Annotated in this window: 41 protein-coding genes and 1 tRNA gene; 16 read left to right on the top strand and 26 right to left on the bottom strand. The window is 72.5% G+C overall.

Annotated features, from left to right (window positions below; genetic code table 11):
* Positions 1-98 precede the first annotated feature (98 nt).
* Together MN205_RS13775 and MN205_RS13770 are read left to right on the top strand one after the other, a co-directional pair.
* Positions 99-602: a phage holin family protein gene (locus MN205_RS13775; protein ID WP_242128207.1), complete on the top strand. Its 504-nt coding sequence runs from the start codon at positions 99-101 to the stop codon at positions 600-602.
* Between the two features lie 11 nt (positions 603-613).
* On the top strand, positions 614-1,543 hold the full coding sequence (locus MN205_RS13770; protein WP_242128206.1) for an alpha/beta fold hydrolase: 930 nt from the start codon (positions 614-616) through the stop codon (positions 1,541-1,543).
* Positions 1,544-1,581: 38 nt separating this feature from the next.
* Here MN205_RS13770 and MN205_RS13765 read toward each other — a convergent pair whose 3' ends face one another.
* From MN205_RS13765 to nth, 3 genes are read right to left on the bottom strand one after another with little or no spacing between them, the layout of a single operon-like run.
* Positions 1,582-2,790 (bottom strand): MarP family serine protease, encoded by a 1,209-nt coding sequence (locus MN205_RS13765; protein WP_242128203.1) that lies wholly within the window; start codon positions 2,788-2,790, stop codon positions 1,582-1,584.
* On the bottom strand, positions 2,787-3,479 hold the full coding sequence (locus MN205_RS13760; RefSeq protein WP_242128201.1) for a CoA pyrophosphatase: 693 nt from the start codon (positions 3,477-3,479) through the stop codon (positions 2,787-2,789). The genes MN205_RS13765 and MN205_RS13760 overlap by 4 nt, the downstream gene beginning before the upstream one ends.
* Positions 3,476-4,255, bottom strand: coding sequence for an endonuclease III (gene nth, locus MN205_RS13755; protein ID WP_242128199.1), 780 nt, complete (start codon positions 4,253-4,255; stop codon positions 3,476-3,478). Before nth ends, MN205_RS13760 begins: the two co-directional genes overlap by 4 nt.
* A gap of 124 nt (positions 4,256-4,379) precedes the next feature.
* On the opposite strand from nth, the gene MN205_RS13750 reads away from it, so the two are divergent.
* Together MN205_RS13750 and MN205_RS13745 are read left to right on the top strand one after the other, a co-directional pair.
* The gene (locus MN205_RS13750) at positions 4,380-5,033 is read left to right on the top strand and encodes a hypothetical protein (protein ID WP_242128197.1); all 654 of its coding nucleotides are present in this window, start codon (positions 4,380-4,382) and stop codon (positions 5,031-5,033) included.
* A 166-nt stretch (positions 5,034-5,199) separates the two neighbouring features.
* Positions 5,200-5,874 carry a Crp/Fnr family transcriptional regulator gene (locus tag MN205_RS13745; RefSeq protein WP_242128383.1) on the top strand — a complete coding sequence of 225 codons (675 nt, stop codon included), beginning with the start codon at positions 5,200-5,202 and terminating at the stop codon, positions 5,872-5,874.
* Between the two features lie 14 nt (positions 5,875-5,888).
* On the opposite strand, the gene MN205_RS13740 is transcribed toward MN205_RS13745, so the two are convergent.
* The 4 genes from MN205_RS13740 to MN205_RS13725 form a co-directional block, all read right to left on the bottom strand.
* On the bottom strand, positions 5,889-6,593 hold the full coding sequence (locus MN205_RS13740) for an MBL fold metallo-hydrolase (RefSeq protein ID WP_242128195.1): 705 nt from the start codon (positions 6,591-6,593) through the stop codon (positions 5,889-5,891).
* Between the two features lie 83 nt (positions 6,594-6,676).
* Complete coding sequence (locus MN205_RS13735) at positions 6,677-7,153, bottom strand: RidA family protein (protein WP_242128193.1); 477 nt, start codon at positions 7,151-7,153, stop codon at positions 6,677-6,679.
* Complete coding sequence (locus MN205_RS13730) at positions 7,150-7,308, bottom strand: DUF4177 domain-containing protein (RefSeq protein WP_166611200.1); 159 nt, start codon at positions 7,306-7,308, stop codon at positions 7,150-7,152. The genes MN205_RS13735 and MN205_RS13730 overlap by 4 nt, the downstream gene beginning before the upstream one ends.
* A 60-nt stretch (positions 7,309-7,368) precedes the next feature.
* Positions 7,369-7,722, bottom strand: a complete 354-nt coding sequence (locus tag MN205_RS13725; RefSeq protein ID WP_242128191.1) for a WhiB family transcriptional regulator — start codon at positions 7,720-7,722, stop codon at positions 7,369-7,371.
* Positions 7,723-8,029: 307 nt separating this feature from the next.
* On the opposite strand from MN205_RS13725, the gene MN205_RS13720 reads away from it, so the two are divergent.
* Positions 8,030-10,549: a penicillin-binding protein gene (locus MN205_RS13720; RefSeq protein ID WP_242128189.1), complete on the top strand. Its 2,520-nt coding sequence runs from the start codon at positions 8,030-8,032 to the stop codon at positions 10,547-10,549.
* Between the two features lie 76 nt (positions 10,550-10,625).
* On the opposite strand, the gene MN205_RS13715 is transcribed toward MN205_RS13720, so the two are convergent.
* The gene (locus tag MN205_RS13715) at positions 10,626-11,087 is read right to left on the bottom strand and encodes a GatB/YqeY domain-containing protein (RefSeq protein ID WP_242128187.1); all 462 of its coding nucleotides are present in this window, start codon (positions 11,085-11,087) and stop codon (positions 10,626-10,628) included.
* 63 nt (positions 11,088-11,150) lie between these two features.
* Here MN205_RS13715 and MN205_RS13710 point away from each other — a divergent pair, with 63 nt between their 5' ends.
* The 3 genes from MN205_RS13710 (at position 11,151) to MN205_RS13700 (ending at position 14,433) form a co-directional block, all read left to right on the top strand.
* Positions 11,151-12,071 (top strand): metallophosphoesterase, encoded by a 921-nt coding sequence (locus tag MN205_RS13710; protein ID WP_305037215.1) that lies wholly within the window; start codon positions 11,151-11,153, stop codon positions 12,069-12,071.
* A gap of 75 nt (positions 12,072-12,146) precedes the next feature.
* A tRNA-Pro gene (locus MN205_RS13705) sits at positions 12,147-12,223 on the top strand.
* Positions 12,224-12,855: 632 nt separating this feature from the next.
* Positions 12,856-14,433, top strand: coding sequence for a hypothetical protein (locus MN205_RS13700; protein ID WP_242128185.1), 1,578 nt, complete (start codon positions 12,856-12,858; stop codon positions 14,431-14,433).
* Between the two features lie 78 nt (positions 14,434-14,511).
* On the opposite strand, the gene xerC is transcribed toward MN205_RS13700, so the two are convergent.
* The 6 genes from xerC to MN205_RS13670 form a co-directional block, all read right to left on the bottom strand.
* Positions 14,512-15,684, bottom strand: a complete 1,173-nt coding sequence (xerC, locus tag MN205_RS13695; RefSeq protein WP_242128183.1) for a tyrosine recombinase XerC — start codon at positions 15,682-15,684, stop codon at positions 14,512-14,514.
* The gene (locus MN205_RS13690) at positions 15,684-15,884 is read right to left on the bottom strand and encodes a helix-turn-helix domain-containing protein (protein WP_242128181.1); all 201 of its coding nucleotides are present in this window, start codon (positions 15,882-15,884) and stop codon (positions 15,684-15,686) included. Before MN205_RS13690 ends, xerC begins: the two co-directional genes overlap by 1 nt.
* Positions 15,885-15,916: 32 nt before the next feature.
* The gene (locus MN205_RS13685) at positions 15,917-17,419 is read right to left on the bottom strand and encodes a replication initiator (protein WP_242128179.1); all 1,503 of its coding nucleotides are present in this window, start codon (positions 17,417-17,419) and stop codon (positions 15,917-15,919) included.
* On the bottom strand, positions 17,416-18,861 hold the full coding sequence (locus MN205_RS13680; RefSeq protein ID WP_242128178.1) for a hypothetical protein: 1,446 nt from the start codon (positions 18,859-18,861) through the stop codon (positions 17,416-17,418). The genes MN205_RS13685 and MN205_RS13680 overlap by 4 nt, the downstream gene beginning before the upstream one ends.
* 20 nt (positions 18,862-18,881) lie before the next feature.
* Positions 18,882-19,034: a hypothetical protein gene (locus tag MN205_RS13675; protein WP_242128176.1), complete on the bottom strand. Its 153-nt coding sequence runs from the start codon at positions 19,032-19,034 to the stop codon at positions 18,882-18,884.
* Positions 19,035-19,147: 113 nt separating this feature from the next.
* Positions 19,148-19,582 carry a hypothetical protein gene (locus MN205_RS13670; protein WP_242128175.1) on the bottom strand — a complete coding sequence of 145 codons (435 nt, stop codon included), beginning with the start codon at positions 19,580-19,582 and terminating at the stop codon, positions 19,148-19,150.
* Between the two features lie 161 nt (positions 19,583-19,743).
* Here MN205_RS13670 and MN205_RS13665 point away from each other — a divergent pair, with 161 nt between their 5' ends.
* Positions 19,744-20,478, top strand: a complete 735-nt coding sequence (locus MN205_RS13665; protein ID WP_242128173.1) for a hypothetical protein — start codon at positions 19,744-19,746, stop codon at positions 20,476-20,478.
* Positions 20,479-20,506: 28 nt separating this feature from the next.
* On the top strand, positions 20,507-20,983 hold the full coding sequence (locus tag MN205_RS13660; RefSeq protein ID WP_242128171.1) for an NUDIX hydrolase: 477 nt from the start codon (positions 20,507-20,509) through the stop codon (positions 20,981-20,983).
* Here MN205_RS13660 and MN205_RS13655 read toward each other — a convergent pair.
* On the bottom strand, positions 20,971-21,483 hold the full coding sequence (locus MN205_RS13655) for an HD domain-containing protein (RefSeq protein WP_374115942.1): 513 nt from the start codon (positions 21,481-21,483) through the stop codon (positions 20,971-20,973). The genes MN205_RS13660 and MN205_RS13655 overlap by 13 nt on opposite strands.
* A 424-nt stretch (positions 21,484-21,907) precedes the next feature.
* A complete protein-coding gene (locus MN205_RS13650; protein WP_242128167.1) occupies positions 21,908-23,002 on the bottom strand; it encodes an ISAs1 family transposase in 1,095 nt (364 codons plus the stop codon).
* Between the two features lie 369 nt (positions 23,003-23,371).
* Here MN205_RS13650 and MN205_RS13645 point away from each other — a divergent pair, with 369 nt between their 5' ends.
* Together MN205_RS13645 and MN205_RS13640 are read left to right on the top strand one after the other, a co-directional pair.
* A complete protein-coding gene (locus MN205_RS13645; RefSeq protein WP_242128165.1) occupies positions 23,372-24,433 on the top strand; it encodes a DUF262 domain-containing protein in 1,062 nt (353 codons plus the stop codon).
* Positions 24,434-25,637: 1,204 nt separating this feature from the next.
* Entirely contained in the window at positions 25,638-27,494 is a 1,857-nt protein-coding gene (locus MN205_RS13640) for a SpoIIE family protein phosphatase (protein WP_242128163.1), read from the top strand.
* Positions 27,495-27,630: 136 nt separating this feature from the next.
* On the opposite strand, the gene MN205_RS13635 is transcribed toward MN205_RS13640, so the two are convergent.
* The 7 genes from MN205_RS13635 to MN205_RS13605 all read right to left on the bottom strand — a co-directional run bounded on the left by MN205_RS13635 (position 27,631) and on the right by MN205_RS13605 (position 36,033).
* Complete coding sequence (locus MN205_RS13635) at positions 27,631-29,169, bottom strand: MFS transporter (RefSeq protein ID WP_242738998.1); 1,539 nt, start codon at positions 29,167-29,169, stop codon at positions 27,631-27,633.
* A 110-nt stretch (positions 29,170-29,279) separates the two neighbouring features.
* On the bottom strand, positions 29,280-29,591 hold the full coding sequence (locus tag MN205_RS13630) for a transcriptional regulator (protein WP_242128158.1): 312 nt from the start codon (positions 29,589-29,591) through the stop codon (positions 29,280-29,282).
* Positions 29,588-30,022, bottom strand: coding sequence for a hypothetical protein (locus MN205_RS13625; RefSeq protein ID WP_242128157.1), 435 nt, complete (start codon positions 30,020-30,022; stop codon positions 29,588-29,590). The genes MN205_RS13630 and MN205_RS13625 overlap by 4 nt, the downstream gene beginning before the upstream one ends.
* Before the next feature lie 96 nt (positions 30,023-30,118).
* On the bottom strand, positions 30,119-32,560 hold the full coding sequence (locus tag MN205_RS13620; RefSeq protein WP_242128155.1) for a bifunctional diguanylate cyclase/phosphodiesterase: 2,442 nt from the start codon (positions 32,558-32,560) through the stop codon (positions 30,119-30,121).
* A gap of 85 nt (positions 32,561-32,645) precedes the next feature.
* A complete protein-coding gene (locus tag MN205_RS13615) occupies positions 32,646-33,551 on the bottom strand; it encodes a right-handed parallel beta-helix repeat-containing protein (RefSeq protein WP_242128153.1) in 906 nt (301 codons plus the stop codon).
* A gap of 125 nt (positions 33,552-33,676) precedes the next feature.
* A complete protein-coding gene (locus MN205_RS13610; protein ID WP_242128152.1) occupies positions 33,677-34,999 on the bottom strand; it encodes a DUF2254 domain-containing protein in 1,323 nt (440 codons plus the stop codon).
* Positions 35,000-35,079: 80 nt separating this feature from the next.
* Positions 35,080-36,033, bottom strand: a complete 954-nt coding sequence (locus tag MN205_RS13605) for an ATP-binding protein (RefSeq protein WP_242128150.1) — start codon at positions 36,031-36,033, stop codon at positions 35,080-35,082.
* Between the two features lie 120 nt (positions 36,034-36,153).
* Here MN205_RS13605 and MN205_RS13600 point away from each other — a divergent pair, with 120 nt between their 5' ends.
* From MN205_RS13600 to MN205_RS21970, 4 genes are all read left to right on the top strand, one after another.
* Entirely contained in the window at positions 36,154-36,906 is a 753-nt protein-coding gene (locus MN205_RS13600; RefSeq protein ID WP_242128148.1) for a YqjF family protein, read from the top strand.
* A 141-nt stretch (positions 36,907-37,047) separates the two neighbouring features.
* Positions 37,048-38,436 carry a hemolysin family protein gene (locus tag MN205_RS13595; RefSeq protein ID WP_242739002.1) on the top strand — a complete coding sequence of 463 codons (1,389 nt, stop codon included), beginning with the start codon at positions 37,048-37,050 and terminating at the stop codon, positions 38,434-38,436.
* Entirely contained in the window at positions 38,433-39,458 is a 1,026-nt protein-coding gene (locus MN205_RS13590; RefSeq protein WP_242128143.1) for a hemolysin family protein, read from the top strand. Before MN205_RS13595 ends, MN205_RS13590 begins: the two co-directional genes overlap by 4 nt.
* 36 nt (positions 39,459-39,494) lie before the next feature.
* Entirely contained in the window at positions 39,495-41,297 is a 1,803-nt protein-coding gene (locus tag MN205_RS21970; RefSeq protein WP_242128142.1) for a prolyl oligopeptidase family serine peptidase, read from the top strand.
* A 69-nt stretch (positions 41,298-41,366) separates the two neighbouring features.
* On the opposite strand, the gene MN205_RS13580 is transcribed toward MN205_RS21970, so the two are convergent.
* The 3 genes from MN205_RS13580 to MN205_RS13570 are packed head-to-tail and all read right to left on the bottom strand — an operon-like array spanning position 41,367 to position 44,347.
* Positions 41,367-42,614, bottom strand: a complete 1,248-nt coding sequence (locus tag MN205_RS13580) for an Nramp family divalent metal transporter (protein ID WP_242128140.1) — start codon at positions 42,612-42,614, stop codon at positions 41,367-41,369.
* Between the two features lie 46 nt (positions 42,615-42,660).
* Positions 42,661-43,128, bottom strand: coding sequence for a GNAT family N-acetyltransferase (locus MN205_RS13575; protein ID WP_242128138.1), 468 nt, complete (start codon positions 43,126-43,128; stop codon positions 42,661-42,663).
* Positions 43,121-44,347 carry an MFS transporter gene (locus MN205_RS13570; protein ID WP_242128135.1) on the bottom strand — a complete coding sequence of 409 codons (1,227 nt, stop codon included), beginning with the start codon at positions 44,345-44,347 and terminating at the stop codon, positions 43,121-43,123. Before MN205_RS13570 ends, MN205_RS13575 begins: the two co-directional genes overlap by 8 nt.
* Positions 44,348-44,484 lie beyond the last annotated feature (137 nt).

The raw sequence follows: 44,484 nt of genomic DNA, 5'->3' as shown, positions 1-44,484 counted from the left end.
CGACGCACCCCCGCCCCGCACCCGCGCGCCCACCCCGGCCGCCCCGTAGGGTTCTCCCGGCACACCGGCACCGCGCGCGGTGGCAGTGAGGAGGACCCATGACAACCCCGGACGGCCACGGCTCCACGGCGGCCTCGGCGAAGGCCGCGACGAGCACGGTGCCCGAGCGCAGCATCGGCCAGCTGGTGGCCGACGCCACCAAGGACGTGTCCGAGCTCGTCCGCTACGAGGTGGCGCTCGCCAAGGCGGAGATCACCACCGACGTCAAGAACGGGGCCCTGGGCGGCGCGCTGTTCGCGGTGGCCGGCGTCTTCGGCTTCGTCGCGTTCGTCTTCCTCGGCGTCACCGTCGCCTACGCCCTCGTCGAGGGCGCCGGGTGGCCGGTGTGGCTGGCGTTCCTGGTGGTGGCCGCCGCGATGCTCCTGGTCGCCGGTGCGCTGGCCGCCGTCGGCTTCGGCCGCGTGAAGAAGGTCGGCCCGCCGGAGCGCGCCATCCGCTCCACCAAGGACACCATCGCCGCCGTCAAGGCGTCGGCCTCCGGCAAGCCCGTCGCCAAGACGATCCCCGGCTCCACCGCCGGGCGCGCCAGCATCGGGCACTGACGCGGCCGGCCGTGGCCGCACCCGCCACCGACGTCTCGGCGGTGCTCGTCGAGGGGCCGTGGCGGCACCGCCTCGTCGCGGCCCACGGCGCCCGCTTCCACGTCGCCGAGCTCGGCGACGGACCGCTCGTGCTGCTCCTGCACGACTTCCCGCAGTTCTGGTGGGCGTGGCGCGCCCAGCTGGTCGCGCTGGCCTCGGCCGGGTACCGCGCCGTCGCCATGGACCTGCGCGGTTACGGCGCCAGCGACAAGCCGCCGCGCGGCTACGACACCGCCACCTCCGCGGCCGACGTGGCGGCCCTGGTGCGGGCCCTCGGCGAGCGCGACGCGTTCGTCGTCGGCCACGGCGTGTCCGGGCGCACCGCGTGGGCGTTGCCGTCGCTGCACCCGCAGCAGGTGCGGGGCATCGCCGTCGTCGGCGCCGCCCACCCGCTGCTGTCGCGGCACGTGCTGCGCGAGCGGCTGCGCGGCGGGGGGGCGGCCGCGGTGGGCGCGCGCACGACGGCCGTGGCGCTGGCCCGCCAGCTGCCGGTCCTGCCCGAGCACCGCCTCGTCCACGGCGACGGCGTGGAGCGGTTCCTGCGCGCCGCCTCGGCGCCGGGCTGGCCGCGGCCCGAGGACGTCGAGCGCTACACCGAGGCGATCCGGGTGCCGTTCGTGGCGCACTCGGCGCTGGAGTACCACCGCTGGATCGCCCGCTCGGCGGTGCGCGCCGACGGCCGGCGGCTGGCGGCGGCGCTGCGCGGCGGCGTGGAGGTGCCGGTGCTGCAGGTGCGCGGGGAGCTGGACCCCACCGTGGGCGCGGGCGCCCTGGACGCCGCGGCGCGGTACGCGCACGGCCCGCACCGCGTCGTGCAGGTCCCGGGTGCCGGGCACTACGCGCCCGAGGAGGCCCCCGACCGCCTCACCGCCGCCCTCGCCGGCTGGCTCGCCCGCTTCTGACCCCGCCCCCGGGAGGTGGGGGAGGCGGGGGAGGGGCGTCACCCCGTGGTGCACGCCCCGGTGGGCACCACCGCGGTCGAGGCGCCCGCCTCGGCGAGCACGGCGTCCAGCTCCACCGGCGTCAGCGCGTACCCCGTGTACGGGTCGTCCAGGCTCTTGGCGAACACCACGCCCGCCACCCGCCCGTCCTCGGTGAGCAGCGGCCCGCCGGAGTTGCCCGGCTGCACCTGCGAGTACACCGAGTACACCCGGCGCACCACGTCCGCCGCGTCGTACACGTCGCGGCCCTGCGCGCTGATCACCTGCCGCACCCGCGCGGTCGCCAGCGTGTACGGACCGTCCAGCGGGAAGCCCGCCACCACGGCGGCGTCCCCGCGCCCCAGCTCCGGCGTGCGCGGCAGCGCCGGCACGTCCAGGCCCGGCACGTCCAGCACCGCCAGGTCCCGCGCCGGGTCGTACGCCACGACGGTCGCCGGGTAGCGGCGCCCGGCGCCCTGCGGCTGCACCAGGGGGTCGTCCACGCCGGCGACGACGTGGGCGTTGGTGACCACGCGGGCCGCCCCGCCCACGCGCTCGGCGACGAAGCCGCTGCCCTCCAGGCCGCGCGCGCAGTCGTCCGCCACGCCGGTGACCTTCACGACGCTGCTCTGCGCGGCCCGCAGGCCGGGGGTGTCCGGGACGGCGGGGGCGGGCGGGTCCACCGGTGCGATCGGCTCGGCGTCCAGCCCGGCGAACACTCGCGGGAAGCCGCTGGCCTGCGCCGCGGCCCAGACGCGCCCGACGAACGCGCTGGCGTCCCCCGGCACGGCCGCGTCCACGGCCCGCACCACCCGGGAGCCGTCCACCGTCGACACGACGGCCGGCAGGGGTGCGGTCAGGGCGGCGCCGGCCACCACCCACACCACCAGCAGCGTCGCCACGCCGGCGGCGAGGGCCCCGAGGCCCGCGTCCACCAGCCGCGCCGACCGGGAGCGCACCCCGCGGCGCAGCCGCAGCGCGACCGCGCTCAGCAGCAGCCGGCCCACCACCGCCAGCGCCAGCGTGCCCAGCACCACGACGAGGGCGGGACGCACCCCGGGCGCCCAGTCGTCCACGACGCGCGGCAGGAGCACCACGCCGGCGGCCGCACCGCCGACGAGGCCGGCGAGCCCGGCCAGGCCCACCACCAGGCCCTCCCGGTACCCGGCGGCCAGCTGCGCCAGCAGCAGCGCCACGAGCAGCAGGTCGAGGACGGTGGAGCCGCTCACGGGGTGCCCGCGCCGCGCGCCCACCGCAGCGCCTCGTCGAGGGTGAGCTCGGCGGCACCCGGACCCCCCACCGCGCCGTCCACCGGCAGCAGGTCGCCCAGGGCGAGCACCCGCACGAGGACCTCCGCGGTGAACCCCCACACCAGCATGCCGCGCACCGCGAACGCCGGGCCGGCGTACCCGCCGGGGCCGCGCAGCCGCCGCCGCGCCGCCGGTGCCAGCAGCTCCGGCAGCGGCACCCGCTCCACGCGCGCCACCTCCGCGGCGTCGCGCACCCCGACGGGCGCGGGCGCGCGCCAGTGCGCCACCACGGGCGTCACGGAGTGCCGCGAGTGCGCCAGCAGCAGCCGCGGCAGCTCGCCGAGGACGTCGACGCCCGCGGGGTCCAGGCCGGTCTCCTCGGCCGCCTCGCGCAGCGCGGTGGCGGCGGGGGAGGGGTCGCCGGGGTCGCTGCGCCCGCCGGGGAAGGCGACCTGCCCGGAGTGCTGGCGCAGGGTGCCGGCGCGCTCGGTGAGCAGCACCTCCGGCCCGGCCGGGCCGTCGGCGAACAGCACGAGCACCGCGGCGGGGCGCGCGGCGCCGGCGGGCGCGCGGCGGTCGTCGTGCCAGCGCAGGTCGTCCGCGGTGACCGTGGGCAGGCGCTCGGCCAGCGGGCGCAGCCACCCGGGCAGCACCCGCGCCCCGCTCACGGGGCGACCGGGACCGCTGCGGCGCCGGCGGCATCCGCGTCGGCCACCGGGGCGGCCGGGCCGCGCACGAGCTTCGCCGCCCGCACCGGGTCCGTCTCCCCGGTGCCGTACGACGGGCACAGCCGCGCCACCGGGCACGCCCCGCACGCCGGCCTGCGGCTGTGGCAGGTGCGCCGCCCGTGGAAGATCGTCCGGTGGTTGAAGATGGTCCAGTCCTCGCGCGGCAGCAGCTGCGCGAGGTCGGACTCCACCTTCACCGGGTCCTCGTGGCGGGTGAACCCCAGCCGGCGCGAGAGCCGGCCCACGTGGGTGTCGACCGTCAGCCCGGGCACGCCGAACGCGTCGCCGAGGACGACGTTGGCGGTCTTGCGCCCCACGCCCGGCAGCCGCACGAGGTCCTCCAGCCGCCCGGGCACCCGACCGCCGTGGTCGGCCACCAGCGCCGCCGACAGCCGCAGCAGCGAGTCGCTCTTCGCGCGGAAGAACCCGGTGGGCTGCACGACGGCCTCCAGCTCGGCGCGGTCCGCGCCGGCCAGGTCCACCGGCTCCGGCCAGCGCGCGAACAGCTGCGGCGTGACCGTGTTGACCCGCGCGTCGGTGCACTGCGCGGACAGCACGGTCGCCACCAGCAGCTGGAAGGGCGTGGTGAAGTCCAGCTCGCAGCGGGCGTCGGGGTAGCGCTCCGCCAGCAGCCGGTGCACCTTGCGGGCGCGCCGCGTGCGCGCGAGCGGCGTCTCGCCGTCGGCGTCGAGGGCGGGGCGGGACGTGCTGCTCACACCGGCGAGGGTACGTGCCGTCCCGGACACCGGCCGGGTGCGAGCGGGTGACTGCTGCGCGCGAGCGGGTGACGCGCGCCGCGGCGCCGTCAAGGGCGCCGCCGCCGGGGACGACACGACGGCCATGCCAGCACGCGACGGGGACCCGCAGACCCCGCCCACCGCCACCGCCACCGCCGGCGCGCCCGGCGCCGCGCCCGTCCCGGACGACCTGCCGGAGCTGCCGGAGCCGCCGGAGGTGCCGGGCCTGCGGGAGCTGCTCGCCCGCCTGGCCGCCGTCCCCGGCGCCGCCTCCGAACCGCACGCCGCGCACCTGGTGGACCACGAGCTGCAGGAGCTGCCGCTGCTCGCGCTGCGCCGCCGCCGCGAGCTGCTGCTGGAGGAGGTGCGCCGCGCCGGGCACTGGTCGCGCCTGCTGCGCGCCCGCCGCGACCTGCTGGTGGCCGCGGCCGTCGGCGCGGAGGCGCTGGAGGTGCCCGTGGAGGCCGGCGCCCACGGCGGTCCGCTGGAGGCGCACCTGGCCGCTCACCTGCCGCCGCCGTCGCCCCCCGGCTCCCTGCCCGCCGTCGCCGACCCCAACGACGTCCTGCGCGGGCTGGTGCTGACCGCCGGCGCCGGGGCCGGCGGCGACCTGGCCGGGCAGCTGCGCGCGCTGGCCGCCGCCGCCCGCCGCCTGGGCGCCTACGAGGACGCGCTGGAGGAGGAGCTGGAGCTCGTCACCGACGCGCTCCTGCGCCGCTACCGCGACCTGGTGGCACCGTCCCGCGCCGCGCGCTGACACCGCCGGGTCGCGCCGCGCCGACGTCCGCCGCCGCGACCGGCCGAGCCTCCCGGGACGCCGTGCGGCAGACTGAGGCGCGGTGCGCCCAGCCGGGGCGCGCGGCAGCACGGGAGGTCACTCGGTGGAGCACGCGCAGAGCGACGGCGTCGCGGACGCCGAGAGCCTGGGGGACGTCGTCCGCCGCGCGCCGCTGTTCGCCGCCCTGGACGACGACGCCTCCGCCGAGCTGCTGGAGTCCATGGAGGCGGTCCACCTGGAGCGCGGCGAGCAGGTGTTCGCCGAGGGCGAGCCCGGCGACCGCGTCTACGTGGTGCGCACCGGCAAGATCAAGCTGGTGCGCAGCTGGCCCGACGGCCGGGAGAACCTGCTGGCCGTGATGGGCCCGGGGGAGATGTTCGGCGAGCTGTCGCTGTTCGACCCCGGCCCGCGCACCAGCTCGGCGCGCGCGGTCTCCGAGGCGGACCTCATCGCCCTGCAGCACGACGACATGATGGCCTGGCTGACCCGCCGCCCCGAGGTCGCCAAGCACCTGCTGCAGGCGCTGGCGCAGCGGCTGCGCCGCACCAACGTCACCCTGGCCGACCTCGTCTTCACCGACGTGCCCGGCCGGGTCGCCAAGGCGCTGCTGGACCTCTCGCGCCGCTTCGGCCGCCCGATCGCCGACGGGCTGCTGGTGGCGCACGACCTCACCCAGGAGGAGCTGGCCCAGCTGGTGGGCGCCTCCCGCGAGACGGTGAACAAGGCGCTGGCGGACTTCGCCTCCCGCGGCTGGCTGCGCCTGGAGGCGCGGGCGGTCGTGCTGCACGACGTCGACCGGCTGACCCGCCGGGCCCGCTGAGGCTCGGCCGGGCCTCAGCCCGGCAGGTCCACGCCGAGGTGGGCCAGGTGGGCGCGCACCGAGGCGCGGGCCGCGTCCGCCAGCGGCCCCTCCAGGGGGCCGTGCACGGCCGTCGCGACGGCGGCGACGTCCGGCGCCCCCGCCTCCAGGGCCTCGCGCACCTGCTCCAGGCGCCCCAGGCGGTGCGCGAGCTGGGCGGCCAGCGCGGCGCGCGCGTCGCGGCGCGCGGGCCCGTGGCCGGGCAGCAGCACCTCCAGGTGCCCGGCGGTGTCCAGCCCCAGCAGCCGCCGCAGCGACGCCAGGTGCTCGCCGAGGTCGCCGTCGTCGCTCAGCGCGGTGCTGCCGCGGCCCAGGACGGTGTCGCCGGTCAGCAAGGAGCCCTCGTCCTCCACCAGCAGGCACAGGGAGTCGGCGGTGTGACCGGGGGTGCGCAGCAGCCGCAGCCGCAGCCCGTCCACGTCGAGCTCACCGCCGTCGTCGGCGTCGGCGGCGCGCAGCACCGGCGGGGAGCCGGCCGCGGCCGCGAAGGCGTCCGCGCCGCCGGCGTGGTCGTCGTGGTGGTGGGTGGTCACCACGAGCGCGCAGCGCAGGTCCCGGCCGGTGAGCTCCCCCAGGAGGGCGGCGCGGTGCGCGGCGTCGTCCGGGCCGGGGTCGACGACGACCGCGTCCCGGGAGCCCGGGGCGGCCAGCACCCAGCTGTTCGTGCCCTCCAGCGTCATCGGCCCGGGGTTCGGCGCGAGCAGGCAGGTGGCCCGGTCGGTGACCGGCCCACCCGCCCACGCGCCGGGCGCCGCACGGCGCGTCAGGAGCGCACCCGCACGGTGATCTCGACCTCCACGGGGGAGTCGAGGGGCAGCACCGCCACGCCCACGGCGCTGCGGGCGTGCCGGCCCGCGTCGCCGAGCACCTGCCCGAGCAGTTCGCTGGCACCGTTGGCGACGGCGGGCTGGCCGGTGAACCCGGGGTCGCTGGCGACGAACACGACGACCTTCACGACGGCCTGGACCGCGTCCAGGCCGCCGGCGGCGCCCGCGGCGGCGGCCAGCGCGTTGAGCGCGGCCGTGCCGGCGAGCTGCCGGGCGGTCTCGGGGTCCACGAGCCCGTCGCCCTGGCCGACCTTGCCGGTCAGGGGCAGCTCGCCGCCGGTGAACGGCAGCTGGCCGGAGGTGTGGACGAGGTCGCCGGAGCGCACCGCCGGCACGTACGCGGCCACGGGGGCCGGCACGTCCGGCAGCTCCAGGCCGAGCGCGGCGAGGCGCGCGGTGTGCGTGGTGCTCACGCGCCGGTGGGGCGCTTGAGGTAGGCGACGAGGCCGTTGCCGTCCGGGCCGGTCACCACCTGCACGAGCTCCCAGCCGTCGGAGCCCCACTGGTCCAGGATCTGCTTCGTCGCGTGGACGATGAGCGGGACGGTCGCGTACTCCCAGGTCGTCATGGCCGCCACCGTAGTGGCGGCGGCCGTGGCGCGCGGGGCGGCCGTCCCGCCCGGCCGGGCTCAGACGGCCTGCAGCACGTCCCCGTCCGCGCCGGCGGGGGCGCTGGTGCCCGAGCCGGTGACGGTGCCGGCGGCGGTGGCCAGGTGCGCGTCGCGCGCGGCCTCCAGCAGGCGCTGCCAGGAGCGCACGTTCGGGCGGCGCTTGAGCAGCGCGCGCCGCTCCCGCTCGGTCATGCCGCCCCACACGCCGAACTCGACCCGGCTGTCGAGGGCGTCCGCGAGGCACTCGGTGCGCACGGGGCACCCCCCGCAGATCGCCTTGGCGCGGTTCTGCGCCGAACCCTGCACGAACAGCTCGTCGGCCTCCGCGGACTTGCACGCCCCGCGAGCGGCCCACTCCAACGTCCACACCATCGACGGTCCCTCCCCGTCACGCCCCCTCGCGGACCACCGCGTGGCGCGGTGGTTCCCCCCGGAGGAGGCGACCCTGTGAATCCCCCTGACGGCCCCCGAGGGGGCGTGGCAGCAGCGTAGGGTCGGCGAGGCGTGTCGCGTCAGAGCCATTCGGCACCAGAACCGCTAGTCCGTCGGGACTAGTTCCGGTCACGCAGCGTGCACGGTGGCCCCCCGTGGGGGGGCGTGCGGGGTGGTGTCGTGCGGAGTGCTCGTGGAGGTCCTGCGTGCGCGAGGACTCGGCGTCGTCTCCCCTTACCCTGCTGGTATGGCGTCTGGTTCCACGCACCGCCCCGTCTTCCGGCTGCTCGGTGCCTTCACGGCGGTCAGCGCCGCCGGGGGGGTCCTGGCGGCGGGGCTCGTCGTGCCCGCCGTGGCGGCCACCGGCAGCGCAGCCCGCATGGGGGTGGAGGTCTTCAACGAGCTGCCCTCCGACCTCGGCGACCAGAAGCTGTCCGAGGCGACGACGATCCGCTGGTCGGACGGCTCGGTCATGGCGCGCGTCTACGACCAGAACCGCTCGGTGGTCTCCTTCGACCAGATCGCCCCGGTGATGCGCGACGCGATCGTCGCCATCGAGGACTCCCGCTTCTACGAGCACGGCGCGGTGGACGTCAAGGGCATCGCCCGCGCCCTGGTCAGCAACGCCGGCGGCGGCGACACGCAGGGCGCCTCCACGCTGACGCAGCAGTACGTGAAGAACGTCCTGGTGGAGCAGGCCGTGGAGGAGGGCGACGCCGAGGCCGCCGCCGCCGCGGTGGACGCGGACGGCGTGGACGGCTACGCCCGCAAGCTGCGCGAGATGAAGCTCGCGGTGGGCGTGGAGAAGGAGATGAGCAAGGACGAGATCCTCGCCGCCTACCTGAACGTCGCGTACTTCTACAACAACGTGTACGGCATCGAGGCCGCCGCGCAGTACTACTTCTCCAAGCCGGCCGCGGAGCTGGCGCTGCACGAGGCGGCGCTGCTGGCCGGGCTGGTGCAGAACCCCGCCGGCTACAACCCGGTGGAGAAGGAGGAGGCGGCGATCGGCCGCCGCAACGTCGTGCTGGCCCGGATGCTCGAGCTCGGCAAGATCGACCAGGCCGCCCACGACGCCGCCGCGGCCGCGCCGCTGGGCCTGGTCCTGCAGCCGTCCCGGCAGGGCTGCATGGCTGCGGAGTCGGCCGCGTACTTCTGCGACTACGTCACCCACGTCATCGCGCAGGACCCGGCGTTCGGCGAGACGGTGGAGGAGCGCGAGGAGCTGCTGCGCCGCGGTGGCCTGAGCATCACGACCACCCTGGACAAGCGGGTGCAGGCCATCACCCAGGAGGCCGTGAACGCGGGCGTGAACCCGGGGCAGCCGGCGCGCTCGGCGGCCTCCGTCGTGGAGCCGGGCAACGGCAAGATCCTGGCGATGGCGCAGAACACGACGTACTCGCCCGACGAGGACGTCGTGGGCCAGACCACGCTGAACTACAACGTCAGCGACGCCATGGGCGGCGGCAACGGGTTCCAGCAGGGCTCGACGTTCAAGCCGTTCACGCTCGCCACCTGGCTGAAGTCGGGCCGGTCGCTGGACTCGGTGGTGCCCTCCCCGCGTTCCGGCTCGGACCCGATCAGCGCGTTCACGGCCTGCGGCTCGAAGATCCGCAGCGGCGACACCTACACGTACTACAACTCCGAGAGCAGCAGTTCCGGCTCGATGACGGTGCGCCGCGCCACCTCCCAGTCGGTGAACACCGCGTACGTGTCGATGGAGAAGCAGCTCGACATCTGCGACATCGCCGCGACCGCGCAGTCCCTGGGCGTCTACAAGGCGTCCGCCACGAAGAACTTCCTCACCGGCGAGGTCAGCCGCGACCTGGACCAGAACCCGTCGATGACGCTGGGCACGAACCTGGTGACCCCGTTGTCGATCGCCGGCGCGTACGCCGCGTTCGCCGCCGAGGGCACCTTCTGCGAGCCGGTCGCGATCATGGAGGTGCTCGACACCGAGGGCAACCCGCTGCCGGTGCCGTCCGCCGACTGCCAGCAGGTGCTGGACCCGAACGTGGCCCGCAACGTCACCGAGGCGCTGGAGGAGGGCTGGCAGAGCGGAACCGCCCGCCGCGTGGAGCGCATCGGCCGCCCGGTGGCCAGCAAGACGGGCACCACGAACGACAGCGCCGACGTCTGGTTCGCCGCCTACACCCCGCAGATGGCGGCGGCGGTGTGGGTGGGGCACGCCAGCGGCACCGACTCCCTGAACGGCGAGTCCATCAACGGCCGCCGCTACCGCCGCGTGTACGGCTCGACGATCCCCGGCCCGATCTGGGCGAACATCGTCGGCCCGGCCGCGGAGGCGCTGGGCCAGCCGGTGAAGGACTTCACCCCCGGCACGAACGAGGGCCTGCGCACCACGGTCAGCAACGGCCGGGTGAAGGTGCCGAACGTCGTCGGCCGCAGCGTCTCCTCGGCCACCAGGACGCTGGAGAACGCCGGGTTCGACGTCAGCGTGTCCTCGCGGCGGGTGACGTCGTCGATCGGCGCGGGCCTGGTGGCGCGGCAGAGCGCCTCGTCCGCCCGGCCGGGGGCGACGATCACCCTGACCCGCAGCGCGGGCCGGCCGGCGCCGGAACCGGAGCCGGAGGAGACGACCGAGGCGCCGGAGCCGGAGACCACCTCGGAGGCGCCGGAGTCCTCGGAGAGCACGACGCCGGCCGCCGCGGAGGTGGAGCTGCCGGAGGGGGTCGCCGAGGAGCTGGAGCAGGGGCTGGAGGACCTGCGGGGGATGCTGCCGACGCCGCGGGCGGACCGCGGCTGACCGCGGTCGGTCCGCACGTGACGGAGGGGGTGGGCCCGAACGGGCCCACCCCCTCCGTCGTCCGGCCCGGGGGCCGTCAGGCGTTCAGGCGCGCCCTGACGGCGGTGGACAGCCGCTTGCCGTCGGCGCGGCCGGCGACCTGCGGCTTGAGGCGGGACATGACGGCGCCCATGGCGCCCATCCCGGTCAGCCCCTCGCCGGAGGCGATGAGGACGGCCTCGTCGACGAGCTCGCCCAGCTCCTCGTCGGTCAGCGGGGTGGGCAGGTACGTCTCGACGACGCCGAGCTCGGCGCGCTCGCGCTCGGCCTGCTCGGCGCGCCCGGCGGCCTCGTACGCGTCGGCGGCTTCGCGGCGCTTCTTCGCCTCCCGCTGCAGCACGGCGACCACTTCCTCGTCGCCGAGGGTGCGGGCGGACTTGCCGGCGACCTCCTCGCCGCGGACCGCGGTGAGGACCATGCGCAGGGTCGCGGAGCGCAGTTCGTCGCGCGCCTTCATGGCGGTGGTCAGGTCGGTCTGCAGGGTGTCCTTGAGGCTCACGGTGACGATCCTCCCACCGGCGTCCAGCGGGTTCCCGGCCGCGGGCGGTGCCAGGATGGGCCGATGCCGCAGCACAGCGTCCTGAAGCCGTTCGCCGTCACCGCGGGGGCCGTGGCCCTGACGGGGGTGGCCGGGGTGGCGTACGCCACCGGCTACGAGGTGCGGGCGTTCGCGCTGCGCCACGCGGTGGTGCCGGTGCTGCCGCTGGGGCGGGCGCCGCTGCGGGTGCTGCACCTGTCGGACCTGCACCTGGTGCCGAGCCAGCGGGCGAAGCGGGAGTGGGTGCGGGGCCTGGCGGAGCTGGAGCCGGACCTGGTGGTCACGACGGGCGACAACCTGGCCGACACGGAGGCGGTGCCGGCCGTGCTGGACACGTACGCGGGGCTGCTGGAGCGCCCGGGGGTGTTCGTCCTGGGGTCGAACGACTACTGGGCGCCGGAGCCGCGCAACTGGGCGGCGTACCTGTGGCGCAAGTCGGCGCCCGAGGACGTGCAGGGCACCCGCCTGCCCACGGACGACCTGGTGCGCGGTTTCACGGACGCCGGCTGGCTGGACCTGGACAACGCCCGCACCCGCCTGACGGTGCGGGACGTGGACTTCGAGCTCGTGGGGGTGGACGACCCGCACCTGCGCTACGACCGCTACGAGGACGTCGCGGCTCCCGCGGCGGCGGACGCGGACCTGACGGTGGGTGTCACGCACGCGCCGTACCGGCGGACCCTGGACGCGATGACGTCGGACGGGGCGTCCCTGCTCATCGCCGGGCACACCCACGGCGGGCAGGTGTGCCTGCCGGGCTACGGGGCGCTGGTGACGAACTGCGACCTGCCGCGCGAGCAGGCGAAGGGTCTGTCGCGCTGGTCGGCGGGCGGGCGCGACGCCTGGCTGCACGTGTCCGCCGGGCTGGGCACTTCCCCGTACTCGCCGTTCCGCTTCGCTTGCCGGCCGGAGGTGACGCTGCTGGAGCTGGTGCCGGTGCGCTGAGGCGCCCGGCCCCGGGTGAGGGAGAGGTGGTGCGGAGCACCCCTGCGGGTCGGCTAGACTCGTACCCGTTGCCCACGGGGTGTGGCGCAGCTTGGTAGCGCGCTTCGTTCGGGACGAAGAGGCCGCAGGTTCAAATCCTGTCACCCCGACCAGCAAGACCGCAGGTCAGAGGCCCGGCACCGCGTCAGCGGGGCCGGGCCTGTGACGTTGTGCGTGACTGACTGCGTGACTGTCACCCGGGACGGCGTCCCCTCTGAGCTGTGGCTACCTGTCAGTGAGCCAAGGTGGTGCAGTGGCATCGGCAGATCCGACCGGCTCGCCAGTGACCTTGCTGGTCTGTGATCTCAACAGATCACCGGTTGGCACTGTCCTGTCCATGAAGTCGACAATGGGTGGGTGGTCGTCCGCTAAGTCTGCTGTCACTACCAAGCCCAACGGTGGGCTCTATGGAAAGCGAGTACAACCCATGCCAGCGCATCAGACCTGCTGTAGTGGGATGCCCGGAATCTGGCCTAGGTCGGTCGTGACCCGATGCAGGTGCCGATACGCGAGCAACTAGGGGTGCCGTCTGCTGGCAGCTTGAGCCGTTGATGCCTAATCTTGTTCGATCTGGTAAGAACGGTGTGTGCCGGATCGCTATCGGGGACAGTACGGGGACTTCGCTGGTCGCGCGAAGGTGTATCTGACGGCTGACGATGTTCTGATACAAGCCATGGATCGTGAAGCTCGCAACCAAGCTTGGCGGTCACTCCCGAGAGACCACGTTCTAACAATCTTGTCCGCGATGCTGCGCGACGTGGATAAGACTTGGCTCACTTCGGCCGACCGCCTTGCTAATGAGCGCGGTTGGGCCGCGGCTGCCACTGAGCCTTTGAGATCTCGATTGCTTGTAAGAGTTTCCGAGCGTCGCCCTCTGCTGGTGCCGCAAGTTATTCTGCTCGCCGCCGCAGAAGCCCTTGAAGGCTGTGCTCCCGGAGCCCCTAGAAATGACCTATTTGGCTTAGATGCCATCCTTCGAAACCTTTTAAGCATCGGCCAGGAAGAGCCGAGTCATCGTCCTCGACCTTCAGGACTGGTCTGGGGGGGTTACGACGAAGAATTAGCATCCGAACTTGTCGCGAACCAACACTTCAATAAGAGCCCGCAACTTGCACATCTAATTACAGAAGCCGACTTCTTCTGGCGACGTGAATGGCCAGATAAGCTGCCGAAAAAGATTCGAAATCAACTGCCTTCCACCCCTGCGGACCTCTATCAACTCGCTACGGGCGTAACCTTCGATGACCTTATTTCGATCGCTCTACATCTGTGGACACAAGCTGAGATCAACAATTACACGCGATTCCCCTTCGAGTTTTTTGAGAAGCTAGGCGTTGATGAGAACGCGATCAGGCGGTTCCTCGAAATTACCTCAATTGATTCCATCGGCCTAGCGGCGGAGATTGCAGCGGAGAGAAATGAATGCACTATTCCCAGCTGGTCATTCAATAGCTTTCGGCGCTACCCAATCGTCCGGCTGGAAACGGGGGAGTACCTCGTGCTGCGTCTCGGTTTTATGGTTGAACGGGCACTTGGGGTTCCTCCAAGCTTAGATGTAGCTCAATCTTTAGGACCTAGCAGTCGCCAAGTGGTGGCGTTTCGAGCTGCGGCCGAGGCGGTTTTTGAGAATAGCGTCGGCCAGACGCTGTCTCGAATGTTCAACTCCGGCCAGCTCTCTAAGAGAGTTTTTGATGAAGTGAACATGCAGAAGGCCTGGATGGGTCGTTCGGGTCAGAAGCCCAAAGTTTGCGATTTCGCCGTCGACTGTGGCGATGTATGGCTTCTCATCGAATGCACCTCTCGTCGAATTGCGGCTGACGTTGTTAATGCTAGCGGCGGGCGTGAATCATTGGAGCGCGAGCTTGATGCGGTTTTAACAGACCGCAAGGCGAAGCAGTTAAACTCTACGGTCCACCTCATTCGTCATCATTTGCAGAAACTCTGTGGATACCCGCCTCCCGATGGAACTCGAATTGTCCCCCTGGTCGTTGTTCCCAATGAAGGCCTAGGCTGGAATGAGGTTGTAGCTCAGCAGGTCCGAGAAAAGGTTCGTAAGAATTCTGGATTGACACATCCATCCGCGCTGCCATTTGCGATCATAACATTGCGGGAGTTGCGTTCTTTTGAGGCTCTTATGGAGACCGGGCAAGCCGACGCAAGCATGTTGGTCAGGTGGCGAGTGGCTGCCCCGGATATGCCGCTAGAGCATTTCATTGATCAGCAGGGATTGCCCTTGAATAGACCCGCATGGGAAACGAACAGTTTTTCGTTGGTAACCGATCAGTTGATTCGCGTAATGCAGAGTCGTGGAATGGATGAATGACGCCCGCGCAGTCACGTGATGCTGGCCGATTATTCTATGTAACGCGGTTCGCGCGCGTGAAAACTCAATATGCACAGATCAGCCACTACTCTGCGAAGAACTGGGAAAAATGCGGTCCATAACAACAGCACCTGACTGCAGTGCGGGGCGAATCTGCTTACGGTAAACGAGTTCGGTTACCGCGGTGCCGCTATGTCCGACGAGTCGAGAGATCTCTTCCAAAGGCACGCCACTGTCTGAAAGTAGTGAGACAAAGCTGTGCCGTAACTCCCTCGGGGTCCACTCGGCAGGGGCGACGCCCTCCGCAGTAGCAATAGCGTTCCGGAAGTCGCGGCGAACGTGCGAGGGGTCGAGTGGGGTACCGACCTTCGACGTAAAGACGAGCCCCGTCTCGATCCAGCGGGTGCCGGCGGTGACCCGGTCCTGTTCCTGCTGGGTCCGCTGCGCGTGCAGCGCCTCGGCGCAGCGCTGGGGGAGCGCCAGGGTCCGGCGTGACTTGCGGGTCTTGGTGTCGCCGCCGGCACGTACAGATCGCCACACGGCGACGTGCGGCGGCACAGGAGGCGAAGCGCCGGGACGGCCGACGAGGTCCACGTGGTCCCAGCGCAGCGCCCGCAGCTCCTCGGTGCGGGCGCCGGTCAGCAGGGACAGGACGACGTAGCCGCGCATGCGGGTCGTCTCACAGGCGCGGAGCACCGCCTCGGCCTGGGCGAGGGTCAAGGCCTTGGACGGCCGGCCACCACGCCCCTGCGGCACGCTGCACAGGGTCACGACGTTGCGCTTCACCTTGTCGCGGGCCATCGCCCTCTTGACCGCCCGGTTGAGGCAGCTGTGGATGCCCTGCAGCGTGCGGGTGCTCAGCGTCTCCGCCTTGCGGGCGAGCCAGCGGTCGACGTCCTCGGCGTTGAGGTCGCGCAGCTTGCGGGCGCCCAGCTCGGGGATGACGTGCGTGCGGGCGAGGATCTGGTTGGTGACTACGGTGGTCTCCGACCGACCGTGCAGGCCGTAGGTGAGCCAGTCCTCGACGGCCTGGGCGACGGTGTAGTTGGTGGGGGCGATGGTGAGGCCGTCGTCGTGGTCGCGCAGGACCTCCTTCAGCTTGGTCCGCGCCTCAGTCTTGGTCTTGCCGCTGCCGCGCTTGACGATGCGCTTGCCGGCGGGGGTGAAGCCGAGGCTGGCGGTGGCGATCCACCGCTGGCGCTTCTCGTCCCAGTGGAGGCCGCCCTCGCCGCGCCCGCGTCGGGTGGGCATCAGGCCACGTCCTCAAGAGAGGCGACGTACTCGCGCAGCGCCTCGTACGGGATGAGGCGGGTGCGGCCCTCGTGGACGGAGCGCAGCCTGCCGGAGCGCAGCAGTTCGAAGACGACGCTGCGGCTGAGGCTGAGGATTTCGGCGGCATCCTGCACGCGGTACAGAAGGCGGGCCGACGGGATGAGCTGCTCATGCTGCATAGGAGTTTCTCCGCTGGTGTTGGTGTGAGGGATCACTGCTGCTGGGCGCGGCGTACCCGCGCGCGGTCATCCCGCCACTCACGGGCCTGCGCGGCGGCGGTGGCGGCCAGCGCCGCATCCCCGGCAGTCAGCCACCCGACGCCTTCGAATGACCATGAGCTGACGACAAGCGTGGTGTCCTCGGCCTCGGTTGGGATGCCATTGCGCTCATCGGGAGGCATCGGTCCGGTGAGGTGGTCGCGCAGTCGCTCGACGGCCCACCGCTTCCGGGCAGAGCGGAGCCGGCCGAGGGTGGTGGAGTAGCGGCGGGACTTGGTCGAGAAGTGACCGCGGAAGCCGATCATCGACGCCCACTTGGCCAGCGCCAGGTACTTCGACCCGCCGGTGCGTGCCAGGTGGTGCACTTCGGCCAGCAGGCGGCAGACGTGCTCTGCGATGCCCATGCGTCGTGCGGCCTCGGGGTCGCGGAGCCGGGGCGGCAGTCCGAAGTCGTCGCAGGCCTTGGTGGCGTACTTGGCGATGTAGGCCGCGACCGTCTCCGGGTGCAGGCCGTCGTCCGGGTCGTTGGCGCGGCCGGTATCCCGGGTGGCGTCCGCGGTGACGGCGCGAGCATCGACCTGGGCTCCGAAACGCAGTCGGCGCAGCGGCTCGCCCGGTGCGGTGGCGGGAGCGTCGAACCAGACCCGCGCGGCGGCGATGTGCACCAGCTCGCACAACCGCTGGGCGCTCACGTCGATGAGTGGAGCCGGGAACTCCTCCGAATTCACCGGTGGCCCGTCGAGGCGGATGAGGGCGTGGAAGTGCACCACGCCGCGGCGTTGGAACTCCGCCACCTTGGCGAACGAGACCCGTACCAGGGCGTGCGCCTCCTTGTGCGTCAACGCCAGGGAGGCGGCCAGTACCCGGCGCAGCGCGATGGTGAAGCGGCGCCACAGCTCCGGCGCCCACCACTGCCACACCACGTGCCCGGTGTAGTCGTAGCACTGCGGGCACAGCGGCTGTCCCAGCCGTCGGTCACCCTCGGCGTGCACCGTGCGGCAGCCCAGTGACCGGCCGTGCTCACACCTCGCGGAGGTCGCACGCGGCCGGCACATCGTTGCTCGTCCCGACCGGCGCCGCAGACCGTGCACGGCCCCGAAGGAGGGAGCGGTCAACGTCGCGAACACCAGCGGGTGGGTGGCCACCGATTCCGGTACGCCCTTCATCCCGCCGGCGGCCCCGGCGGCGAGCAGGTGCCACATGTCGCCCTTGTACTCGTGGCTGCACGAAGGGCACACGCTCGCCCGCCGGTTGCCGCAGCGCGCGTACAGCACTCCGTCCGGTTCGGTGGCCGAGTCGTAGGTCGAGAGAACCTCACCGGTGGCCCGGTCGAAGGTGGTGGCCTGCCCGCGCAGCCGGATCGGTCGGGCACAGTGCCCGCAGTTCGCGGCCTGCTCGGCCCACCGCTCGAACGTCGGGGACAGCAAGCGCTGACCGACCTCAACCTCCACAGCAGCCGGTACGGCAGCCGGTGCAGGAGCGGTCGTGGCGTTCACGCGGCTCCCTCCTCGTCGGCCTGGTCGTCGACGACGGAGAACACCGGCCGGACTGTGGGTGCGTACGTCCGCGCCAGTTGCTCGATGGCGGCGTCGTCGTAGTAGGAGGCACGCACCCGCACCGGTTCGCGAATGCCGTCGACCTTGACGTAGGCGACACCAGGGGTGGTGTCGGGGATCTGGTGACACAGCGCCCCGGAGTCGCGGGCGCCCTCGCCCAGGACCATGTCGACCTGCGACTTCTCGTCCAGACGCATCGCCACCTTCGTCGGGAAGAGGTTGCGCAGGCCCAGGACCTCCTTGCGCGGGTCCTGTAGCGCCGCCACCAGGACCACACCCGGCGCCCGTCCCTGGGTGGCCAGCGCGGCCATCGCCTTCTCCGCGCGGTCGCGCAGCTTGCGGTCCGGTGTGTACGCCGTCAGCAGCGCCACCTCGTCGACCAGGACGACCAGCAGCGGCTCGCTCGTCGAGGGCTCGTGCTGGCGGGCCGTACCGGCCATCCGGGCGGCGCGGTCGGTCATCAGCACGGCGGCGTCCTCCAGCAGCTGCACGCCGTCCTCGACGGTGGTGGCGAAGCGGGTGAACAGTGCCCGGCCGGGTTCGAGCTCCATGCCAGCCTTACCGTCCACGGCCCACACCTGCACCAGCCCGTCGCGGATACCGCCGGCCAGGCCGCCGAGCAGCGACCACACCACCGAGCCCTTGCCGGCGCCGGTGACCCCGACGATGAGGACGTGGGTGGCGGCCAGGCGCAGCAGCCAGGGCTGTCCGTCCTCGCGCAGTCCCACCGGCACCGCCGCGGCGTCGACGACGTCCGGCACGGGCATCGGGGAGACGGCGTGCGCCAGCGGGTCACCGAACAGCCATGTGATGACCGCGGTGTTCGGGGACGTCTTGCGTACCCGGCACGACCACGCCCCGCACGCCGCCGCCAGGTTCTCCGCCGCCGCGGCGAGGTCGTCGACGGTCTGCCCGGCGACCATCCGCACCCGCGCCGAGAGCACCAGGTGCTCACGGGAGGTCCAGCGCAGCCGGGACAGCCCCGGCGTCCAGGACGAGCGACCACCGGAGCGGTGCTCGACGACGCTCAGCGCCAGGCCGACCCGATCGCACAGCCCGGGCCAGCTGTGCCGGATCGTCCGCCGCTTGCGCCGCCGCCACGCCGGCCGCGAGACCCAGCACAGGAACGAGCCGGGCCAGGCCAGGCGCCACGTCACCACGGCCACCACCACGACGACGGCCACGATGCCGACCGAGAGCAGGTGGTCGTGGCTGTAGGCCCACCAGCCGACGAGCGCGACGCCGACGGGGACGGGGAAGCGCCACGCCAGCCGCACGACGCCCCTGAGCAGCCACCAGGCCAGCTCGAGCAGCATCAGCAGCAGGTCCGCCACCCAGTCGTCGGTGGAGGTGGTGCGTTGCTGGGTGGGCTGGCGCGTCACCACACCCTTCGGTCCGCCGATCACCGAGCCACCGCCTGGACCGAGCGAAGCCGACTCGCCTCCTCGGCGGCCACGGTGGCCAGGTAGCGGCACTCGGCCGCTTCCTGCGGGTCGCCCTGGCCGTAGTGCTCCGCCAGGCGCCCGAACAGCTGCGCCTTGCGCTCGAACCACACTGCACGCTCCCGGTACGGCGTCTGCGAGGTGGGGCGGGAACGCAGCAGCGCACCGATCTGACCAGCGATGGTGTTCCCTTCCGCCCGCGCCTGGCGCCGGTGTGCCGTCCGCATCAGGCGGCCCGCCCTGCGTCGGCCTTGGCGGTGCTCGCAGCGGTGCTCTTGCCGGGAGCGGACATGCCCGTCGCCTTCAGCGACCACGCCAGCCGGGGCCGAGCACGGTTGGTGTCCACGTACGGCGTGGCGGTCAGCCCCTCGAAGACCACCGGACGGAACGGCAGGCCGGGCAGCGGCGCCGGCGGCACCGGCTGGTGCTCCGCCATGACCTTTACGACGACCTCCGCCTGGCCGCGGCGCGCCTCCGGGTCGGCGTCGACTACCCGCACCGCCCACAGACGCTCACCGGTGTTCTTGTCCCGCGACTGCGTGTCCACCTCGCCGGCCTGGCGGCGGTCGAAGTCCTGCACCTGCTCAACCTCGCCCACCACGTACGCCCCGTGCGGGAACACCAGGTCCTGCCCCAGCGGGATCGCACCCTGAATCGCCATGTCGTTCTCCTCGTTGTCAGCGGCCCGTGTCCGCGGCTTGCCTCAGCGGCGCTTCGCCGTGACACCGAGTCCACCGGCTTCGCAAGGACGTTCGAACGTCCCTGCGGGACGTTTTAGGACGTCTTGGGATAGTCTCGAAACGTCCCAGCGAGGAGGGTGACGTGGAGAACGAACGCCTGCGGCGTGCCATGGTGCGCGCGACCGTGACCGTCGAGGACGTCCACAAGGTGACCGGGGTGGACGAGAAGACGGTGCAGCGCTGGCTCAAGGGTCGCGTGCCGCACCAGCGGCACCGCTGGGCGCTGGCCAAGCTCGTCGCCGAGGACGAGGCGTACCTATGGCCCACCAGCGAGACCCGGCTCGACAGCAGCGCCGGCAGCACCGCTGAGGTCGTCGCCGCCTACGCCCACCGCGCCGACGCACCCAGCTCGCTGTGGACGCGCCTGATCGACGACGCTCGGCACGCCGTCGACGTGCTCGGCTACGCCGTGCAGTTCCTGCCCGAGCTCTACCCCGCCCTGGGCGTCCGGCTGGTCGCCAAGGCCGGTGACGGGTGCCGGGTGCGCATAGCCGTGGCCGACCCTGACAGCGCCGAGGTGGCCGCCCGGGACGCCGAGGAGCGCCTGGACGGCGGCATTGCCCCGCGCATCCGCTCCTCGCTGCGCCACCTGGACGCCTGCGTGCGCTCCGAGCTCACCAAGGTCCGCCACCACCGCACGGTGATGTACAACTCGATCTTCCGCTTCGACGACGAGCTGCTGTACACCCCGCACCTGTTCGGCCGGCCCGGCTACGAGTCCCCGCTCTTCCACCTGCGCCGCGTCGGACAGGGCGGCGTCTTCGACAACCTCACCCAGCACATGGACGACGTGTGGGCCACCGCCACACCCGTCTGAGCGCCCTGCTCCTCTAGGGTTGGTGGCCGTGCCTCGCGTCGACCACTACCAGGACCCCAACGCCCCGGCACCCAACAGCCTCGTGCCGGCGGCCAGTGTGGTGGTGCTGCAGGACGGCAAGGTCCTCATGCACCGGCGCAGCGACACCGACCGCTGGTCCATCCCCGGCGGCGGGATGGAGCCCGGAGAGTCGATCAAGGACACCGCCGTGCGCGAGGCTCGCGAGGAGACCGGCTACGACATCGAGGTCGACCGCCTCGTGGGCGTCTTCTCAGACCCTGCTCACGTCGTCAGCTACGACGACGGCGAAGTACGCCAGCAATTCTCCGTCTGCTTCGCCGGCCACGTCATCGGCGGCAGTCCTCAATTGAGCGCTGAGACTCGCCAGGTCGGCTGGCACACGCCCGAAGACCTCGAAGCCATGAGCGAAGACGAGGTGCACCCCTCCATCCTGCTGCGCGTCCGCGTGGCTCTCCGAGGCGGGGCGGCGGCCTACATCGGCTGAGCATCGGCCAGCAGACGCTCAGCGGCAGTCAACTGACGCGACAGCTCCCCCTCGGCTGCCTGGAGGGCCCGGGTCACCACCCCGTCCGTGCCGTACCGCTTGCGCACATCCGCCAAGCGCTCATCCAGCGTCATCGCCTGGCCTGCTGGGCCGGTCGTCATGTCGCAGTAGGTCAGCAGGTCGCGTACCGCGGTGCCCTCGTCCGGGTAGGTCGCCATGACCTCAGACAGTCCTCGTAAGGCTGCCTCGAAGGACGCGCACGAGTGATGCGCCACCAGGCACGCCACCCGTTCGTGGCCCTGCTGGCGCAACCATTGAGCGCCATCGAGCGAGTGAAAGCCTGTAGCCGCGAGTTGCTCCGCGTACCCGACATCGTGGAGCCACGCGGCTATTACCAGCAGCTCTCTATCGGCTGGCTTCAACGCAGAAGCGGCTCGTACCGCCTTCGCCGCCACAGCCTGCACATGGCCCCATCGGCGCTCATTGGCGCCAAGTAGCACTACTGCTGTGTCACGAGCCGACGTGACTGTTAGCTCGGGCAAGCTCGGCGGCTCAGGCACGTCACCACTCTAAGGACCGGCGCGCTCCTGGCCCAGGTGCTCGTAGTGCTGTGAGAACTTTCTCCACTCTGTCAAGGTGCCGGGCGAGGCCCGCCACTGCCGGTAGCGGTGCGTCTCACCGCCCTGCGCGCGGCCTACGGCCGTGCTCGCACGGCTTACGCGCCGCGACCGGCACTGCTGTATAGCGCGGGCACGTTGCGCGGATGAAAACATCCGCAGTAGCTGAGTGGTACCAGGGGCTCCCGCCCCTGGACCCCGGCTGCGCTGCACAGATGCGCGGACGACTAGAGCGGGGTTGGCTGATCACCGCGCATCTGCACACCGCCTCGGGTGCGCGTTAGCAGGGGGTCGGCGTTCTCCGGTGTCACATTCCCGCTAGGGTCTGAAGTGGCCGCCAGGGACGACGGGCATGATGAGCCAGGGCAGCGGCGATGTTCGTGTGGCCAGCCAGCCGCAGGACGGTAATCGCCAGGTTCCGCAGGGTCGCCATGACCTGAGGCCCAGAGCCTGTGCGGATGCGGCAACGGTCCTCATCGAAGGTGACATCGCGGACCCAGTGGACCCGGTTCTCGATGCACCAGTGCGCGCGAAGGTAGCCGGCGAGGGTTTCAAGGTTCGCCTGTGCTGAGGTGAGGGACGTGACGGCGTAGACGGTCTCGCTGGTCCACGCCGAGGTCGGGGTTTCACGTCGTCGTCGGACGATCCGGACGGCCTGTTCGGCGTGGTCGAAGCCGATGCCAGTGGCGATGGTGACGGCTTTGACGAAACGTTCCTCTTGGCGCCCGTGTGAGCGTTCGCTACTGGCGTGCTGCTGGTGGATCCGGCCCCAGGGCAGTGCGGCGAGCTGGTCGTGCAGGGTGGGCTGGTTCCGTTTCACGGTGAACAGGTAGTGGGCGCCGTGGTGCTCGTACAGGTAGCGGGCGTGGGCGCGTTGGGTGTGCAGGGCATCGGCGGTGATGACGGCACCGTTCAGGTCGGTGTCCTGCAGGGTGTCCAGAAGTGTTGCGAACAGTGGAATCTCGTTGGTCTTGGCGCCGACGTCGACCTGCCCCAGGACGACACCGCGGGTGGTGTCGACCGCCGACATCAGGAACCTGGCGACGGCAGTCCGGGTGGCTGATCCGCGGACGGCTTTGCCGTCGACGGCGATGACGCGGCGGTGTCCCGGGATGGTGGTGGCGTTCAGTCGGGACTGGATCCAGGCGCCGAGGGTGAGGTCGAGGGTGTCGGCATCGAGTCGTTGCAGGGTCTTGCGGATGGTGGTTTCACTGGGCAGGACGGTGGTGAGTTCGAGAGCTGCGCGGGTGGTGTCGTCGATGTCGCGGGTCCAGGCGTGGATCTGGGTGTAGTTCCGGGTGCCGGCCAGGACGGCGCAGATCGCCAGGGCGAGGATGCCGGGCAGGTGGTGGCGTCGTCCGGATCGGGACCGGGGGTCGGCGACGGTGCGCAGGATGCTCATCAGCGTCGACGCCACGGTGGCCGGGGCGGTCTGGAGCTGCTCGCGCAGGGGCTCGAGTTGGTTCCCAAGTTGGTCCTGGAGGTCGTGCAGGGCAGACAGGAGCGGGGTGATCGGGGATACTGCAGGGGCGGGCATGGTTCCTCGGTGACTCGTGATCAGGCGTAGAGAACCTCCATGATCACTGACGGGGCCGTGCCCGTCCTTGCGTCTACTTCACCGGCGTGTCGCGCTGGACAACGCGGCTCTCATCGAGAACGCCGACCCCCTGTGCGCGTTAGGCGTGGAGCGACACGAAGAGTCACGAGCACGCTCCCTGACGGACCGCTCAGTGCTAGCGTCGGTAACACAACGACAATAATGGAGGTTGACATGCAAATCAGTCCGGAGACCTACCCAATCGCCGATTTTCTAAAGTGGCATCGAGACAGGGAACTGGTACTGGATCCCGACTTCCAGCGAGGTTCGGTATGGAAAGAGTCGGCCAAGTCCTTTCTCATTGACAGCATTTTGCGGGGGATGCCCGTCCCCAAAATTCTCTTCCGAACGCGAATCGATCGAAACACGATGCAGATCGTTCGCGAGGTTGTCGACGGACAGCAGCGACTCCGGGCAATTATCGCTTTCGCAAATGGCGAGCTGCGGCTGGGTTCCCGTTCTCAAGAGCTGGCTGGGTTAACGTACCGCGACTTAGAGGATGGCGATCAAGACAAGTTTTTGGCTTATAAACTTACAACCGAGCAGTTGATCAACGCAAACAATGAAGATGTGCTCGAAATTTTCTCTCGAATAAATTCTTACACGGTTCCAGTCAATGGCCCCGAGCTTCGACACGCCAGATACGACAGTGATTTCAAATGGTCCGTCGTGGAGTCGGTTCGGAAACTAGTAAACTTCTGGCGGCTAGGCATCCTCAGTGACCGCGAAAGAGTCCGCATGGCGGACGCTGCGTTCGTCGCGGAAATGTACGGGTTTGTCTTGAATGGCGTAACGGATGGCGGATCCACACGTATTGACAAACTTTACAAAGACATGGAAGACGCATTTCCTCGGAAAGATGAGGTCGAGTCGATCGTCCAAGGGACTTGCGAGTTCCTGGCTAGTGAGTTGCTACCCGAGGTCGCAGGGGGCCCCATGCTGGGGGCGCCCAACGTGCTGATGCTTTTTGCGGCAGTCGCTCATGTGCGGCACGGGCTCCCGTTGGGACGTCTTGAGGCCAAGGAACTCACTTATCCGGAGGGAGCGCTATCGGACATTAAGGCGGTCGTTGACAACTTGAAGACGCTCAGTGCCGTACTAGAGGATGATGAACCTGAAGGGGGTTGGGGGACATTTTGGTCAGCGTCAAAGAGCACGACTCAGCGCATCGCGAGCCGCCGCGTTAGGCTATCTGTCTTTCTGCGAGCTCTGGGGCCTCAAGCGGTCACTCCATGAAGACGTTGCAAGACATCTATTCGCGCTTCTCGGTAGAGCTGGATGATGTCATCTACACCTTTACTACCATCCCACCTTATCCTGGTCGGCAGATCACCCGAACCGGCACGCATCGAATCGCGCGCGAGGGTGCTGTAACGCATACTTTCGACGCTTGGGGACGCTTCGCGAGAAACGTTATACTTCTAAGTGCGACACGTGCCGTCACTGGCCTCAGTGGAATTAGTTACGGTCCGGCACCCTTCCCCTCCTACTCCGCAGCAAAAACGCATCTTGCGCAAAATAAGTCTGCGATCTCTGGGTTTCAGTATGGCGAGCCCCAATGGCACCTGCAGCAAGCGGCCTTAGATGCTCTGAGGCTGCTAAATCCATCAAACGCGTCCAAAATAAGGGCCGCGTTTGGGGCGTCAGTGTCGTCCTCAGCTACCTCGGTGTCGGTAGCTGACCCAGTGGTGGCGCTGCATCGTGTTCGCAACTTCATTGCACATAAGGGCATGTCTGCTGCGTCCAAATCGGACCCGATTCTGCAGGCGGACGGCGCTAGGTCAGTGATGGAATGGCTGGATCAGGCAGTAGGTGGCATCTCGAGGTTTGAGGAAATTGTTCTAAATCTTCGGGTAATGGCTAAGCTGGCGGTTCAGTAAATTCGCCAGGAGCTCCGGAATAGTGCAGTATGCGACTCTTGGTCAATGCCTCAGGCGCTCCTAGGTGGCTAGCTTGTCCGCCGTACGCTCAAGCCGCCGCCTATGCCTCTATGTTCTGCCGGCCGCACATGGGGTTCGCCGCTTGGCGTAGATTGAATGAGGCGGGTCCGCCTGAGAAGCTCGATGGTTCATCGACGCTGTCCCCTGTGAGGCTGGTCTTCTGCTGCAAGCCTTGGCGAGGGTCTAACTGCGTGACAACCGGCTCGGATGCGCAGGGATTGAGGCAGCGCGCTTGGGACTTGGTGCTAGGAGAAGTGTCGGGCGGCGAGCGTTCTCGTGAAGTTCGGGACGAAGAGGCCGCAGGTTCAAATCCTGTCACCCCGACCAGCAAGACCGCAGGCCACAGGCCCGGCACCGCGAGAGAGGGGCCCGGCCTTCGTCGTGCCCCTCTGTGCCCGTTCCAGCCGCCATCGGCTCCGGTCGCCCCTACGATGTCGGGTGGGCGCAGGGCCCGGTCTCCAGCGAGGAACGGGATGCAGCGGGTGCCGGACGTTTCGCACGTGGACCTGGCAGCCGTCTTCGACGTCCTCCCCACGCCCTACGCGGTGCTGGACACGGACCTGCGGTTCGTGGCGGTCAACCGCGCCTTCCTGGAGACGTCCGGGCGCCCGCGCCACGAGCTCATCGGCCGGCTGGTGTTCGACGTCTTCCCCGACAACCCGGACGACCCGGGGACCCACGCGACGGCGAACCTGGAGGCGTCGCTGCGCCGCGTGCTGCGTACCGGGCGCCCGGACACCATGCCGTTGCAGAAGTACGACGTCGCCGGCCCGGACGGGGTCTTCCGCCCCTGCTGGTGGAGCCCGGTGAACGCCCCGGTGCTGGACGAGGCCGGGCAGGTGGTGCTCCTGCTGCACCGGACGGAGAACGTCACCGGCTACGTCACCGAGCGGCAGGCGCAGCGCTTCGACCCCGGTGTCGACCTCTACGACCTCCCCGAGGACCGGTACCGGGCCGAGGCGGACCTCTACGTGCGGGGGCAGGAGCTGCGGGCGGCGCTGACCGCCGAGGCGGTGCTGGCGGAACGGCTGGCCGGCACGGTGCAGGTGGCGCTGCAGCTGAGCGGCGCGCAGAGCGTCGCGGAGTTGACCGACATCGTCATCGGCAGCGGTCTGGGTGTGCTCGGCGCCGGTGGCGGGGCCGTGGCGGTGCGCACCCCGGAGGGGGACGCGCTGGAGCTGACCCTGACCGACTCGCTGGGGGAGCGGGCGCGCCGCACCTTCCAGCGCGTGCCGCTGGACAGCCCGCTGCCGGTCGCGGTGGCCGCCGCCACCGGCGAGGTCGTGGTGCTGCGCGACCTCGAGGCGGCCCTGGGGTTCACGCCGCAGATGCAGGAGGTCGTGACCAGCACCGGCCTCGGCACGTGGGTGTCCCTGCCCCTGCAGGCCGCGGGTCGCTCGGTGGGTGGGCTGACGATCGGCTGGCGCGGCCCGCAGGACTTCACCGACCGCGACTTCGAGCTGATGAGGGCCTACGCCGGGCAGTGCGCCCAGAGCCTGGCCGCGCTGCAGGCCCACGAGCAGGAGCGCCGCGTGGCGGGGGAACAGCGCCGCCTGTCGGAGGCGCTGCAGCGCAGCCTGCTGACGGCACCCTTCGAACCGGACCACCTGCAGATCGCCGTGCGCTACCTGCCGGCCGCGACCGAGGCGCAGATCGGCGGCGACTGGTACGACTGCTTCCTCGCCCCGAGCGGCACCACCACGCTCGTGGTCGGGGACGTCGCCGGGCACGACCGCGACGCCGCGGCCGCCATGGGGCAGGTCCGCAACCTGCTGCGCGGCGTCTCGATCGCCCTCGGCGAGCCGCCCGCGGCCGTGCTGGCCGCGCTGGACCGGGCCATGCACCACCTCGGGGTCGGGGTGATCGCCACCGCCGTCCTGGCCCAGGTGGAGCAGGGCGCCGCCGAGAAGGCCGCCGGGCTGCGGACCCTGCGGTGGTCGAACGCCGGGCACCCCCCGCCGGTCCTCATCGCCCCCGACGGCACCGCGCGGCTGCTCCAGGCCCAGCCGGACGTGCTGCTCGGGCTGAACCCCGACGCCGAGCGCGCCGACCACGCGACGGCCCTGGAGCCGGGCAGCACCGTCGTCCTCTACACCGATGGTCTCGTCGAGCGCCGGGACGCCCCGCTGCAGGACGGTCTGGAGTGGCTGCGCGCCACCCTGGAGCAGCTGCACCACCTGAGCGCCGAGGAGCTGTGCGACGCCCTGCTGGCCCGGCTCGACGGCTCACCCGAGGACGACGTCGCCCTGCTCGTGCTGCGTGCCCACCCCGAGGACGGTCCCCGCCCCGCCGAGGCCGGACCGCAGGTCCTTCCGCCCGCCGAACCCGGTGCCGCCCCGCCGGTCGGACAGCCGTAGCGGTGCGGGGCACCTCCGGGTGCCCGGGGCCGGCACGCTCGAGGGGCTCGGTACCGCCGAAGCGGGACCGAGCCCCTCGTGCCGTCGTGGGCTGTGGGTCCTCACCGGACCCGTCGCCCGGTGGGAACCCGCGACCTCAGGCGGGCCGGCGGGTTCCCTCGCCCTCGGGGCCGCCTGCCGGGATCGGCAGGCTCTGCACGTCGAGGTCCGGGTTCGTGTCCTGGGTGAGGACGAGCTCGTGCGCCTCCTCGTCGGTGGCGACGCTCGGCATCGACCCGGGCAGCGGGCGCTTGGCGGACTCCTGCATGAACAGCACCCCGACGGCGCCGACGACCGAGGTGGTCATGAGGAAGAAGGCGGGGGCGAGGTCGTTGCCGGTGCCCTGCACCAGCGCCTCGATGATCAGCGGCGTGGTGCCGCCGAAGATCGCCACCGCGAAGTTGTAGGAGATGCCCATGCCCCCGTAGCGGCTGGCCGTGGGGAACAGGGCGGGCAGCGCCGACGCCTGGCTGGCCACCCAGCACGCCACGGGCACCGTCAGCAGCGAGAGGCCCGCGAGGGTGGTGACGACGCTGCCCAGCCCGATGAGCAGGAACGCCGGGACGGCGAGGACGAGCACCCACCCGGCCCCCAGCCACATCACGCGGCGCCGGCCGATGCGGTCCGACAGGCGCCCGGCCACGGGCAGCAGGAACGCCAGCAGGACGAGCACGGGGATCGTCAGCAACGTGCCGTTCAGCGGGCCGTAGCCGAGGGAGTCGGTGAGGTAGGTGGGCATGTAGCTGGTGAGCGCGTACGCGACGCTGTTCGCCGCCGCCACCAGCGCGAAGGCGATCACCATGGGGCGCCAGTGCATGCGGATGAGGTGGAAGGAGTTCCGGGGGCGGCCCTCGGCCTCGGCGCGGGCGGAGGAGGACTCCTCGTGCGCGTCCTGCGTCGCCTGGAAAGCGGGGGACTCCTCGATCTTCAAGCGGAAGTAGATCGCCACCGACCCCAGGGCGCCGCCGAGGAGGAACGGCACCCGCCACGCCCAGTCCAGCATCTGCTGCTCCGTCGTGAGCAGCTGCACGACCGTCACGACGGCTGCGCCCAGCGCGAAACCGAGGTAGCTGCCGAAGTCGAGGATGCTGGCGAAGAAACCGCGCCGGGCGTCGGGGGCGTACTCGCTCACGAAGGTGGTCGCCCCGGCGTACTCCCCGCCGGTGGAGAAACCCTGCACGAGCTTCAGGACCACCAGCAGCACGGGAGCGAACGCGCCGATCGCGCCCGGGGTGGGCAGGACGCCGATCAGGAACGTCGCGGTCGCCATCAGGATGAGGGTGGCGGCGAGCACCTTCTGGCGGCCCGCCCTGTCGCCGAGGCGGCCGAAGAACACTCCCCCGAGCGGGCGGGCGATGTAGGTGGACGCGAAGACGCCGAGGCTGAACAGGACCTGCAGCCCCGAGTCGGCGTCGGGGAGGAAGACGCGCCCCATCGTCACGGCGAGGTAGCCGTAGATGCCGATGTCGTACCACTCCATCGTGTTCCCCACGACGGTGCCGCCGACAGCGCGCTTCATCACCGTGGAGTCGACGACCGTGACGTCCTCGACGCGCAGGCGCCTGGTGCGGCGCCGGCCTCCGCGGGTGGGAGCGGCCGTCGGCTCCCCATGTGACCCCTTTTTGCTTCCAGGCACTCTTCGACTCGCATTCGTCGGCGGTTCGTGATCGTTCAGGGCAAAAGCGGTGAACACCGTAACAAACTGCCGTGGACCGCATCCGTCGTCGGCGCCGGGGGCGCGGGGGCTCAGCGGTGCGCGCCCACCGGTGGCTCCGCCGTCGCGGCGACGATCTCCTGCAGCGCGGCGACGTGGTTCCGGTACGCCTTCGACCCCTGGCGGGTCATCGACAGCCAGACGCGGCGGGAGTCGCTGCCGCGGCGTTCCTGCTTCACGTACCCGGCGTCGACGAGGGCGGCGACCTGCTTGCTGAGGGCCGACGGGCTGAGGTCGAGGTGCTCCTTGACCACCGACAGCTCCAGGGTGGTGCCGGCGACGAGCATCGCGCAGATGCGCAGGCGGTGCGCCGGGTGGATGACGGGGTCGAGCTCCGCGCTCACTGCGGGCGCCCGGTGGACCGGCGGTGCACCACGCCGGCGACGAGGTAGGCGGTGGTGGCGGCGACCGCGAGGGCGACGACCGGCCACGCCAGCTCGGTGAGTTCCGCGACGAGGAAGGCGGCGAGGACGCACGCACCCGCGGCGGCGACGGCGGCGAGGAACCCGCGGCTCGTCGGGACGGTCCACGGGGCCCCCATCCGGTACCCGGCCGCCATGTTGACCCCGACGATCGTGAAGGCGACGGCGAGGAAGACGGTCCTGCGGTCCTCCGTGAGCAGGGACGTCAGCGCCATCGCGCCCAGCAGGAGGGCGTTGACGGGGTAGATCCACGTGGGCCAGGGCGTGTCCCGCACGGCCCGCTGCGCGCTCTCGACGCCCGCCAGCGCCTCGCGGGCCTCGGCGGGGCTGGGGGTTCCTCCAGTGCTTTCCATGACGGAAACCATAGCGGGTGCTTTCCAGGATGGCAACTGTTCGCCGAGTGGAAACCGATCGGTCCGGGAGGTGGGGCCGTCCCGCCCGCGACCGCGTCAGGCGGCGGCGCCGGGCCGCCCGAAGAGGAACCCCTGCCCCATCGGGCAGCCGTGGGTGGCGAGCCAGGCCGCCTGCTCGGACGTCTCCACGCCCTCGGCGATGACCTCCAGCCCCATGCCCCCGCCGAGCTGGATCAGCCCCTCGACGAGGGCCTCGACCCGCGGGCTCGCCGGCAGGTCCGCGATGAAGGAACGGTCGATCTTCAAGCCCTGCAGGGTGAGCTTGTGCAGGGAGGAGATGCTGGACTGCCCCGTGCCGAAGTCGTCCAGGGAGAGCGCGACGCCCAGGTCCACGAGGCGGCGCGCGCAGGTGAGCGTCGTCTCGGAGGCCTGCAGCACCGAGGACTCGGTGATCTCCAGGCAGAGGCGGTCGGCGGGCAGGCCCGCCTCCTCCAGGGCGCGGCGCACCTGGTCGGGGAAGTCGGCGCGCGCCAGCTGCCGCGCGGAGACGTTCACGGCGACGGTGACCGGGTCCTCCCAGCGCGCGGCGTCGCGGCAGGCGCGGCGCAGCACCCACAGCCCCAGCGCCGTGATGAGGCGACCGCGCTCGGCCAGGGGCAGGAACACGTCGGGCAGGAGCAGCCCGTGCACCGGGTGGGTCCAGCGCACCAGCGCCTCCCGCTTGCGCAGCAGGCCCGAGGTCAGGGACACGACCGGCTGGTAGTGCAGCAGCAGCTCGTCCCTCTCCAGGGCCGCGCGCAGCTCGCCCTCCAGGGCGACGTGGTCGGTGGCCGGGCCGCCGCCGACGGACTCGACGCGGGCGCGCCCGGAGTGCTTGGCCCGGTACATGGAGGCGTCGGCCTGCTGCAGCAGGACCTCGGCGCTGGGGCCGTCGCCCAGGGCCAGGCCGAGGCTGACGGTGATCTGCAGCTCGTGCTCGTCGATGAGGTACGGCTCCTGCAGCACCTGCCGGACGCGCTCGGCGAACCGGTGGACCTGCTCGGCCCCGGTGACGTCCTCGCAGACCACGACGAACTCGTCGCCGCCGAGGCGGACGGCGGTGTCCTCGTCGCGCACGGTGTGCTGCAGGCGGCCCGCCACCTGCCGCAGCAGCTCGTCGCCGGCGTCGTGCCCGAGGGTGTCGTTGACCTGCTTGAACAGGTCCAGGTCGCAGAAGAGGATCCCCACGCTGGTGCCCTCGCGCCGGGCGCGGGCCAGGGCGTGGGTGAGGCGGTCGGTGAGCAGCAGCCGGTTCGGCAGTCCGGTCAGCGTGTCCGTCACGGCCAGCGTGGCGAGCTGCTCGCGCGCCCGCTTCTGCTCGGTGATGTCCTGCACCTGGACGAGGAAGTGCTCCGGTGCGCCGTGGGCGTCGCGGACCACCACCATGGTGCGCCGCGCCCACACCGGGGTGCCGTCGGAGCGCACGTAGCGCTTCTCGGCCACGTCGCGGTCGAGCTCGCCGCCGAGCATGCGGCGGTAGGTGGCCTCGTCCGCGGCCCGGTCCTCCTCGGCCGTCACCGCCCGGAAGTCCGTCTCCAGCACCTCCTCGACGCTGCGGCCCAGCAGGTCGGCCATCGCCTGGTTGGCCTCCAGCCACTGCCCGGTGGCGTCGGCGATCACCATGCCGATGCCCGCCGAGCGCATCGCCACCTCGAAGCGGTGCACCGCCCGGTCCCGCTCCTCCTCGGCGAGCGCCTGCGCCGAGACGTCGCGCAGGATCCCCACCAGCTGCACCGGCTCGCCGTGCTCGTCGCGCACGGCGCTGACCGAGGCGTCGACGTGGACGAGGTGCCCCTGGGGGTGGACGAACGTCCTGCGCGCCCTGCTGGAGGACCCCGAGCGCAGCAGGCTGTCGCGGTCCGCCTCGGCCTGCGCCCGGTCGTCCGGGTGCAGCAGGTCCAGCAGGGACGTGCCCACCAGGTCCTGGGGGTGCCGGCCGAGCACCGCGTGCGCCGAGGGGGAGATCCAGTTGATCACCGACTCCGGGTTCAGCAGGGTGACCACGTCCGCGGCCCGCTCCGCCAGCGTCCGGTACAGCCGGGTGGCGTCGGCCAGCTGCAGCTGGACGGCTCGCTCGCCGTCCACCTCGCACACCGTGGCGACCACCCCGTGCGGTGCGGCCCCGTTGGCGTCGAGCAGCGGTTCGGCGCGCACCTTCAGCCAGGTGCGCTCACCCACGCCGTCCGGCGTGGGGCGGTGCACCCCCAGGACCACCCGCACCGGCTCGCGGCCGGCCAGGGCCCGGGCGGCGGGCAGGTTCCGCGGCGGCACGGGGCACCCGTCCTCGTCCACGCACGCCCAGCGCGGGTCGTCGAGGGTGCGGGCCCGCAACTGCTCCAGGTCCAGGCCGAGGACCCGCTGGGCCGTGGCGTCGGCCGCCACGACCCCGCCGGCGGCGTCGTGCAGCACCACCCCCGCCCGCTCACCCGGGCGCAACAGGTGGTGGCGCTGGGCGAACTCCAGCAGGTCGTCCCCCGGCCCGGGGGCGTCGGCCCGCACTACGCCCCCACGGCGCGGTCCGCGGCCCCCGCGCCGCGGGCGGCGAGCGGCCGGGGCGACGGGTGCCGGGTCACCGCGGCCGTGCTCACTCGGAGAGCGGGACCCACCAGGGCCCCAGGGTTCCCGAGACCCCGGCGCCCCCGGTGGCGCACGGCTCGACCGGGAAGTCGAGCGGCCCGCCGTCGCGGGTGAACGTGGTGCAGGTGACCTCGACGGTGTCCCAGTCCACCAGGTACCCCCAGACGTGCTCACCGTTCCACACGAGCGCGGAGTCGCTCACCCACGCGCTGCAGAGGAAGGCCTCGACCCCGACCGCGTTGCGCTGCAGCGTGCTGCGTTCCACGACGACGTTGCCGTCGGTGCTGCAGGAGACCCCGGTGCCGCCGTTGCGCACGGTGCTGTCGCGCAGGACCATCCCGTCCTCGTCGACCTCGAAGGAGAAGAAACCGGTGCCGTTGCCGTCCGCGGTGGAGCCCTCGACGAGGAGCCGGCCGTAGCTGACGACGTAGCCGCCGACCCCGTTGCCGACGAGCCAGGTGCTGCGCACCTGCACGTCGCCGTCCTGGCGGACCTCCACGCCGAAGTCGTTCCCCTCCACGCGCGCCTGGCGCACCACCGCGCGGGCGGGCCCCTGCGACTCCTCCTCGAAGGGGTCGGTGGGATCGGTGCCGGCGCGCACGCCGCTCGCCCAGCCGCTGATCGTCCCGTTGCGGACCGTGACGCCCTCCGCGCGCACCAGCACCCCCGCCCCGGAGGAGGTGCCGGGGCCGACGAGGGCGTGGCCGTTGAGGTTCAGCTCGATCCCGTCGGCGGCCAGCACGACGCCGTCCCCCTCGGGGCAGACCACGTCGGCGGCCAGGCGCACGCTGCTGGTGAGGACGGCGCCGCACTCGACGGTGGTGGCCCGCGGCGGTGCGGCCGCGGCGGGCGCGGCGAGCAACCCGGTGGCGAGCACGGCGCAGGCCGCGGTGAGGGTGGTGCGGCGGTGCATGGGGCCTCCCCGGGCCGAACGCCATTGCCCTACGCACAGTAGCTTCTAGGTGACTCCCCAGGAAGGTGTCCGGGGCCCACCGGGCCCAGGCCCCTGGAGGGCGGTGGCACGGCCGCTCGGACCCCTCAGATCGAGCGGGTCTCGCCGGCGCGGTCGCGGTAGGCGGCGCGCACGTCCCCGGCCGCGGCGGTGCGGACCCGCTCGGCGAGGTCGCGCACCTGCTCGGCGTCCGCGTCGACCATCGACTCCGGCACCTCCGCCAGGACCAGCCGGACCTGCCGCTCGACCTCGGCGCGCTGTTCCTGCGTGCGGGCGGCGGTGGCCACGTCGCGCAGCATCCGCAGCAGGGCCGCCAGCACGGTGGGTTCGTGCGCGCCGTAGCGGCGCACCTGCCCGCACACCAGGTCCAGGTAGTAGCGCAGGTCGCGGTCGGGCACGACGGCGCGGCCGGTGCCGTCCTCGTCCTCGTGCACGGTGGGGCCCAGCTGCTTGCCGGTCAGGCGCACCAGCAGGTCGGCGCAGTGCCCGATGCAGTGCGCCGCGGTCACGGGGTCGTTGATGCCGGGGGACAGGGCCTTGACGGCGATGTCGGTGAGCTGGCGGAACCCGAACGCGGCGTCCTGGTCGACCGTGCGCTCGTAGCCGAAGTCCACCGCGTCGCGCACCCGGTCGGCCAGCTCCCCCAGTTCCCGCTCGCCGAGGCCGGGCGCCCACACCGTCGCCAGGGGGGTGCCGGCGGTGACGTGGTCGCCGGGACGCGCGTCGACCCACACGACGGCGTCGTGCTCCTGCGCGGCCCGCACGAGCGCCTCGACGTCGACCAGGCGCACGAACCCGCTGCGCGGCGCGCTCACGCCGGTGCCCCGCGACCAGTCCGCGTCGAGCTCCTCGGGCCGGCGGGCCGGGCCGTCGTCGTCGAGGGACAGGTAGAACGTGTCGATCGCCTGCAGCGCCTCGTCGTGGACGGTGAGCATCATCGTGTCCACGCGCAGCAGGCGCGTGAGGTGGTGGATGAACCCCAGCACCGCGGCCATGGACGCGATGCCCAGGACGAACGCGACGAACAGCGCCGCCACGGGCGGCGGCTGGTCGGAGCGCAACCCCCGCAGCACCGTCAGGGAGAACGCGAACGTGGCCACGAGCACCGCCAGCACGGTCTTCGTCCACGGGTCGCGCATGAAGTCGCGCAGCAGCCGGGGGGAGAACTGCTGCGACGCCAGCTGCAGCGCGACGACCGTGAGGGAGAACGTCAGCGAGATGACGCTGATGGAGGCCGCCGCGACCGCCTGCAGCATCGTGGCGGCCGAGTCGGTGCCCCCCGGCCACGCCAGCCGGGACAGCAGCGAGGACTCCCGCGGGCGCAGCTGCGCCAGCACGAGGGCCGCGGCCAGCGCGACGACGCCCGCCACGCCCGGCCACAACCACACCACCGCCCGGGACCGCTCCACGTGCCGGGTCCTGCCACCACCGTCCCTGCCCATGCCCGGGTACTACCCCGCGACGGGCCCGTGATCACGCTGTGGGCGATTCAGTCCAGGGGACCGTTCCACGGGTGCGGTTCCCCACCGTCCAGCTGCCGCTCGAACTCCTCGACGATCCACGCGGCCAGCTCCGCCACGTCCGGCGGCTCACCCGTGGTGAGCAGTTCCGCGGCGCGGCCCAGGCGGTCCACCTCGGCCATGCGGGAGCGCCAGCGCTGCAGCAGCTCCGAGTGCCCGGGGCGGCGCGCGTACTCCAGGTCCACGCACTCCAGCCCGGCGGCCAGGGCAGCGACCTTGCGGGTCTCGGCGGCGTTGAGGTGACCGCCGTACTCGGCGTCGAGCAGGCCGGTGACCTCGTCCGCCAGGTCGGCCGTGCCCGGGTCGGAGAAGGCGTGCGCCAGGCCCAGCAGCCGCAGCTCGCGCAGCACCGCCTCCCGGTGCTCGCGCAGCCGCACCCCGCGGCGCAGCGGGTAGCGCAGCAACCGCACAGGTGGTCCCTCGCCCCGCGCCACCGGTGCGGGCGGCTCCCCGCCGAGGTCGGCCAGGACGGAGGCCCACTCCGCGGCGGGGGCGGAGCCCTCGCCCGCGTCGTCGCCCTCGCCGGCGCCCGCGCGCGCCGGGGTGGTGCTCAGCTCGCACCAGACGGTCTTGCCCCCGCCCCCGTCGTCGTGGGCGTCGGCGCCGCGGGCGACGCTGAGGGCCGTCAGCAGGGGCAGGCCGCGGCCGGTCGTGGCGGTCAGGCTGCGCGGCACCCACTGCGGCAGCACGGGGGAGGGGTCGGCGAGCGCCAGGCGCACCACCTCGCCCGTGCGGTGGACGGTGAGGAGCAGCGGGCCGCCGGCGTGCAGGACGGCGTTGGTGACGAGCTCGCTGGCGCAGACCTCCGCGTCGGCGACGACGTCGTCGCTCACGCGTCCGTCGAGCGTGCGGCGCACGTGGTGGCGGGCGCGAGCGGCGCTGCCGGCCTCTGCGGGCAGGCTCAGGGCGCCGTCGTCGTCCACCGCGTGCCCCCCTCCCCGCCGTCCTCAGCGCACTCTAGAGCCCGGTGACGCCTCGTCGATAAGCGGTCACTCAAGGGGGTCGCCCGTGCCGGGGCCCCCGCCCGGGGCCACCCTGGAGGGGTGATCGAGCGCCTGCCGTCGACGACCGCGCCGCCGCTGGGCGGGCCGGTGGTGATGCACCAGCACTGGGACGACATCGCCTTCCTGCACTGGGCCGCCGACCCCGCCCTCGTCGCGCCGCACCTGCCGCCAGGCACCCGCCCCGACGTCCTCGACGGGCGCACGTACGTGGGGCTGCTGCCGTTCACGCTGCGCGGTGCCGCCCCGGCGGAACTGCCCGCCGTGCCGCACCTGGGCACGTTCCTGGAGACCAACGTGCGGTTCTACTCCGTGGACGACGCCGGCCGCCGCGGCGTGGTGTTCGCCAGCCTCGACGCCTCCCGCCTCGCCGTCGTGCTCGGCGCCCGCGCGGTGTTCGCCCTGCCGTACCGGTGGTCGCTGATGCGCCACGCCGTGCGGGTGCGCGACGGCGCCCGGGAACTGCTGTGGACGTGCCGCACCCGTGCCGGGGTCGCCAGCCGGGTCGCCGTCCGGGAGGGAGGACCGCTCGCCGCACCCGACGACGTCGCCACGTTCGTCAGCGCCCGCTACGGCCTGCACGCCGCCCGCCGCGGGCGCACCCGCTGGATCGCCAACGAGCACGAGCCGTGGCCGCTGCGCACCGCCGAGCTGCTCGAGCTGGACGACGGGCTGCTCACCGCCGCCGGGTTCGGCGACCTCGCCGGCCGGGCCCCCGACCACGTCGCGTTCGCCCGGCGGGTCACCACCCGGTTCGCGCTGCCGCGGGAACTCACCCCCGCACCGTCCCGTTGAGCCGGGGACAGCCGTCCCCGAGACCAGGAAGAGGAACGCCGCCGCCGTGTGCGACGACGACCACCCCGACGAACCCTCAAGTACCTGCTCCGTCACCGCGCGACCCGCGCGCCCCCGCGCTGCCGAGGGGGTGCACGGACGGTGACGGACGTGCTCACCCTCCTCCTGGGCGTGCTGGTGGTCGTGCTCATCACCGTGGCCACCGCCTACTTCGTGGCCCAGGAGTTCGCCTACATGTCGGTGGACCGCTCCGGGCTCAACGCCCGGGCCGAGGCCGGCGACGCCGGCGCGCGGCGCGCCCTGGCGGTCACCCGGCGCACCTCCTTCATGCTGTCCGGCGCGCAGCTCGGCATCACCGTCACCGGCCTGCTCGTCGGCTACGTCGCCGAACCGCTCATCGGCGAGTCGCTGGGCGCGCTGCTGGGCGGGGTGGGCGTGCCCACCGCCGTCAGCGTGGGCGTCGGCGCGGTCGTCGCGCTGCTGCTGTCCACGTTCGTGCAGATGCTGTTCGGCGAGCTGTTCCCGAAGAACTACGCCATCGCCCGGCCCGAGCCGGTGGCCACGCGGCTGGCGCGCTCCACCCTCGTCTACCTGAAGGTGTTCGGCTGGCTGATCCGGGTCTTCGACCAGGCGTCCAACGCGCTGCTGAAGGCGCTGCGCATCGAGCCGGTGCACGACGTCGAGCACGCCGCCACCGCGCGAGACCTGGAGCACATCGTCGAGGACTCCCGCGAGAGCGGTGACCTGCCCGCGGAACTGGCCGTCGTGCTCGACCGCATCCTCGACTTCCCGCAGCGCGACGTGGAGCACGCGATGATCCCCCGCTCCCGGGTGGACGTCGTCACCGACACCGACGACCTCGGCCTGGTCCGGGCGCTCATGGCGGTCGGCCACTCGCGCTACCCCGTCGTGGCCGCCGGCGCGGGTGACGTGGTCGGCGTCGTGCACCTGGCCGACCTGCTCACCACCACCGAACCCGACACCGCCCCGGTCACCGCGATCGCGCGCCCGGCGCTGGTCGTCTCCACCCTCACGGCGCTGCCCGACGTGCTGCGCCAGCTCGGCGAGACGAGGAACCAGCTCGCCTGCGCCGTCGACGAGCACGGCGGCTTCGCCGGTGTCGTCACCGTGGAGGACCTCGCCGAGGAACTCGTCGGGGAGATCACCGACGAGCACGACGAGGCCCGCCCAGGGTACGTGCCCGTCGAGGGCGACGGCGTCTGGGAGATGTCCGGCGAGGTGCACGTCGACGAGGTCGAGCGGGCCCTCGGCGTGGACCTCCCGCGCGGTGACTACGAGACGATCGCCGGCCTGGTCATCGCCGCCCACGGCGGCCTGCCCGCCGAGGGCGCCGCGCTGGACGTCGAGCTGCCCGCCGACCCGGCCGACCTGGCCCGCGACGAGGACGCCGAGCCCGGGGTGCTGCGCGTGGCGGTCCTCGCCGTCGAGCGCCACGTCCCCTCGCGGGTGCGCCTGGAACTGCCTGCCGCGACGACCACCACCACCACCGAGCGGGAGGGTTCCCGATGAGCGACGACCCGTGGGTCGTGGTCCCCGCCACCGTCGTCATCGTCGCGCTGAGCGCGTTCTTCGTGGCGGTCGAGTTCGCCCTGCTGGCCGCCAAGCGGCACCGCCTGGAGGACGCGGCCGGGACCGCCGCCGGCCGCGCCGCGCTGCGCAGCTCCTCGGAGCTGACGGTGCTGCTGGCCGGTTCGCAGCTCGGCATCACCGCGTGCACCCTCGCCCTGGGCGCGATCAGCAAGCCCGCCGTCCACCACTGGCTGACCCCGCTGTTCGAGGGGGTGGGCCTGCCGCCGGTGGCCGCCGACGTCATCGGTTTCGTCCTCGCGCTGTTCGTGGTCACCTTCGTCCACCTCGTGGTGGGCGAGATGGCCCCGAAGTCCTGGGCCATCGCCCACCCGGAGCGCTCGGCCGTCCTGCTGGCGCTGCCGATGCGCGCGTTCATGCTCGTCTTCCGGCCGGTGCTGAAGCTGCTGAACTCCGCCGCCAACGCCCTCGTCCGCCGCGCCGGCGCCGAACCGGCCGACGAGGTCGCCGCCGGGCACAGCCCCGATTCGCTGCGCCACCTGCTGGAGCACTCCGCGAACGTCGGCGCCCTCGACGCGCGGTTCTCCGCGCAGCTGTCCGGCGCCCTGGAGCTGCAGCGGATGACGGTGCGCGACCTGCTGCGGCCCGGTGCTCCGCTGGGCGTGGTGCCGGCGGGTGCGACCGCCGGGGACGTGCGCGAGGTCACCCGCCGCACCGGGCACCTGCGCGTCCTCGTCGGCGCCCCCGACCGCGTCACCGGTGTCGTCCACGTCCGCGACACCCTCACCGAACCCGACGCGACCCCCGTGGCGCCGTTCGCCCGGCCGGTGTTCACCCTCGCCGAGGACACCACCGTGCACGCGGCGCTGACGGCCATGCGGGAGACCCGCAACCACCTCGCCGTCGTCACCGGCGACGGCACCCGCGACGGCACCGTCCGCGGCGTCGTCACCCTCGCCGACGTGCTGCACCGCCTGCTCCCGGCGCCGGTGGCGGCGGGCTGAGCCGCCCCGGACGGGAGCCGTGGCACGATCGGCGGGGTGAGCGAACCGCAGCAGAACCCCGCCCCCGAGGTCCCCGTCTGGGAGCGGCGCTTCCGCGCCAGCCGGGTCGGGCTGCCCGAGTGGGCCGAGGACGCGCCGGACCGCTGCGTCGTCGAGGCCACCGTGCACGGCGTGCTGGAGGTGCACTCCTTCGACGCCCGCACCGGTGAGCTGCACCGCGCCACCGACCGGCCCGAGGGCACCTCCACCGCCACGATCGACCCGGCGGGGGAGTTCGTGTGGTGGTTCGACGACACCGCCGGCGACGAGTTCGGGGTGTGGCGTCGCCAGCCGTTCGGGTCCGGCCCCGGTGAGGGCGTCGAGGACCCCCTCGGCGTCCCGGCCGCCTACCCGGCGGGGCTGGCGATCGGGCGCAGCGGCGTCGCCGTCGTCGGCGGCAGCGACGACGAGCACGGCACCCGCGTGCACGTCGTCGACGGCCCGGGTGGCGCCCTGCGGGTGCTGTACGCCCACCGCGAGGACGCCTGGATCGCCGACCTCTCCCCGGACGAGGAGCTGGTCGCGCTCTCGCACTCCGAGCACGGCGACTCCCGCCACCCGGACCTGCGGGTGCTGCGCCTGGCCGACGGCTCCACGGTGCGGGAACTGTCCGACGGTCCCGGCAAGGGCGTCTCACCCATCGCGTTCAGCCCCGTGCCGGGCGACGCCCGCCTGCTCGTGGAGCACGAGCGCGCCGGCCGCGCCGAGCTCCTCGTCCTCGACGTCACCACCGGCGCGGAGACGCCCGTCGTGCTCGGTGTCCCCGGGGAGGTCGCCGGCGCGGAGTGGACCCGCGACGGGCGCGGCCTCGTCGTGCTCGTGGACCACCGCGCCCGCACCCTGCTGCACCGCGTGGACCTCACCACCGGGCAGGTGGAGGCGATCGGCCCGCAGGGGGGCAGCGTCGGCTCCGCCACCGCCCGGCCCGACGGCGACGTGTGGCTCACCTGGTCCTCCGCGGCCACCCCGACCGCCGTGCGCACCCTCGCCGGCGACGTGCTGCTGCGCGCGCCGGGCGAGGCCGCGCCCGAGTCGGTCCCGGTGGAGGACGTGGACGTCGACGGCCCCGGCGGGCGGGTGCACGCGCTGCTGCGCCGGCCGCCCGGCGCCACCGGCCCGCTGCCGCTGGTGGTGGAGGTCCACGGCGGACCCACCGCCCACGACACCGACGCCTTCCGCGCCTACCCGGCCACCTGGGTGGACGAGGGGTACGCCGTCGTGCAGGTGAACTACCGCGGCTCCACCGGGTACGGCTCCGCGTGGCGGGACGCGCTGGAGGAACGGGTCGGGCACACCGAGCTCGCCGACGTCGCCGCCGTCGCCGACCACCTCGTCGCCGCGGGCGTCGCGGACCCGGACCGGCTGGTCCTGGCCGGCGCCTCCTGGGGCGGGTACCTGACGCTGCTGGGCCTGGGCACGCAACCGCAGCGGTGGGCGGTGGGCCTGGCCGCGGTGCCGGTGGCGGACTACGTCGCCGCCTACGAGGACGAGATGGAGGGGCTGAAGGCGTTCGATCGCTCCCTGTTCGGCGGCTCCCCGCAGCAGGTGCCCGGCAAGTACGAGGACTCCTCGCCGATCACCTACGTGGACGAAGTGCGCGCGCCGGTGCTGGTGCTCGCCGGGCAGAACGACCCGCGCTGCCCGATCCGGCAGATCGAGAACTACCTGGCCCGGCTGGAGGCGCGCGGCGTCGCGCACGAGACGTACCGGTACGACGCCGGGCACGGTTCCCTGCTGGACGACGAGCGGGTGCGCCAGATGCGCGTCGAGCTGGACTTCGCCCGCCGCCACCTCCCCTGACCCCCGAACCCCACCCCTCGGTGATCGAGGAAGTCGCCACTTCCTTGATCACCGCGGGGTCGGGCGGGGTCAGGCGGTGAAGGTCAGGTAGAGCAGGGCGGCGTTCAGGGCCACGACCAGGGCCACGGCCGCGATGGCCACAGCGCGCGTGCCGGTGCGGTTGACGTGCTCACCCATGAGCTCGCGCGAACCGGTCAGCCGCACCAGCGGCACCAGCGCGAACGGGATGCCGAAGCTCAGCACCACCTGGCTCACCACCAGCGCGCGCGTCGGGTCCACCCCCACCCCCAGGCACACCAGCGCCGGCACGAGCGTGACGGCCCGCCGCACCAGCAGCGGCACGTCGATGCGCAGCAGCCCCTGCATGATGATCGAGCCCGCGTAGGCGCCCACGGACGTCGACGCCAGGCCCGAGGCGAGCAGCCCGATCGCGAACAGCAGCGCCGCCCCCGTGCCCAGGCCGCCGAGGACCGCGGCGTGCGCGCCCTCCAGCGTGTCGGTGCCCGGCACGCCCCGCAGCGCGGACGCGGCCAGCAGCAGCATGGAGATGTTCACCAGCCCCGCCAGGACGAGGGCCGCGAGCACGTCCACGCGGGTGGCGGCGAGCACGCGCCGCCGCCGGGCGGGCGCCACCTCGCCGTGGTGGTCGCGCGCCATCGCCGAGTGCAGGTAGATGGCGTGCGGCATGACGGTCGCGCCCAGCATGCTCGCGGCCAGCAGGACGGTGTCGGCGCCGGCGAACCGCGGCACCAGCCCGGCGGCGGCCTCGCCCGCGTCCGGCGGGGCGAGCACCACGCCGGAGACGAACCCCGCGACGACCACCAGCAGCAGCGCCACCACCGCCGCCTCGAACCACCGCACGCCGGCCCGGTTGTGCAGGGCCAGCAGCAGCAGCGACGCCGCACCGGTGATGACGCCGCCGGTGAGCAGCGGGGTGCCGAACAGCAGGTTCAGGGCGACGGCGCCGCCGATGACCTCGGCGAGGTCGGTGGCGATCGCGACCAGCTCCGCCTGCCCCCAGTAGGCCAGGCGGGCGGGCCTGCCCAGGCGCTCGCGCAGCAGCTCCGGCAGGGTGCGGCCGGTGACGACGCTGAGCTTGGCGGAGAGGTACTGCACGAGCACCGCCATGGCGTTGGCGGCCACGAGCACCCACAGCAGCAGGTAGCCGTAGCGGGCGCCGGCGGTGAGGTTCGCGGCGACGTTGCCGGGATCGACGTAGGCGATGGAAGCGACGAACGCCGGGCCGAGCAGGCGCAGCAGCCCCGCGCGGGACGTGCGGGTGTTCTCCTGCTCGGCAGGGGGCGCGTCCGTGGTCACGGCGAGACCGTACACACGGTTTCGGCTCACCGAAACCGGAGGCGGCTCACAGCTCCTTGCCGAAGCACAGGCACAGCGGGCTGTCGGCCCACTGCCCGAACGGCTCGATCCGTTCGTACCCCAGCGCGGTGTAGAGCGCGACCGCCTCGGGCTGCTTCGTCCCCGTCTCCAGCCGCACCCGTCGCGCCCCGCGCTCGCGGGCCAGGTCCTCGAACGCCGCGACCATCCGCCGGGCGACGCCGTGCCCGCGCGCGCCCTCGCGCACGAACACCCGCTTCATGTCCACGCCGCCGGTGAACTCCACGGGGTCCGCGTCCGACTGCGCGATGCACCCGGCGGCCTCGCCGTCCAGCAGCCCCAGCAGGAACCGCGTGCCGGGCGCCAGGTGGTACTCCTCCGCGCTGCCGTCCGGGTAGCGGCGCAGCAGCTCGGCCACGGCCTCGCCCAGCAGGGCCTCCAGCCGGGTGTCGCCGCGCTCGGCGGGGACGACCTCCACGACCGCCGTCTCACGCACCGGCGTCCTCCGTGCGCTTCGCCGCGGTGCGGCGCCGCTGCGCCGGGACCGCCGCGACGGCCGGGTCCAGCGGGGCGCGGCCCGTGCTGTCGGCGTGCGTGGCGAGCGCCAGCACCCCCAGGCCCACCACCGACAGCCCCACGGCCACCAGGGCGGGGGAGGCGTAGCCGAACCCGGCGTCGATGACGGCCCCGCCGAGGAGGGCGCCCAACGCGTTGCCCGTGTTGAACGCCGCCTGCATGGCGGCCGAGGCCATGCTCGCCCCGCCCCCGGCCGCGACGATCCCGCGCGTCTGGATCGCCGCGGACATCGAGAACGCGACGAACGCGAACGCGAACACCCCGGCGGCCGCGGCGACCGGCGAGGACGCCAGCGCGAACAGCGCCGCGTACACCACCACCAGACCCGCCATCCCCATCACCAGGGTGTTCTGCACGGACCAGTCGGACAGGCGACCGCCCAGCAGGTTGCCCGCCGTCGCACCCAGGCCGAAGAGCACCAGCACCCACGACACCGACGACTCCGACAGCCCGGAGACCTCCGTCAGCAGCGGCGAGACGTAGCTGAGGACGGTGAACAGCCCGCCGAAGCCGATGACCGTGACGAGCAGCGTCAGCCACACCTGCCCGCGCCCGAACGCGGCCAGCTCGGTGCGCAGCGACCCGGTGCCCACGCGCACGTCCGGCACGAGCGCGGCGACCGCGACGAGGGTGCCCACCCCGATGAGCCCCACCAGCGCGTACGTGACGCGCCAGCCGGCCTGCTGGCCCACCCAGGTGCCCAGCGGGACGCCGACGACGTTGGCGACCGTGAGGCCGGCGAACACCAGGGACAGCGCGCGCCCCTCCTTCCCGGCGGGGGCCAGGGCGCGCGCCACCACGGCGGAGGCGCCGAAGAACGCGCCGTGCGCCAGGCCGGTGAGGAAGCGGGCGCCCACGAGGGTCGCGAAGGTCGGGGCGAGCGCCGTGGCGGCGTGCCCGACGGTGAACAGGACCATGAGGCCGAGGAGGACCTGCCGGCGCGGTCGCGCGTGGGTCAGGGCCGTCAGGGTGGGGGCGCCGACGACGACGCCGATCGCGTAGGCGGTGATGATCCAGCCGGCGAGCGGGATGGACACGCCGAACGCCTCGGCGACCTGCGGCAGCAGACCCATGGAGACGAACTCGGTGGTCCCGATCCCGAAGGCGCCGACGGCCAGGGCCAGGAGGGCGAGGGGCACGGTGGTGCTTCTTCCTGCAGAGCGGTGCGGGTGGGGGTGTCGAGGTGCTCCGTCGCCCGGTCGACACCCCGATCATCGCGCACCGCGCCCCCCGTCGTCCCCACCGAGCGCGCGACGGCCCCGCCACCCCGCGGTGA

This window comes from Kineococcus sp. TRM81007 (genome assembly GCF_022669155.1).
Classification (GTDB): domain Bacteria; phylum Actinomycetota; class Actinomycetes; order Actinomycetales; family Kineococcaceae; genus Kineococcus.
Note: the sequence above shows the minus strand (reverse complement) of the source record. Positions and strands in the feature narration are given on the sequence as shown.

Bases quoted from the DNA above. Each gene is read 5' to 3' on its own strand.
- MN205_RS13775 (WP_242128207.1), top strand. From the start codon at position 99: ATGACAACCCCGGACGGCCACGGCTCCACGGCGGCCTCGGCGAAGGCC.
- MN205_RS13750 (WP_242128197.1), top strand. From the start codon at position 4,380: ATGCCAGCACGCGACGGGGACCCGCAGACCCCGCCCACCGCCACCGCC.
- MN205_RS13740 (WP_242128195.1), bottom strand. From the start codon at position 6,593: ATGACGCTGGAGGGCACGAACAGCTGGGTGCTGGCCGCCCCGGGCTCC.
- MN205_RS13730 (WP_166611200.1), bottom strand. From the start codon at position 7,308: ATGACGACCTGGGAGTACGCGACCGTCCCGCTCATCGTCCACGCGACG.
- MN205_RS13725 (WP_242128191.1), bottom strand. From the start codon at position 7,722: ATGGTGTGGACGTTGGAGTGGGCCGCTCGCGGGGCGTGCAAGTCCGCG.
- MN205_RS13720 (WP_242128189.1), top strand. From the start codon at position 8,030: ATGGCGTCTGGTTCCACGCACCGCCCCGTCTTCCGGCTGCTCGGTGCC.
- MN205_RS13710 (WP_305037215.1), top strand. From the start codon at position 11,151: ATGCCGCAGCACAGCGTCCTGAAGCCGTTCGCCGTCACCGCGGGGGCC.
- MN205_RS13700 (WP_242128185.1), top strand. From the start codon at position 12,856: ATGCTGCGCGACGTGGATAAGACTTGGCTCACTTCGGCCGACCGCCTT.
- xerC (WP_242128183.1), bottom strand. From the start codon at position 15,684: ATGCCCACCCGACGCGGGCGCGGCGAGGGCGGCCTCCACTGGGACGAG.
- MN205_RS13690 (WP_242128181.1), bottom strand. From the start codon at position 15,884: ATGCAGCATGAGCAGCTCATCCCGTCGGCCCGCCTTCTGTACCGCGTG.
- MN205_RS13670 (WP_242128175.1), bottom strand. From the start codon at position 19,582: ATGGCGATTCAGGGTGCGATCCCGCTGGGGCAGGACCTGGTGTTCCCG.
- MN205_RS13650 (WP_242128167.1), bottom strand. From the start codon at position 23,002: ATGAGCATCCTGCGCACCGTCGCCGACCCCCGGTCCCGATCCGGACGA.
- MN205_RS13645 (WP_242128165.1), top strand. From the start codon at position 23,372: ATGCAAATCAGTCCGGAGACCTACCCAATCGCCGATTTTCTAAAGTGG.
- MN205_RS13625 (WP_242128157.1), bottom strand. From the start codon at position 30,022: ATGGAAAGCACTGGAGGAACCCCCAGCCCCGCCGAGGCCCGCGAGGCG.
- MN205_RS13615 (WP_242128153.1), bottom strand. From the start codon at position 33,551: ATGCACCGCCGCACCACCCTCACCGCGGCCTGCGCCGTGCTCGCCACC.
- MN205_RS13590 (WP_242128143.1), top strand. From the start codon at position 38,433: ATGAGCGACGACCCGTGGGTCGTGGTCCCCGCCACCGTCGTCATCGTC.